At 54.6% G+C, this 48461-nt stretch carries 46 protein-coding genes; 20 read left to right on the top strand and 26 right to left on the bottom strand.

Annotation, left to right across the window (positions count from 1 at the left end):
• Positions 1-74: 74 nt before the first annotated feature.
• From AC01YT_RS08500 to AC01YT_RS08445, 12 genes are read left to right on the top strand one after another with little or no spacing between them, the layout of a single operon-like run.
• Positions 75-563 (top strand): winged helix-turn-helix transcriptional regulator, encoded by a 489-nt coding sequence (locus tag AC01YT_RS08500; RefSeq protein ID WP_476674522.1) that lies wholly within the window; start codon positions 75-77, stop codon positions 561-563.
• Positions 553-1524 (top strand): GDP-L-fucose synthase family protein, encoded by a 972-nt coding sequence (locus AC01YT_RS08495; RefSeq protein ID WP_476674520.1) that lies wholly within the window; start codon positions 553-555, stop codon positions 1522-1524. Before AC01YT_RS08500 ends, AC01YT_RS08495 begins: the two co-directional genes overlap by 11 nt.
• A 13-nt stretch (positions 1525-1537) precedes the next feature.
• Positions 1538-2377, top strand: a complete 840-nt coding sequence (locus AC01YT_RS08490; protein WP_476674518.1) for an ABC transporter permease — start codon at positions 1538-1540, stop codon at positions 2375-2377.
• Between the two features lie 22 nt (positions 2378-2399).
• A complete protein-coding gene (locus tag AC01YT_RS08485) occupies positions 2400-3656 on the top strand; it encodes an ABC transporter ATP-binding protein (RefSeq protein ID WP_476674516.1) in 1257 nt (418 codons plus the stop codon).
• A 1-nt stretch (position 3657) separates the two neighbouring features.
• Entirely contained in the window at positions 3658-5304 is a 1647-nt protein-coding gene (locus AC01YT_RS08480; protein ID WP_476674514.1) for a hypothetical protein, read from the top strand.
• The gene (locus AC01YT_RS08475; protein ID WP_476674512.1) at positions 5301-6158 is read left to right on the top strand and encodes a class I SAM-dependent methyltransferase; all 858 of its coding nucleotides are present in this window, start codon (positions 5301-5303) and stop codon (positions 6156-6158) included. Before AC01YT_RS08480 ends, AC01YT_RS08475 begins: the two co-directional genes overlap by 4 nt.
• A gap of 9 nt (positions 6159-6167) precedes the next feature.
• Positions 6168-7175 (top strand): UDP-N-acetylglucosamine 4,6-dehydratase (inverting), encoded by a 1008-nt coding sequence (gene pseB, locus AC01YT_RS08470; RefSeq protein WP_476674510.1) that lies wholly within the window; start codon positions 6168-6170, stop codon positions 7173-7175.
• Positions 7172-8107 (top strand): SDR family oxidoreductase, encoded by a 936-nt coding sequence (locus AC01YT_RS08465; protein WP_476674508.1) that lies wholly within the window; start codon positions 7172-7174, stop codon positions 8105-8107. The genes pseB and AC01YT_RS08465 overlap by 4 nt, the downstream gene beginning before the upstream one ends.
• A 22-nt stretch (positions 8108-8129) precedes the next feature.
• Complete coding sequence (locus AC01YT_RS08460; protein ID WP_476674506.1) at positions 8130-9197, top strand: N-acetylneuraminate synthase family protein; 1068 nt, start codon at positions 8130-8132, stop codon at positions 9195-9197.
• On the top strand, positions 9198-10316 hold the full coding sequence (locus AC01YT_RS08455) for a glycosyltransferase family 4 protein (RefSeq protein WP_476674504.1): 1119 nt from the start codon (positions 9198-9200) through the stop codon (positions 10314-10316).
• A gap of 6 nt (positions 10317-10322) precedes the next feature.
• Positions 10323-11129, top strand: coding sequence for a cytidylyltransferase domain-containing protein (locus tag AC01YT_RS08450; RefSeq protein ID WP_476674502.1), 807 nt, complete (start codon positions 10323-10325; stop codon positions 11127-11129).
• Positions 11126-12076 (top strand): hypothetical protein, encoded by a 951-nt coding sequence (locus AC01YT_RS08445; RefSeq protein ID WP_476674500.1) that lies wholly within the window; start codon positions 11126-11128, stop codon positions 12074-12076. The genes AC01YT_RS08450 and AC01YT_RS08445 overlap by 4 nt, the downstream gene beginning before the upstream one ends.
• Before the next feature lies 1 nt (position 12077).
• Here AC01YT_RS08445 and AC01YT_RS08440 read toward each other — a convergent pair whose 3' ends face one another.
• Positions 12078-12902 carry a hypothetical protein gene (locus AC01YT_RS08440; protein WP_476674498.1) on the bottom strand — a complete coding sequence of 275 codons (825 nt, stop codon included), beginning with the start codon at positions 12900-12902 and terminating at the stop codon, positions 12078-12080.
• The gene (locus AC01YT_RS08435) at positions 12899-14194 is read right to left on the bottom strand and encodes an adenylosuccinate synthase (RefSeq protein WP_476674496.1); all 1296 of its coding nucleotides are present in this window, start codon (positions 14192-14194) and stop codon (positions 12899-12901) included. Before AC01YT_RS08435 ends, AC01YT_RS08440 begins: the two co-directional genes overlap by 4 nt.
• Positions 14195-14344: 150 nt before the next feature.
• Here AC01YT_RS08435 and AC01YT_RS08430 point away from each other — a divergent pair, with 150 nt between their 5' ends.
• On the top strand, positions 14345-14848 hold the full coding sequence (locus AC01YT_RS08430) for an HNH endonuclease (protein ID WP_476674494.1): 504 nt from the start codon (positions 14345-14347) through the stop codon (positions 14846-14848).
• Between the two features lie 11 nt (positions 14849-14859).
• On the opposite strand, the gene AC01YT_RS08425 is transcribed toward AC01YT_RS08430, so the two are convergent.
• The 11 genes from AC01YT_RS08425 to AC01YT_RS08375 form a co-directional block, all read right to left on the bottom strand.
• Positions 14860-15606 carry an MBL fold metallo-hydrolase gene (locus AC01YT_RS08425; RefSeq protein WP_476674492.1) on the bottom strand — a complete coding sequence of 249 codons (747 nt, stop codon included), beginning with the start codon at positions 15604-15606 and terminating at the stop codon, positions 14860-14862.
• Between the two features lie 53 nt (positions 15607-15659).
• Positions 15660-17087: a stage II sporulation protein M gene (locus AC01YT_RS08420; protein ID WP_476674490.1), complete on the bottom strand. Its 1428-nt coding sequence runs from the start codon at positions 17085-17087 to the stop codon at positions 15660-15662.
• Positions 17074-18012 (bottom strand): ABC transporter ATP-binding protein, encoded by a 939-nt coding sequence (locus AC01YT_RS08415; RefSeq protein ID WP_476674488.1) that lies wholly within the window; start codon positions 18010-18012, stop codon positions 17074-17076. Before AC01YT_RS08415 ends, AC01YT_RS08420 begins: the two co-directional genes overlap by 14 nt.
• 18 nt (positions 18013-18030) lie before the next feature.
• Complete coding sequence (lgt, locus tag AC01YT_RS08410) at positions 18031-18840, bottom strand: prolipoprotein diacylglyceryl transferase (protein ID WP_476674486.1); 810 nt, start codon at positions 18838-18840, stop codon at positions 18031-18033.
• Between the two features lie 6 nt (positions 18841-18846).
• On the bottom strand, positions 18847-19494 hold the full coding sequence (locus tag AC01YT_RS08405; protein ID WP_476674484.1) for a CDP-alcohol phosphatidyltransferase family protein: 648 nt from the start codon (positions 19492-19494) through the stop codon (positions 18847-18849).
• A 95-nt stretch (positions 19495-19589) separates the two neighbouring features.
• Entirely contained in the window at positions 19590-21779 is a 2190-nt protein-coding gene (locus AC01YT_RS08400; RefSeq protein ID WP_476674482.1) for a DNA translocase FtsK, read from the bottom strand.
• Positions 21770-22726 carry a 30S ribosomal protein S1 gene (locus tag AC01YT_RS08395; RefSeq protein ID WP_476674480.1) on the bottom strand — a complete coding sequence of 319 codons (957 nt, stop codon included), beginning with the start codon at positions 22724-22726 and terminating at the stop codon, positions 21770-21772. The genes AC01YT_RS08400 and AC01YT_RS08395 overlap by 10 nt, the downstream gene beginning before the upstream one ends.
• Before the next feature lie 55 nt (positions 22727-22781).
• Positions 22782-24680: a histidine kinase N-terminal 7TM domain-containing protein gene (locus AC01YT_RS08390; RefSeq protein ID WP_476674478.1), complete on the bottom strand. Its 1899-nt coding sequence runs from the start codon at positions 24678-24680 to the stop codon at positions 22782-22784.
• Between the two features lie 33 nt (positions 24681-24713).
• Positions 24714-25253 carry a GNAT family N-acetyltransferase gene (locus AC01YT_RS08385; protein ID WP_476674476.1) on the bottom strand — a complete coding sequence of 180 codons (540 nt, stop codon included), beginning with the start codon at positions 25251-25253 and terminating at the stop codon, positions 24714-24716.
• 6 nt (positions 25254-25259) lie between these two features.
• Entirely contained in the window at positions 25260-25967 is a 708-nt protein-coding gene (locus AC01YT_RS08380) for a hypothetical protein (RefSeq protein ID WP_476674474.1), read from the bottom strand.
• A 41-nt stretch (positions 25968-26008) separates the two neighbouring features.
• Complete coding sequence (locus AC01YT_RS08375; RefSeq protein ID WP_476674472.1) at positions 26009-26848, bottom strand: purine-nucleoside phosphorylase; 840 nt, start codon at positions 26846-26848, stop codon at positions 26009-26011.
• 227 nt (positions 26849-27075) lie between these two features.
• On the opposite strand from AC01YT_RS08375, the gene AC01YT_RS08370 reads away from it, so the two are divergent.
• Entirely contained in the window at positions 27076-28710 is a 1635-nt protein-coding gene (locus AC01YT_RS08370) for a diguanylate cyclase domain-containing protein (RefSeq protein WP_476674470.1), read from the top strand.
• Here AC01YT_RS08370 and ltaE read toward each other — a convergent pair.
• From ltaE to AC01YT_RS08335, 7 genes are all read right to left on the bottom strand, one after another.
• Positions 28707-29747 (bottom strand): low-specificity L-threonine aldolase, encoded by a 1041-nt coding sequence (gene ltaE / locus AC01YT_RS08365; RefSeq protein ID WP_476674468.1) that lies wholly within the window; start codon positions 29745-29747, stop codon positions 28707-28709. The genes AC01YT_RS08370 and ltaE overlap by 4 nt on opposite strands.
• Positions 29748-29776: 29 nt before the next feature.
• A complete protein-coding gene (locus tag AC01YT_RS08360; RefSeq protein WP_424912946.1) occupies positions 29777-30715 on the bottom strand; it encodes an RluA family pseudouridine synthase in 939 nt (312 codons plus the stop codon).
• Positions 30712-31254, bottom strand: a complete 543-nt coding sequence (lspA, locus tag AC01YT_RS08355; protein ID WP_476674467.1) for a signal peptidase II — start codon at positions 31252-31254, stop codon at positions 30712-30714. The genes AC01YT_RS08360 and lspA overlap by 4 nt, the downstream gene beginning before the upstream one ends.
• A 72-nt stretch (positions 31255-31326) precedes the next feature.
• On the bottom strand, positions 31327-31776 hold the full coding sequence (locus tag AC01YT_RS08350; RefSeq protein WP_424912948.1) for a GIY-YIG nuclease family protein: 450 nt from the start codon (positions 31774-31776) through the stop codon (positions 31327-31329).
• Positions 31773-32696: a class I SAM-dependent methyltransferase gene (locus tag AC01YT_RS08345; protein ID WP_476674466.1), complete on the bottom strand. Its 924-nt coding sequence runs from the start codon at positions 32694-32696 to the stop codon at positions 31773-31775. Before AC01YT_RS08345 ends, AC01YT_RS08350 begins: the two co-directional genes overlap by 4 nt.
• Before the next feature lie 13 nt (positions 32697-32709).
• The gene (locus AC01YT_RS08340) at positions 32710-33810 is read right to left on the bottom strand and encodes a glycosyltransferase family 4 protein (RefSeq protein ID WP_476674464.1); all 1101 of its coding nucleotides are present in this window, start codon (positions 33808-33810) and stop codon (positions 32710-32712) included.
• Positions 33811-33812: 2 nt separating this feature from the next.
• Complete coding sequence (locus AC01YT_RS08335; RefSeq protein ID WP_424911859.1) at positions 33813-34190, bottom strand: 6-pyruvoyl trahydropterin synthase family protein; 378 nt, start codon at positions 34188-34190, stop codon at positions 33813-33815.
• Positions 34191-34265: 75 nt separating this feature from the next.
• On the opposite strand from AC01YT_RS08335, the gene AC01YT_RS08330 reads away from it, so the two are divergent.
• Positions 34266-35144 carry a 1-acyl-sn-glycerol-3-phosphate acyltransferase gene (locus AC01YT_RS08330; RefSeq protein WP_476674461.1) on the top strand — a complete coding sequence of 293 codons (879 nt, stop codon included), beginning with the start codon at positions 34266-34268 and terminating at the stop codon, positions 35142-35144.
• On the opposite strand, the gene AC01YT_RS08325 is transcribed toward AC01YT_RS08330, so the two are convergent.
• The 5 genes from AC01YT_RS08325 to ileS form a co-directional block, all read right to left on the bottom strand.
• Complete coding sequence (locus tag AC01YT_RS08325; RefSeq protein ID WP_424911861.1) at positions 35141-36169, bottom strand: zinc-dependent alcohol dehydrogenase; 1029 nt, start codon at positions 36167-36169, stop codon at positions 35141-35143. The two genes, AC01YT_RS08330 and AC01YT_RS08325, sit on opposite strands and share 4 nt — an antisense overlap.
• On the bottom strand, positions 36166-36912 hold the full coding sequence (locus AC01YT_RS08320) for a RibD family protein (protein WP_424911862.1): 747 nt from the start codon (positions 36910-36912) through the stop codon (positions 36166-36168). Before AC01YT_RS08320 ends, AC01YT_RS08325 begins: the two co-directional genes overlap by 4 nt.
• The gene (gene ribA, locus AC01YT_RS08315) at positions 36863-37522 is read right to left on the bottom strand and encodes a GTP cyclohydrolase II (RefSeq protein ID WP_424911863.1); all 660 of its coding nucleotides are present in this window, start codon (positions 37520-37522) and stop codon (positions 36863-36865) included. The genes AC01YT_RS08320 and ribA overlap by 50 nt, the downstream gene beginning before the upstream one ends.
• A gap of 42 nt (positions 37523-37564) precedes the next feature.
• Positions 37565-37888, bottom strand: a complete 324-nt coding sequence (locus tag AC01YT_RS08310; RefSeq protein WP_424911864.1) for a hypothetical protein — start codon at positions 37886-37888, stop codon at positions 37565-37567.
• Positions 37889-38097: 209 nt separating this feature from the next.
• Positions 38098-41250 (bottom strand): isoleucine--tRNA ligase, encoded by a 3153-nt coding sequence (ileS, locus tag AC01YT_RS08305; protein WP_476674458.1) that lies wholly within the window; start codon positions 41248-41250, stop codon positions 38098-38100.
• Between the two features lie 493 nt (positions 41251-41743).
• Between ileS and AC01YT_RS08300 the strand changes: the two genes are divergently transcribed.
• From AC01YT_RS08300 to AC01YT_RS08280, 5 genes are all read left to right on the top strand, one after another.
• Positions 41744-42652, top strand: a complete 909-nt coding sequence (locus tag AC01YT_RS08300; RefSeq protein WP_476674456.1) for a TIGR01777 family oxidoreductase — start codon at positions 41744-41746, stop codon at positions 42650-42652.
• 49 nt (positions 42653-42701) lie between these two features.
• On the top strand, positions 42702-43916 hold the full coding sequence (gene tyrS, locus AC01YT_RS08295) for a tyrosine--tRNA ligase (RefSeq protein ID WP_476674454.1): 1215 nt from the start codon (positions 42702-42704) through the stop codon (positions 43914-43916).
• A gap of 34 nt (positions 43917-43950) precedes the next feature.
• On the top strand, positions 43951-45573 hold the full coding sequence (locus AC01YT_RS08290) for an ABC transporter ATP-binding protein (RefSeq protein ID WP_476674452.1): 1623 nt from the start codon (positions 43951-43953) through the stop codon (positions 45571-45573).
• A gap of 12 nt (positions 45574-45585) precedes the next feature.
• Positions 45586-46518, top strand: a complete 933-nt coding sequence (locus AC01YT_RS08285; protein ID WP_476674450.1) for an ECF transporter S component — start codon at positions 45586-45588, stop codon at positions 46516-46518.
• Positions 46519-46584: 66 nt separating this feature from the next.
• The gene (locus AC01YT_RS08280) at positions 46585-47454 is read left to right on the top strand and encodes an energy-coupling factor transporter transmembrane component T family protein (protein WP_476674448.1); all 870 of its coding nucleotides are present in this window, start codon (positions 46585-46587) and stop codon (positions 47452-47454) included.
• A 53-nt stretch (positions 47455-47507) separates the two neighbouring features.
• On the opposite strand, the gene AC01YT_RS08275 is transcribed toward AC01YT_RS08280, so the two are convergent.
• Positions 47508-48461 (bottom strand): MFS transporter (locus tag AC01YT_RS08275; RefSeq protein ID WP_476674446.1); only part of this gene is annotated, 954 nt, incomplete at its 5' end.

Here is a 48461-nt window from a genome sequence, read left to right as displayed (position 1 = left end):
AGCTCAAGAAACCAAGGCTTGACCGATCAGAAGGGCTGTTTTATAATTCAACCGTTGAATATTAGCAGGTGATTATGCCGCTTTCTTCTGAATCAACGCGCGATTTGATTATCCTGGAGCACATTGAGCAAGATCCGGATGCAACTCAAGCCTCACTGGCTACGCGTTTAGGCGTCGCGGTAGGGACGGTTAACTGGCACCTCAAACGCCTGATTGCTAAGGGGTATATCAAAGTGCGGCGTGTAGAGCGCCGCAAATTACGTTATTTGATCACGCCGGAAGGGGTGGCATTGCGCACCCGCTTGACCCTGGATTATATCCGCGATTCATTTCAACTTTACCGCCAAGTGCGTGAGCGCGCCCTAACGGTGATCGTAAAGGTGCGTGAGAGTGGCTATTGGGCGGTGCGTCTAGAGGGTGAGGGTGAGGTAGCCGAGGTGTGTCGCCTTACCTGCCTCGAACAAGGTCTGACTTTGGTAGATAATGGTCGCGCGCCGGTGATCCGGGTGCACAATTTGACCATTCAACTTGATTTTCCGAATGAGGCCGCTGATGAGTATTGATTCGTTTTGGAGGAAGCGTTTCTGCGTAACAGGGGGTGCCGGCTTTCTGGGCTCATTTGTTGTGGATAAATTGCGCCAGCGTGGGGCAACCGAAATTTTTGTCCCTCGCAAGCGTGAATATGATTTGGTGGATCCGCAAGCCATCCGACGGATGTTGGATGACGCCCGCCCGGATGTGATTATTCACCTGGCTGCCCATGTAGGGGGGATTGGTGCTAACCGCATGCATCCGGCGGAGTTCTTTTACGATAATCTGATGATGGGCGTCCAGTTGATGCACCAGGCATGGCAGCGCGGGGTGGAGAAGTTTGTCGCTATTGGAACCGTGTGTGCCTATCCCAAATATACCCCGGTGCCCTTCAAAGAAGATGACTTGTGGAATGGTTATCCAGAAGAGACCAATGCCCCTTATGGCTTAGCGAAAAAGATGTTGCTCGTGCAGGCACAGGCTTACCGTCAACAATATGGGTTCAATGCGATTTACCTGTTACCGGTCAACCTCTATGGCCCACGGGATAACTTTGACCTTGAGACTTCCCATGTCATCCCGGCCTTGATCCGCAAGTGCATTGAAGCCCAAGAGCAGGGGTTACCCGAGGTGGTGGTTTGGGGGGATGGTTCACCAACGCGTGAGTTCCTCTTTGTGGAAGATGCCGCTGAGGGCATCCTGCTGGCCACCGAAAAGTACAACGGCCCCGAGCCGGTGAATCTGGGTTCTGGAATGGAGATCAGTATTCGCGACCTGGCGGAGATGATTCGTCGCTTGACCGGTTTCGAGGGACGTCTGGTGTGGGATACCAGCCGTCCTAATGGCCAGCCGCGGCGAGCCTTGGATATCAGCCGGGCGGAAAAATACTTTGGTTTCAAAGCTCAAACGCCTTTTGAGGAAGGGTTGCGACGAACCATCGAGTGGTATCGTCAGAATCGTGAACGTGTGCGCGGCGTTGTTGCCAGCGCCTGAGACGGGTTGACGTATGGCCTTAAGAGAACAAACTGCGGTGACAATCATTCGCCCCTCGCGAGGGTGGGCTGCGCTTGACCTGCGTGATCTGTGGTTGTATCGTGAATTGATTTATTTCCTTACATGGCGTGATCTCAAAGTGCGCTATAAACAAACCCTGCTGGGGGCAGCCTGGGCCATTTTACAGCCCTTCTTGACCATGGTGGTTTTCACCATTTTTTTCGGAAACTTTGCTAAGGTTTCATCGGAAGGGTTTCCTTATCCGGTGTTCTCGTATGCTGCGTTGCTGCCCTGGGGGTTGTTCTCGAAGGCCCTCAACGATGCCAGTCGGTCTCTGGTGGGCAATAGTCATATGATCACCAAAATCTACTTTCCGCGCTTAATCCTTCCCCTGTCCTCGGTGTTGAGCGGGGTGGTAGATTTTGGAATTGCCTTTCTGTTCCTGTTAGGAATGATGGCGTTTTATGGCCTCTATCCTACGTGGGGGATCTTGCTGCTCCCCATACTTCTCCTCCTGGCACTGGTCACGGCGTTGGGGGTGGGGTTGTGGCTCTCTGCCCTGAATGTCTTATATCGTGATGTGGGGTATGCTTTACCGTTCCTGACCCAGTTGTGGATGTTCGTCTCCCCAATCATTTACTCCATCAATACCGTTCCAGAACGGTGGCGGTTGGTGTATGCACTTAACCCCATGACCGGCGTGGTGCAGGGATTTCGGTGGGCACTCTTGGGTAGTCAAACCGATCAATTAGGGCTGATTCTGGCGATCTCGAGCGCCACGGCCATTGTGATGTTGATCAGCGGTTTGTTCTATTTTCGGCGGATGGAACGCCTTTTTGCTGACCGCGTTTGATGAATCGGCGGGAAGAGGATGTATGAGTCGTTACGCCATTCAAGTTCGAGACCTGGGTAAGCAATATCGCATTGGCACAATAGTTACCCGTTATCCTACCCTGCGCGAAGCGTTGGCGGATCGGGTACAGGCGCTCTTTCACCGCAATCATCGGGCTGATGAAACCATTTGGGCGTTGCGGCATGTGTCCTTTGAGGTTGAACATGGCAAGGTGTTGGGGGTAATCGGGCGTAACGGCGCAGGAAAGAGTACTCTGCTCAAGATTTTATCCCGGGTTACCGAGCCTACTGAAGGTGAAGCCGAGATCCGTGGGCGCGTGGGATCGTTATTAGAGGTCGGCACAGGCTTTCACCCCGAGTTGACCGGACGGGAGAACATCTATCTCAACGGTGCCATTCTGGGCATGAAGCGGTCTGAAATTGACCGTAAATTTGACGAGATTGTGGCCTTTGCCGAGGTGGAGCCCTTCATTGATACCCCGGTCAAACGCTATTCAAGCGGCATGTACCTACGCTTGGCATTTGCGGTGGCGGCTCACCTGGAGCCCGAAATCCTGGTGGTAGATGAGGTGCTGGCGGTGGGCGATGCGGAATTTCAGCGCAAATGCCTGGGTAAGATGGGAGAGGTAGCGCGCGAGGGGCGCACGGTGCTCTTTGTGAGCCACAACATGTCGGCCATCTTGCGCCTCACTGAGGAAACCTTGGTGCTGGATAAAGGGCGTCTGGTCATGCGAGCTCTGACTCCCGAGGCGGTGGACTATTATCTCTCGCAGGGTTTCTCACAGACCGGGGAGCGGGTATGGCATGCGGAAGAGGTACCGGCATCGGCGGCGCCGTTTCGCCCAATTGCCTTACGCATACGCAATGCGCAGGGTCAAGTGGTGGATACCGTGCGTTCGGTAGAGCCCAGCGTGATCGAGATTGAATATGAACTCAGTGCGCCGATTGCCGCCCTGCGGGTGGGTTTTTACCTGATGAGCACACGCGGTGAGTATGTGTTTACGTCCTTTGATACCGATGACCCGGAGCGGTTCGAACGCTTCTCGGTTCGCCCGGCAGGGCGCTATATTAGTCGGTGTTTATTACCCGCAAATCTCCTCAACGAAGGGCGCTTTGTAGTGGGCGTCAATGCCAGCGCCTATCGGGTGCGACGTTATTTTCAAGATGAACAGGCGTTGACCTTTACGGTGGATGCCACCGGTGCACCAGGCACCCAATGGCCTGAGCCGCGTCTGGGGGCGGTGCGTCCCCGTCTGGAATGGCAGGTTGAGGTTGTTTGAGATGAAAACCAATGGCAAAGAATTACTAAAAGAGGTATTGGGCAGTCTGCCATTTGCGGCAGAATTGTACTGGATGGTGCGGCAGGGCGGCAACAAACCGATTCAAAGTCGCTTTGTGTTGCGCAACTTACAAAGCGCTCTGCCCCAAATCGTTGCCCAGGCGCAAACTCTACGAGCCAAAGCCTCTCCAGGGCGCGAGGTGTTTATTTTCGCCACCCTCCATTATTGGGTTGAACATGCTACCTTATTAGCGGTTTCGTTGGCAGCCCAGGGACATCGGGTGACCCTGGCGTTCTTGCCTTATGGCGACTGGTATACGCCGATCAACCGCTTTGATCTGCGCCGCCAAAATGCCTATGCGCGCAAAGTGCTCTCAGTGGCTGAGGGGCTGATTAACACCGTTTCTTTTGTCACCTTGCGGGCGCCCTACACCCATCTGGCGCACGAACTCGAAGAAGCGGTGCGGCAGGTGTCGGTTTTTGACACACAGTACACCTTGCAAGTCGAAGATATTGATCCTCAGAGCGATCTTTATCGTTTGCGCTACTTGCGTAATAAGGATGTGGCTCAGGCGGCGCTGACCTGGCTCAAACAGCATCGTCCTGATGTGGCCATTATTCCAAATGGCACCATCCAGGAATTAGGAGTCGTTTATCGCGTAGCGCGTTACCTGAAGATTCCGACGGTAACCTATGAATTTGGTGATCAACGTCAACGCATCTGGTTGGCGCAGAATGCCGAGGTCATGCGCCAGGAAACAGATGCTCTGTGGCAAGCACGCAAGGATATCCCCCTAACCGAGGATGAACTGGAGCGGATGCGTGCGCTATTAATGGCACGACGACGTGCCACGCGGTGGGAAAACTTTGCCCGCTTATGGCAAGGGGTGCCGGCGCAAGGGGGTGCGCAGGCGCGTGCTGCATTGGGGTTGGATGAGCGTCCGGTGGTGCTGTTGGCAACCAATGTGTTGGGTGATAGCCTGACCTTAGGGCGCCAGGTGTTTAGTAAAACGATGACCGAGTGGATCAGCCGCACCGTGCAGTATTTTATGGGACGCCCGGATGTACAGTTGGTCATTCGGGTGCACCCCGGTGAGGTATTGACCCGCGGTCAGTCTATGGTGGATATTCTCCACCATGTTTTGCCGCGCTTGCCGGAGCATATTCGTTTGATCCGCCCCAAAGATCCAATCAACACGTATGATTTGGTTGAAGTGGCGGATTTAGGGTTGGTGTACACTACCACGGTTGGGTTGGAGATGGCCATGCATGGCCTGCCGGTCATTGTGGCTGGACAAACCCACTATCGTCAACGCGGCTTCACGTATGATCCCGATTCCTGGGTCAGTTACTTCAAGTTGCTGGGGCAAATTCTCGAGAATCCGGCGGCCTATCGCCTGAGCCGCGAGCAGATTCAGCGTGCCTGGCAATACGCCTATCGCTTCTTCTTCGAGTATCCGCAACCATTCCCCTGGCATTTGGTGCGCATGTGGGAAGATTACCAGGCGCGACCGTTGGCTGAGGTGCTGGAAGGCGATGAACGTGATCTCTATGCCCCAACCTTTCAGTACCTGGTTGGTGAGCCCATTGAGTGGACTGTTTCACCCCAGATGGTGGCTTACAACGCGCGTGAGGGTGCCAATGCATGAGTGGACCTGGCTCGGTTAAGCAGCAGGTACAACAATTCTACGATCAAGTGGGTTGGCAGCAGGTCGCTGAAGGCGTTTATCAGAATATGCGCTACGAAGACCTACGCCCGGTCTCAGAGGAATATCGTCATCGCTGCCACCTCCGAGTCGGGCATTATCTGGCGCCACAAGGTCGCTTCTTGTTAGATGCTGGCTCTGGCCCGGTGCAGTATCCTGAATATTTGACTTATTCTCATGGATATACCTATCGGGTATGTGCTGACCTTTCGCTGGTTGCTCTTAAGGAGGCACGGGCGCGCTTGGGCTCGCATGGGCTTTATGTGGTGGCTGATGTGGCTAACTTGCCCTTCCGAAACGAGGTGTTTGAAGGAGCAGTCTCTTTACACACCTTTCATCACCTTCCACTTGAGGAGCAGGAACAGGCTTACCGTGAGCTCTACCGGGTTTTGAAACCGGGCGCGACGGGCGTTGTGGTCAACGGCTGGACGGATTCCCCTCTGATGCGTCGTTTTGAACCCCTGTTGCGATTAATGGAACGAATAACAGCCCGTTGGGGACGGTCGCCAGCCCCATCTCATGCCCAGAATAACATGAAGGCCACTGTGCCATCCCCGAGCGGAACGTTTGTGGAAAAAATGACCCCGACTTGGCTCAAAGCACGCATCGGTGCTCACATCCCTCTCGAAATCCGGGTATGGCGCAGTGTGAGTGTGAGGTTCCTGCGTGCGATGATCCACGAACGCTTGCTGGGGCGCTTTTGGCTGCGTTTAATGTTTGCCTTGGAAGAACGTTTTCCTCACTACTTTGGTGAGAACGGCCAATACCCTATGATTATCCTACGTAAACCACAATAAGGAGCGTACATGAACTGGTCGGAGAAAGTGGTTCTGGTAACCGGAGGTACCGGGTCTTTTGGCAGAAAGTTCGTCCAGGTGATGCTGGAAGAATACCATCCGGCCAAGATCATCGTATTCAGTCGGGACGAACTCAAACAGCATGAGATGCGCGTAAGCGGTTTTGATCACCCCTCTTTGCGCTATTTTATCGGCGACGTGCGCGACTTGCAACGTTTGCGGCGTGCCTTCGATGGAGTGGATATTGTTGTGCATGCCGCGGCGTTGAAGCAAGTGCCGGCATGTGAGTACAACCCCATGGAAGCGATTAAAACCAACATTCTGGGGAGCAGCAACGTCATCGAAGCGGCACTGGATGCCGGGGTAGAGCGCGTCATTGCGTTGAGCACGGACAAAGCTGTCAACCCGGTTAATCTCTACGGTGCCACCAAATTGGCCGCCGAGAAACTTTTTGTTCAGAGCAATGCCTATGCTGGTGGAAAAGCAACGCGGTTCAGTTGTGTACGTTATGGAAATGTGGTTGGAAGCCGTGGGAGCGTGGTGCCGGTTTTCCTGCGTCAGCGTGAGAGCGGGGTGCTGACGATTACCGATGAACGCATGACTCGCTTCTGGATTTCACTGGATCAGGGGGTGCGCTTTGTGATCCATTGCCTAGAGCAAATGATGGGGGGAGAAGTGTTTGTCCCCAAGATCCCCAGCATGCGCGTGCTGGATTTGGCACGGGCGATTGCGCCCGAGGCGCGATTAGAGGTCATCGGTATCCGTCCCGGGGAAAAATTGCACGAGGTTTTGATTTCCGAGGATGAAGCCCGCTCAACCGTGGAACTCGAAAACATGTATGTTGTGCAACCGGTTGAAGCATTCTGGTTTGGGCGCAAGTGGGAAGGGCGCGGCAAACCTCTTCCCGATGGATTTCGCTATGCCAGCAACACCAATGATGCTTGGCTTACGATTGAGGAACTGCGCCAAATGATCGCACCGCTCGAAGCGGAGTACTTGCAAGGGAAACTGCTATGAAACGCTGGCTGGTTACCGGCGCAAGTGGATTGCTAGGCTTAAATTTCGCGGTGCACTTTGCCTCACACCTGGAGATCATCGGTGTGGTCAACCATCATCCCTTACGTAGCCCGCCCTTTGAAGCCGTTTCGGTGGACCTTACGCGCCTAGAAGCACTGCCTGATTTGATTGAGAAATTCAAGCCTGAGGTGATCTTACATGCAGCTGCCTTGGCCAACCTGGATGTGTGTGAGCAGCAGCCCGATTTGGCTTGGCGTCTGAACACGGAGGTGCCGGCAGAATTAGCCCGTTTGTGTGCTCAAAAGGGCATCCGGTTGGTGCACATTTCAACCGATGCGGTTTTTGATGGTCAACGGGGCAATTATACCGAGGAAGATCCCCCCAATCCTCTGAGCACGTACGCGCGGAGTAAGTTAGCTGCTGAACGCTATGTGCAGGAACTTTATCCGCAGGCTTTAATCGCCAGGGTGAACTTCTACGGGTGGAGCCTGCAAGGGCGACGCAGCCTGGCAGAGTTTTTCTTTTATAATTTGAGTCAGGGACATCGGGTCAACGGGTTTATGGATGTGATCTTCTGTCCTCTGGAAGTGACCCAATTGAGCGAGATTCTTGTGGCTTTGGTGGAGCATGAATGCCAGGGGCTCTATCATGTCGTTAGTCGCGAGTGTTTGAGTAAATACGCCTTTGGATGTGCTTTGGCGGAACGCTTTGGCTTGGATGCAGGGTTGATTACACCAATTTCGGTCCAGCAAGGGCAGTTGCGAGCTCCACGTGCTCCGAACCTGACGTTATCAACGGCAAAACTACAGGCCGTTTTAGGCGAAGTACCAGGGCAAAAGGAAGGTTTAGACCGGTTCTATCATCACTATCGGGGGGGACGTGCCGCCTACCTGCGCGCTTTAGCCCTCGAGGTTGAAAACCCACGAGTCTGAAGTCTAACCGAGGAGGATCGCTATGGATATTCAGATTGGTCAGCGCTGGATTGGGGAGAATCACCCCACCTATTTTGTGGCGGATATCGCCGCTAACCATGATGGCAGCCTGGAACGAGCGAAAGACCTGATCCGTTTGGCCAAAGAAGCAGGCGCCGATGCAGCCAAATTCCAAAATTTTCATGCGCCTAAAATCGTCTCAGATTATGGTTTTCGCGCTTTAGGATCGCAACGTTCTCATCAAGCCAAATGGAAGAAATCGGTTTTTGAGGTGTATCAGGATGCCTCCATCCCCCTGGAATGGACCTATGAGTTAAAAGCGGTGTGCGACGAGGTGGGGATTGATTATTTTTCAGCACCTTACGATTTTGAGTCCATTGATTTTTTAGAGCCTTTCATGCCGGCTTACAAGATCGGTTCCGGGGAAATTGATTGGCTAGAAGCCTTGGAGCGCATCGCAAAGAAAGGAAAGCCGGTGTTGTTGGCTACCGGTGCAGCCAATATTGGTGAGGTGCAACGAGCTGTCCATACGATTCTCAAACATAACTCGCAATTGGTGCTGATGCAGTGTAACACCAATTACACCGGTAGTCGTGAGAATTTCAAATATGTTAACCTGAATGTCCTCAAGACCTATCGGGTGATGTTCCCGGATGTGGTCTTGGGTCTATCAGATCATACCCCTGGGCATGCTGCCGTTTTGGGTGCGGTGGCGTTAGGTGCACGGGTTATCGAGAAGCACTTTACCGATGATAATACCCGTGAAGGCCCTGATCACCCCTTCTCGCTCACCCCGGCGGCATGGCGCGAAATGGTCGAACGAACCCGGGAACTAGAGTGGGCATTGGGTTCGGCCGACAAGGTCGTCACCGAAAACGAGCAAGAAACGGTGATTTTGCAGCGCCGTTGCTTGCGTGCTGCCCGTGATATCAAAGCGGGTGAAGTCCTGACGCGGGAGATGATTGACGTCCTGCGCCCGGCGACACCCGGTGCCATCTTGCCACCCGATATCGAACGGGTCATCGGCACCCGCGCATTAGTGGATATTCCTTACGGCAAAGAACTACGCTGGACGGATTTGGGAAGTTAGGTGGCCCGTGTTCTTTACTTCAGCCGCGACTATACGCCGCACGACCATCGTTTTCTCTCCGCGCTGGCAGCAACACCCCACCAGATCTACTACCTGCGCTTGGAGCGTGGGGCGCGGCAGTTGGAAGACCGTCCCTTGCCCGTAGGGGTAACCTATGTGCCTTGGGCGGGTGGGGTGAAACCCTTTACCTGGGCGGCTGTGCCAGCTCTGCTGCGGGATTTTCAGCGAGTGATAAATGAGATTAAGCCCGATTTGATCCACGCTGGGCCAGTGCAAACCGCTGCGTTCCTGGCGGCATTGAGCGGTTTCCATCCGTTGGTGGTCATGTCCTGGGGTTCAGATTTGCTCCGTGATGCCTATCGCAACCGCTGGTGGCGTTGGATTACCGCGTTGACCCTGCGTCGGGCAACGATATTGGTCGGCGACTGCCGCGCGGTGCAGAATGTGGCGATGTCCTTTGGAATGGCGGCGGAACGAATTGTGCTTTTCCCCTGGGGAGTGGATTTGCGCCACTTCAGCCCCGGCGAGGATAGCGGTATGCGTGCGCGCCGCGGTTGGCAGGATAACTTTGTCCTACTCTCACTCCGTTCGTGGGAGCCCATTTATGGTGTGGATGTGGTGGTGCGGGCATTTGCTGAGGTCGCACGCAATCTACCCGAAATCCGCCTTTTCCTCCTTGGCAGTGGTTCCCAGGCCCCACTGATCCAAAGATTATTGTATGAAAATGATCTATTGGATCGGGTATATCTAGGCGGCCAGGTGGGGTATGAGCGGTTGCCCTCTTTTTATCGCGCTGCAGACCTCTATCTCAGCGCTTCACATAGCGATGGATCTTCAGTGTCGTTGATGGAAGCCCTGGCTTGTGGCTTACCGGCGGTGGTCTCGGACATCCCTGGCAACCGCGAATGGGTAGTGCCGGGGGTACATGGGTGGTTGTTTCCGGATGGCGATGCGCATGCGCTGGCGGAGCGCATTCGGGAAGCATATAATCGGCGCGATGTATTGATGGAAATGCGGCGCCAAGCGCGTTTTCTAGCTGAAGAACGGGCAGACTGGGAGAAGAATTTTGCGCGGTTACTGCAAGCCTATGACCTGGCCTGGCAGATTGCCGCAAGGTGAGAAAGGATGCTGGGTTCCAACCGTAACATTGTCGCTATTCTTCAAGCGCGGATGAGTTCCAGCCGTTTGCCCGGCAAGGTGTTGCTCGATCTGGCTGGGCGTCCTGTTCTGGCTTGGAGTGTTGAGCGTGCTCGCCGTTCGCGCTACGTTGACCGCGTGATTGTGGCGACGACAACCGAAGCCGCAGATGATCCAATTGTGGCATTTTGTCAGGCGCGCGGTTACCCCTGGTGGCGCGGTCATCCTTATGATGTGCTAGATCGCTTCTATCAGGCAGCGCGCCATTTTCAGGCTGATATAATTGTGCGGCTCACGGCGGATTGCCCATTGATTGACCCGGAATTAATTGATGCGACGGTGGAAGCTTTGCTTCACCGGGGTGCTGATTTCGCTGCTAACCGCTTGCCCCCTCCCTGGCGGCGTACGTATCCAATTGGTTTGGACGTTGAGGTATGCACGTTTAATGCCTTAGAACGGGCCTGGCGCGAAGCCACGGCACCGCATCAACGCGAGCACGTCATGCCCTACCTTTATGAAGTGGAAGGGCGGTTCAGCACAGTGATCCTCAATGCCGAAGCGGATTATGGGCAGGTACGATGGACGGTAGATACACCACAAGACTTGGAGGTTGTGCGTAAATTGGTTACCTTGTTGGGAGAACGGGACGACTTTAACTGGCGCGAAGCCTTAGCCCTATGGCAGACTCACCCTGAACTGGCAGCGCTCAATGCCCAGATTCGTCATCACACCTATACCGATGTGGATGAGCGTTTTGGGGGTGGAGATATCCCCGAATTGGGAGTCTCAGCGTGACCTTGCTTACCCTCTTTACCACCCCAAAGCCATTTACCGATCCTCACATTGCGCGAATTCAACGCAATGCCCTGCGCTCGTGGCGGGCGCTCGGAACCGAAGTTGAAATTTTTCTAATTGGGGATGAGGCGGGCGTGGCCGAGGTGGCCCGTGAGTTGGGTATCCGACATATCTCTGAAGTGGCGCGCAACGCTTACGGGACACCGTTGATACCGGCGCTCTTTGAGCAAGCGCGTCGAAACAGCACCAGCCCTCTGTTGGCATACATCAACGCGGATATTATACTAACCCCTAGTTTTGTTGAGGGGGCGCAACTTGTATCTCAGAAAATGCCGCGGTTCCTTATGGTGGGACAGCGCTGGGATTTAGACGTGCAAGAAGACCTGTTGTTTGGTCTGGGTTGGGAAGCAGAATTGCGCCAGCGCGTACAAGAACGCGGGCGGCGGCATCCCCCGCGGGGAAGCGATTATTTCATCTTCCCACGCGATTGTTTTCGCAATTTGCCCCCGTTGGCAGTTGGTCGGGCGGGATGGGACAACTGGATGATTTACTATGCCCGTCGCCAGGGTTGGCCGGTGGTGGATGCTTCATCGTTCATTTTTATCGTACATCAAAACCATGACTATCGTCATTTACCGGGGGGACAACCTCACTATCGCCTTCCTGAGACAGACGAGAATGTTCGTCTAGGGGGTGGGCGACGCACGATCTTCAACCTCATTGATGCCACCCATGTGCTCACGGTTGATGGCTTGCGGCGCGCCCCGCTTTCGTGGCTAAAGTTCTGGCGCGAGGTGGAAATTTTCCCGCTTATCTACTTACGGTCACGCGTATTGGGGTGGCTGGCTTTTGCGCTCTTTCATCCCCGCAAGGCTTATTATGAGGCTTATGCCTGGCTGGCGGCGGTGACACATCCTTGGCGTAAACGTGCGCCGAAGAACGGATGACTTAGCGCTGAGGGGTGAGGGTAACCGGAACAGTCGGTGTGACTGTCGGCAAGAGCATTGGGTTGATGGCATAAATGCGCAAGCGGCGAAAACTGACGGAGAGGGCAGAATCACCTGCAGCACGGGCAAAAACGCCAATCCGCCCGCTGGCAAACACCGGATCACGTAGGTTGATTTCTTCGAATCCGTTAACAAACAGGCGGAGGTGTTCCTGATACAACCAAGCAGCCAAACGTGTCTCAACCAAGGGGTTGACCTGAATCTCGCCCAGTTCGATCCAATCACTTAGGGGTAGGTTGCGCCCACTTTGCAAGCGTTCTAGGCGCATTTGTCCCTGGCAAGTGATCACCCAGCGATACGCGTTGAATTCATCGGCAGCGCGAAGTAAGAGGCCAAACGTATCCTGCCCCTGACATAAGTTGGGCTGTAGACTTAATTCGAGATAGGCATTACCGATTTCGGGAGCGTTTCGCAAACTGGTCAGATACCCTTTAGCAGCATTGACGGCCAGGGTCAGTTGGTGTTGTTCATGGGCGGCACTGCCAGTGGCATTACGATAGGTTTGCCAGGCACCGGGGGATTCAAAATCATCGCTCAGCACCAGATCGCCTAACGCCAGAGCAGGTGTTGGGGTTGGAGAGATGACGCGGGTAGGTATTGGCGTGAAAGTTGCGGTTGGAGGAAACCACACTGGTGAGGGGCTCGGTGTGGTTGTGGGGGGTAAGGATGTCGGCGTTTCGGGGAGGGTGACTGAGGGGGGGCTACACCCGGCGCCAACCACAAGCAACAACGTTACGATGAAGAGGGAGCGCGCCCATGATGTCATGGGGTTACTTCGACCACCTGACTGCGTTCAGGGCCAACCGAAACCCGCCGCACTGGCACGCTGCACAGTTCTTCGATGCGGCGCACATAAGCGCGGGCAGCTGCAGGCAGGTCATCCCATCGGCGCACGGTGGTGACATCTTCCATCCAGCCCGGCAGTTCTTCATAAACTGGCTCAAAGGGTTCAAGATGGGCGGGACCCAACGGTAAGTCCTGAAGGGTTTGACCATTATAGCGATAGGCAATACACAGACGCAGTGTGGGGAGTCCGCTTAGGATATCCATTTTGGTGATCATGAGTTCGGTAACCCCATTGACGCGCACGGCGTAACGCAACAGGACGCCGTCTAACCATCCTACCCGGCGCGGGCGTCCGGTGGTGGTGCCGAATTCATCCCAGGGATTCTTGCCCGTCCCACGCAAGCGCTCGGCGGTCTTGCCGAAGACCTCGGTTGGGAAGGGGCCGGCGCCAACGCGGGTTTGGAAGGCTTTGGTGACGCCGATCACCGCACGCACCGGGACGATGCCCAATCCTAAGCCCAGGAGAGCACCGGCAGCCGTAGGGGTCGAACTGGTTACATACGGGTAAGTACCTAGATCGAGATCCAACAGCGTGCCCTGCGCCCCTTCCGCCAACACCTGTTTGCCCAGGCGTAAGGCTTGGTGGAGTTCCATCCCTACATCCGCAATGTAGGGCTGTAACTGGGTGGCATAATGGGTATATTCACGCACTACGGCTTGAACATCCAAGGGATCAGCCTCGTAAATGCGCATGAGCCAAGTGTTGATCGTGGCCACATGATGCTCGAGTTTCTCGCGAAACGTGTCCAGATCTAACAAGTCCTCCATCCGTAAGCCATGGCGGGCGGCTTTATCGGTGTAAGCAGGGCCAATACCCCGCCCGGTGGTGCCAATTTGTCCGCTTCCCCGCGCTTGTTCTTGGGCTTGATCTAGGGCCCGATGGGCAGGTGTGATCAAGTGGGCGGCAAAAGAGATGCGCAATCGTTCAGGGGTGATGCTGACGCCAGCGGCTTTGAGGTTTTCTATCTCCTGAACCAGAGTGGCCGGGTTGATAACCATACCGTTTCCCAGGATTCCAATCGTATGAGGGTGAATAATTCCAGAAGGGATCAGGTGAAGGCGAAAAGTGTGCCCTCCCACATTGACCGTGTGCCCGGCGTTGTCGCCTCCGTTGTAGCGTGCAACCAGGTCAGCCTGAGCAGCTAGTAGATCCACAATACGGCCTTTACCTTCGTCCCCCCATTGGGTTCCGATGACGATATCCAGTGGCATACCTCAGCCTCCTCGGTACGAAAAGACCCTACCCTCGCAAATGACTTTTAACCAATTATACCTGCAGCCCGGGCTTGACGCATTCCCTGCTTTTCTTAAGATTTGCGTGCTATAATGAAAACATGATATCTGCAGGCTTGTGGTTATGCCATGGCGGAGAGCGTTTTAGTATTAAATGCGAATTTTGAGCCGATTAACGTGTGCAATTTGCAGCGGGCGATTGGTCTCATCCTAACCAACCGGGCCACACTGGTGCTGAATGGTCGCGGTGAAATCCACACGGTCAATCGTGTCTTTCCGCGTCCCTCGATTATTCGCTTGCAGCATATGGTTCATCGCCCGCGTCCTAAGGTCAAACTGACCCGGCGCGAAATCTTTCGGCGTGATAACTATACCTGTCAATACTGTGGTCGGCATACCAATGAGTTAACTGTGGATCATGTGATCCCACGTCATTTAGGCGGGCAGCACACCTGGACTAATGTGGTTACGGCTTGTGCGGCTTGTAATCACCGTAAAGGGGGGCGAACTTTGGCTGAGGCAGGGATGAGACTTTTACGCCAACCGACGGAGCCACCCAATACGGCGCTTTATATCTTTGGCCGCCACCTCAACGAGTATGCTGAGTGGGCGCCGTTCCTGTCGGGGTGGTGATTTTTGTTGCTCTACACCACAATCTGGAGTAAGTCGTGGGCCAGATAAACGGGACCGCCAAACGCCTGTCGCGCCTGGGCGATCCAGGCTTCCGGCTGGCTCAAGGGAGGGGTGTGGATAAGATAGAGCGCACCTGCACCAGCCTGGGTGGCGATGCGTCCGGCTTGTTCGGGTGAGGTGTGTCCTGGCCCTTCGCCAGTGGCCTCGTGTAAAAGCACGTTGACCCCCTGGGCTAGGTGGATGATGTTCTCACACGGTTCGGTATCGCTAGAGTAAGCGATGCTACCGGTAGCCAGTTCGATGCGTAACCCTAGAGTGGGCAAAAAGTGCTTAACAGGCGCCGAATATACCCGCCATAGGGGGGTGTCTATGAAACGGATCTTCTCATTCTCGGGCAAGGCAATAAACTCAACCGGGTAAAACCCCGGCCATTTTTCCCATTCATAAAGGTGCATCATGCCTTGCAAACGCTCGATAGCATGGGTTGGTCCGAAAACCTTGAGTGGCTCTTTACGCCCCAACAGCCAAAGATCCATCAGGAGCAAGGGGGCACCGGAAACATGGTCAGGGTGAAAGTGAGTAATGATGAGAGCATTGATCTGATGCCAAGAGAGACCAGCGCGCGTCAGGCGGGCAATAGGATTGCCTGGTGCATCAATTAGCAGAATCTGATCCTCCTCAACGATGGCCAGATGGGTGTTTTCACGATGCTCATCAGCGATGGCATAAGCCGAACCGAGAATAACAATGCGTGCCATGGGTGCTCTCTCCCTTTTATGAAAGACGATTTTTCAGAACTGGTAAAGTACACTTATCGGAAAAGCAATTGAAGCAGAATGCGCGGGGTAATCCAGGCTTCGATGCATGCGGCAATGATCAGTAAGGGGATGACCGTTCCGATCATGACTTTAAGCCACTGTGCAAGGCTTTCCAATAAAGCGGCGCTAAAGGTCTTGCCCCTTTGAGGGGTGATCATTCCCAGGCCGATTTCCAGGGTGGCGGCGGTAGCCAGCCATAGCGCTGGAATTTCAAAGAGACCATGAGGAAGGATCGCGCCGAAGATAAAGACCCCAACGGGGAATCCATTGGCGCTTAACGCCTGGGTCAGGAAACCTAATGCACCCATCGTGGCTAACATGGGCAGGACGCCTAATACACCGAAGGAGAATACCCCCAGAATTGCGCCCAATAGCAAAGCCCGGAGATTCTGCCATAAGATAGCCATTGGCGGATAGGGGGAGCTTAGCGGCCAAAGCGTGGTCAGTTGGGCCAGGCTCTGGTTGACTTGAGATTGTCCAAGATCCAGTTGGAGAGGAAACTGGGTTGCATAATGCATGCCCAAACCGATGCCTACCGCTCCCAGGATGGCGGCAACGAGCAGAGACCACCGCATGCGGGCCAGTGTGCGAGGTATTTCGATCCGATACCAGGTGCTTAGGTGGCGTGCTTCACCTTGCAGGTGGTGTAAAAACGTGTGCCAGATCCAGGATATATCCAGGGTATCCAGTTCACGCCCTAATAGTTCTTCGCGCTGGAAGTGTGCTAATCCCACTCTGACCAACAGGATGGCGAGCACAAACAAACCCAAAACAGCCCACCACAGGATACCATTTTGATGCCCCCAGAACATAATCGCCGTTTCGCCCTGAATGAGCAGGGCCATTGGGATGACGATAAAACTAGCCAGCAAGTTAGCTGCCCGTACCGATGTGGCCTGGCTGGAGGCGACCACTGCTCCGCTAACCATCACCAAAGCGTGGAAAATGGTCAGGCAAAACACTTGAAGCACCACTTCAAAGGGCGGCAGCGTGACGCGATTTAGTGCTAATCCCAGGATATAAACCCCCATGCCCAGGAAACTGGCCAGCAATGGTAAAACCGTAGAAGAAAGTAGTTTCCCGGTGTAAAGTTGCCAGTCCTCAAGCGGCGTGCTGAGCAGGGGTTCAATGCTTCCTCGTTCCTTTTCGCCCACAAAACTTTCCAGGGCGATGACCAGCGAGATGGAAATAGGGAAGAAGCCAACCACCAGCATCAGGAAGGGCACCAGGCGTTCCCCGACTAATTCTGCTCCGTACCGGCGCACAAAATCAAGCATTTGCTGGGCAAAGAAGTTCATCAGAAAGGGGAAGAACGCGGTTAAGAAAAGGACAGGGGTCAGAATGCGCCAATCGCGGAATTGATCGCGAACCTCGCGGCGTGCAATGACCCAAATGGGGTGTAAGTCTTCATGGTGTAGCATGGGCTTCCTCCAGATCCATGCTTACAGCCCGCAGGTAGGCGTCTTCAAGGGAACGCGGCAGTTCGGAGAAATAAAGCAAGGGGGTGTTGAGTTGGGCAAACGCAGCAAGAAGATAAGGATTGCTCTGGTGCGGGTTCTCGATACGGAGATGAATCCAATCCACGCCCCGAGCGATAAGTGTGACACCGTCAGGAAGGAAAGGAAGATCACTTTCCCAAGCCTGGGCAAAACGAAGTTCAAACACGGGCGCTCCCAGCAGGTGTCGTTTTAGCGCGTCGGGGGTATCGTTGAAAAGAATGCGCCCACGGCGAATGATGGCAATGCGGTCGGCCAGCATTTCGGCTTCGATGAGATTGTGGGTGCATAGGATGATGGTATGGTTGGCGCGGCGCAATTCGCGGATCGTCTCGCGCACTATACGCGCATTTTCAGGATCCATGGCTGAGGTGGGTTCGTCCAGCAGCAATACCGGGGGTGCATGAAGTAAAGCCCGCACCAAAGCCAGTTTTTGGCGCATTCCTTTCGAGTATTCGCCGATGCGTCGGCGGGCTACGCTGGCTAATCCAAATTGTTCTAATAGGGTATGCACGCGATGGTGTGTGGCGTTCCCCTTCAAGCCATAAAGTTTGGCAAAGAAGTAGAGATACTCCTCACCAGTCATGCGAGCATAAAGGCCATGTTGTTCGGTCAGTACCCCCACATTGGCGCGCACTTTTTGGGGCTGGCGCACCACATCGTACCCGGCTACGGTGGCCCATCCGCGGGTAGGGCGTAGGACTGAGGTCAATAGGCGCACCGTGGTAGTTTTGCCAGCACCGTTGGGTCCAAGGAGCGCCAGTACCTCGCCCGCCCCAACGTGGAGGTTAAGGCCATCCACAGCAACGAAATCGCCAAAGACTTTGCTCAGATCTTCGGTCTGGATCATCCCCCTGCTCTCTTTCGTCTAGGATGTTGATTGGGAGGATTGTGGGCGATGACGCAGGAAGAGGGTCAAGCTAGAGGCAAAGGCAACGATGGCCATCAGGGTTTGATTAATGTTTAATCCGGCTACTGGGGATGGATCTAGGCGTAGAAATTCCAATAAGAAGCGCCCGATCGGGTAGACGATTAGATAAACCAGGAATAAATCACCGGGCTTGCGCTGGTTGGAGAATCGTTTCTCAACCCACAGGATAATGCCGATGTTCATCAGATTCCACAGCCCCTCATAAGCGAAAAGAGGGTGATAGTAAGCCTGATCCATAAACTCGGGCAAGCGATGGGCCGGGTCAATGTAAATTGCCCAGGGCAAATTAGTGGGCATACCATAGAGTTCCTGGTTGAAAAAGTTCCCCAGACGGCCTATGATCTGTGCCAGTGCCAATCCAGGCGCGATAATATCGGTCCAGGTAGCGAAGGACATGCCATGTTTACGGGTGTAGAGGTAAAGCGCAATGACCCCACCGATAACGGCGCCGGGTATACCCAAACCACCGTGCCAGATGGCGATAGCATCCAGCGGGTGGGTTAGGTAATACCAGGTAGTAATGCCCTGTTTGACCAGAGAAGCCGGCGGAGTCAGAATGTGCCACAGGCGTGCTCCGATGACCCCGGCGATGAACACCCAGAATAACATATCCCAGGCGGCGTCGGGATTTTCGCCGTAGCGCCGGGCGCGTCGGCTGGCGATCCAGGTGGCCAGCATTGCACCCCCTACGATCAATAAACCGTAAAATCGAATGGTTAATGGGCCGATATTAAAACCAGAAGGCATAGGTGTTTACTCCTTAGGCAAAGTAGGCCGGCCAGACTGTGCCGGCATGGATGACTGGCGAAAGATCAACCACAGGCGCTGGAGCGCGGTGAAATTGGCCAGCAAGGCAATAGCCCAAATGGCGATGAGGGGACGATTGAGAATGAGGCAAGGCACCAAAACTAAAAACCGCTCAACGCGGGTCAGCAGTCCTCCCTCTACCCGAAAGCCCTGAGCCTCACCACGCGCTTTGGTGTAGGAAACCATCAGCGAACCACCCGCCGCCAAATAAATTAGGATAACAGAGGTTGGATCAGTCCGAGAGAGATAATAAACCAACAGTCCGCCCCACACCAGTAGTTCAGCGTAGCGGTCGGTCACCGAGTCTAACACACCACCAAAAGGGGAGGGTGAACCGCGAAGTCGTGCTAATGCCCCATCCAGGGCGTCGAGCGGCCAAATGACGAGCAATAGCCATCCCGCCCAGGTGATTCGCCCTTGTGCCAGCCAGAAGGCGGCCAAAACGTTTCCGGCCAGCCCGGCCAGGGTGATGGCGTTGGGGGTGACGCCTAAACGGGCCAATCCAAGCGCTATGCGTTCAAGGAGAGGTTTAAAGCGCTGGCGTAAAAAGGCGGTCAATGTTTGGGGAGATTGTTTCGGGGCATGAGGCGTCAATACGGTTCTCCTTCCTTGTGGCCATTTTGACGTATGCTATCCTAGCGTGGTAAAAAAGTCAAGTTTGATTGTTAAGCATCGAGTCCGGCGCAAGATCAGGCTGTCTCTTCATCGGGATAGGCGTCTTGGTCGTCCTCTTCGGGGGGAAGCAAGACCTCGCGCTCCCGCCCACCCCCTTGCGCCGGCCCCACAATCCCCATGGCTTCCAGTTCATCTAAAAGCCGCGCCGCGCGAGGGTAACCAATACGCAGGCGGCGCTGCAAGAGCGAAGCGCTGGCGCGCTGGGCGCGTCGTACTAAGGCAATGGCTTGTTCTAGCAAATCATCGGTCTCGTTGTCATCTTCTTGCAAGAGGGCTTCCCAGGGCGCTTCTTGAGGTTCGGTGGCTTGTTGGTGCCAGTAGGCAACGACACGGTTGATTTCCGAATCTTTCATGATCACCCCCTGGGCACGAATAGGGGTACCAACCTCGGGGTTCAGGAACAACATATCGCCCCGCCCTAGTAGGGCTTCGGCACCATTGGTATCGAGGATAACCCGCGAATCCACGGAAGAGGCCACGGCAAAGGCGATGCGCGCCGGAAAATTGGCCTTGATCAACCCGGTTAAGACATCGGTGCTGGGGCGTTGGGTGGCGATGACCAGGTGAATGCCAGTAGCGCGGGCAAGTTGCGCCAGGCGCACCAAGCTATGTTCGGTTTGATCTGGTGCTGACATCATCAAGTCGGCCAGTTCATCAATGATGATGACAATGCGCGGTAGGCCGGGCTGATCCTTGCGCACTTGTTTGGCATTATAAGCGTTTAGGTCACGAGCGCGGGCAGCCTCAAACAGACGATAACGTTGATCCATCTCGGTCAGTGCCCAGCGCAATACCGCTAGCATGCGTTCAATCTCGGTTTCAACTCGCCCCAAGAGGTGTGGCAGACCATCGAACCGCGCCAGTTCCACCATCTTAGGATCCATGATGGCGAGGCGCAGTTGCTCCGGGGTATTGTTCATCACCAGGCAGGTGATCAGGCTGGCCAGGCAGACGGATTTTCCTGACCCCGTTGTCCCTGCAATCAGCAAATGGGGCATACGTTCTAAATCGACAACCACGGGCTGGCCGGAAACATCCCGCCCTAAGGCCAGCGCCAGAGGAGAACGCAGGCGTTGAAAGGTTTCCGACTCGAGTATGGGTCGTAGACGCACCGGTGTGGTTGTACTATTAGGCACCTCAATACCTACGTAGGAATGGCCGGGTACCGGAGCCTCAATGCGCAGGCGTTCAGCCGCCAACGCCAGTGCCAGATCGCGGCTCAGGCTCGAGATCTGCGAAACGCGGACTTTCTGGCGCGTGGGCTGACCATCTGGGCCGAGACGCTCGATGAAGCCCGGTTCAACCGCGAACTGGGTAACGGTAGGACCACGCCGATAGCCCACCACCTGAGCCGGTAGGCCAAACTCGGCTAATGTCTGTTCGATCTTTCGGGCAACAGCGAGAATACGTTCTTCATCCAACCCGTTGGTTTCCTCTTGGATCAGCAGGTTCAATGGCGGCAAGCGCGGATCACGCACGGGGTTGACGATGGTGACCGGAACAGCACCGGGAGCGGGGTGGGGTGAAGGGGAGGGTGGTGCTGAAGGGGATGGTGCTTGCGTGACCGTCTCTGTGGGGGAGGACGTGACCAGGCGCTGACGTTCCTGCTCCACCCAACGTTTTAACGCTGCAAGGGCACGTTCCCACAGACCAAGACCGATCAATGTCAGCCCCAACCAAAGGGTAAACCATAACAATACATTGAGCGGGGGGAGGAGAATGCGGGCGCTGAGAGTACCCAATGCCCAGCCGATGATACCGCCATCAAGCCCGGATTCAGCGCGTTCTAGATCCAACCCTTCCATCATGCTCAACCAGGCCATCCAGGCGAAAAGCGCCCCTTCCAGGCTGAGGAAGCGTTTGAGGAAATGAATCGGAGGACTTCCGGCATGTCCCCATAGAATCTGTGCCCCTAGATAAGCCAAGAGCAAGATCAGACCATATCCCCCTAAGCCAAAGCCGCGCTTGAGCAATAAGCCCCAGGGAGAGATAAGGCTGCCCTGGCTGAGTGAGGTCATTCCCAGTAGGCTAAGTACTGCCAGAATGAGCAGGCTTAACCCTGCTGCATCTCGTCCAAAACGCTCAACCAGTATCCACGCCTTAACGACGTTGCCCAGCCAGGAACTCGAAGGTTCAGATCCGGCAACCCGAGACGGTGGTGCTTCTGAATGGCGGTTTGATCCTAAACGAGGGCTTACACGCATTCAGCACACACAAAGCCTAATCCCAAGCGGCGACGTTCCGCATCAATATGAAGAATGCGCACCTGCACCGCCTGGCCAACCTGGAGAACATGATCCGGGCCTTTTGTTCCGGGTGGTAGGTTCATTGAGGAGACGTGAATCAAGCCTTCCACCCCTTCTTCAAGACGGGCAAACGCGCCGTAAGGGGCTACAGCCGTGATCCAGGCGGGAACAATGTCACCGGGTTTATACCGCGCAGCCAGGGTGAGCCAGGGGTTGGGCATCAAGCGTTTGATGCTCAGCGCAATACGGGCATTTTCTTCAGAGACCTGCAAAACCAGCACGCGCACTTCGTCGCCAACCTGAACAATATCGCGGGGGTGTTGCACGCGCCCCCATGAAAGTTCAGAGACGTGGATGAGCCCTTCTACGCCCCCCAGATCCACAAAGACGCCGAAATCGGTGATGTTTGTCACCCGCCCAATCATCACCGTGCCTTCTTTCAACGTATCAAAGAGTGCACGGCGCCGCCCTTCACCAGCCAGGGCCGCGCGTTCCGATAGGACGATGCGATTTTGAGCCGGTTCGCATTCGATGACTTTGAGGCGCAGGGTGCGGTTTAAGTAGGCTGAAAGTGCGGCGCGACGTTTTTCCCCTTCCAGGTTGCTGCCAATATCCACCAAGTGAGAGATGGGCACAAATCCCTGGATCCGTTCGCCCTGTACCAATAATCCCCCCCGATTGAACCCATACACACGTAAAGTGAGCACCTCATCATTTTCAAAAACCTGCCGCACATATTTCCAATCGGTTTCGCATAAATCCGCCTGAAGCATGGGGCGGATTTCATACGTGCGGCAGTCGGGCATGATGGCGGCCTCATTGGCGAGTACAGACGCCCACCACCCCTCGTCGAGTGGTTCGGGTGATGACGTGTCGGTCATGGCGGTCATTCGTTTGGTGACCATAAATTCCTCCCCAATAAACACATATAAAATGAAATCCGATCCCTGAAGGATCGGGTTACCCCCGAGTTGAAGGTATTTGGGACTGGCGTTGATTTTGTTCTTCCATTTCCAGGAGGGCTCTGGCTACAGCTTCTATGGCAACCTTCTGCTTCCGATAAAGATCGGCTTCCGACATTGCTAGGCGCGCGGCAACCTCGCGTACCTTTTTACCTTGGACGAACTTTAATTCTAGTATATTATACAACACCCATTCGGCCGTGAATCGCCTTTCCCCCTCAGGACGCACCCTTTCAATGGCTTCTTTTAGTACGGCTCGCAGCGCATTAGAGACGTTTCCATCGTAGGCTTCAATCGCGCGTTGGACAATACTTAGTCGTAGGAGGGGGCTTTGCGTCAGTTTTGGGCCACCCCAATAGTGGGATAGTGCCTCGCGCACCCATTGGGCCAGATCAGTGGGTTCGGGCGGTACATTCTGTAAGGCTGCATTCTGATGATAACGGCCACTGGCGCGCAAACGCTGGATAAGTTCGGTCTGTGAGGTCAAGGTGCGCAGGGATTCAAATACTTCGCGCTGCAAACGATAGTCTTGAAGCGCCAGGACCATGCGGGCGGTCAGCGTAGCCAGGGCCTGCTCTTGTTCGCTATCCAATTCCAGGTTATCCACATCACTAATACCTAAAACACCCAGTATTTGAGGCTCACCTTCTGCATCTTCATCCATGAGAGGGATCAGCACATCGTTGCCCCAGCGAAAACGCCCGCTTAGACCGCCATTTTGAGCCAAAATTTGATTGAGGGAGGCATTAGTGTGGTTATTTTCCAGCCCGGTTTTTCCTACCCACACCAGAAGTTCAAGTCCTTGCGCATCCAGAGCCGCAACATATGCCCCCGGTGCTTGTAATCGATCACAGACGGCTGCCAGAAGGGCTTCTAGGAATTGACGCAGGTCGTTGCGGGTTAGTAAGCGTGTTTCCAGCCGGCGCAGAAGTTCGAGGTCATTTTTGTCTTTACCGTCAAACAACCATTGTTCTAGCAAAGGGAAGAATAAAGTGATCAGATATTCGCTCAATAATATGGTGGCGACCATGGTCATCGGCACTAAAGCAGAGTAAGGAGTGCCAAACTGCTCGCCGGTGCGGCGTACGATGGTGACTGCAGCCAAGGTAAGGCTGGCGGTTACAGGGCCGCGCAGGATCCACTTGAGCAAACGGCTCTTCACGGTGCGATCCGGCCAGCCCACCCCAAAGAACGCCACCGCGTAAGCCATGACCACAACCAATCCCCCCACCAGGAAGGTGTTGATTACGGAAAAAAGCCAGAAAAGTGTAACGTGGCGCGCTGCCAGGGCTGAACCAAAGAGTAGGTAGGGAAAAGAGCCTAATGCTGGCGCAATGGATCCGATCAACAAGTAGAACATACGGCGGCGGCCGCTTGAAGTGGTAGAACGTCGGAAGGCACGTACCAGGTTGTAGCCGCTGATGCCTATGGCCAGGGCATAGCAGAGCGTGAAAAGATCCGTGAGGGGGGTTGGGCGCAAGTGCGGGGCAGGTGCGCCGTTCTGGACCAGCGGACCAACCAACCAGGGTGTTGGGAGTAGCATCAAAAAGACCACCGAGATCAGGTAAGCCAGGCGAACGAAAAAGCGCCGCCGGCCACGGCTAGGTTTACCGGTGGTTTCCAATAGCGCATCTGAGAAGTGCAGATAGGCAGCAGGGAGTAAGATGATCCCAATCCATTGGGTACGTAGCCAAAAAGCCTGCTGTACCGGTTGGCTAGCCACGCTGGCCAGGGCTTCAGCTGTATAGACGATGACCACCGTCACCAAGATCAACGCAAATGAACGGGCAACCCGATCGCGCAGATTGAAGGCCAATGCATATAACAACAATGCAAAGGCGGTAATGGCGACCCCAGCGACCAGGATCTGGTTGAGGGTGATCAGTACGGTTAACATACCCAACCCATGACCTAACCTGTCTTTACAATACTAACGCAAGAGGCGACTGAAGAAAAGGGCGATATCTTGGTTGGCATAGTAGCGATCATGGAAACCGCTAAACTCGTAGCCAGCCTTGAGGGCAAGGTGAATGGCCGGCGTGTTTTTGGAACTCATCTCCAGCACGATTTTGCGCAGGCCACGGGGCAATGCCCAGGATTCGGCAGCCAGCAACAACGCGCTGGCAATCCCCTGGCGGCGGAAAGGTGTATCAACCACTAGGTCAAGCACCCAGGCAGTGGCTGGCGCGCGCGAATCGCTCAAGGTCAGATAACCCACTGGTTTCCCGCCTAATAGGGCTACCAGCCCACCGCTGCGCTCAGACCATGCCTGCAAAAGGAGCGTTGGCGACCGCGGGTACTGCAAGCGAGCGGTCCGAGGCAGGCGCACTTCGCGGAAGCCAATCGTAACCTGGCCTTCTTCCAACAAACGTTCCATTTGCCACACGTAATGGATTTCAATGGCGTGGTCCATGGCGACTAGGTATTGTAAATCGGCAGAAAGTACAGGGCGAATTTCAATTTGAGGCATGTGGGATCATCCTCCATCAGGAGCGAGAATGCGCACAGAGATCACGCAAGCCGGAAAGGGCTGGTTGGTGTTATCATAAACGACGAGACGCAATTCATAGTCTCCGGGTGTGACCATTTCAGTATCCCATTCTCCACTGCCCTCCCCTCCAAGGGGTTGGTCTATGATGGGACGGTTACCGGCGGCAATCGTCAACCAATCTTCAGAACCGATGGCGCGATATTCGTATTTGTAAAACCCCAGATTTGGAACGTTGACTGTCCCGCGTAAGACCACCTTGCCTTGCAAGGTACCTCCATTTTTGGGGTTGGTCCATTCAATCTGACCCGGGACACATCCTTCAGCAGCCGGTGTAGCGGGCAAAAGGGTTGCGGTGATCGCGGGAGTGGGAGTGGTCGGCGCGGCAAGAGGAGCGGCAAGTGGCGTTTCGAGTAGGGCAACGGTAGGGGTCGGTAACGGTTGCAGAGCGGTCGCCGCGGGGTAGACAAATGAAACGGTGATAAACTCCAGTAGTGCCAGGCCGATGACGAATACCAGCAACGTTAGTGCCCCGCGCAACCGCATCAGTGCACTCTCCCGTTCGAGCCCAAAGACGGCACCGCGCCAATCCTCCCAGGCGCGAATCAGATTGCGTAATCCAACCAAGGCCGCAATCCCCAGAAACGTGTAGATCCAGGTTTCGTAGGTCTTCAGAAAACGCAGCAGGTCGTCCATGGCTCCTGGTTTTGTGCTGCGGTGGGGACAAGGGGATTGGGCTAAGCCGGAAGCCGTTTGAGCACACCGCGGATTAGCGTGGTTAGTTTTGGCACCAGTACTTTCCCGGCTTGCAGCACTTCTTCGTGAGTGGTGATCGTGTTTCCATCCAAGTTGGCTTTATTGCTGATGCCCGAAAGGCCCAGGACACGCATTTTGCCGTGGCGGGCAACGGTCACCTCTGGAACGGTGGACATGCCCACCGCATCCGCTCCGATCAGGCGCAAGAATCGCAGGTCGGCGGGGGTTTCAAACGAAGGACCGGCCAAGCAGATGTAAACCCCCTCACGTAGGGTGAGGTTGGCTTCAACCGCTGCGGCACGGCAGTAGGTCATCAGCTCGCGATCATAAGCCTGGCTCATGTCCGGGAAACGCTCGCCGAACTCATCCAGGTTGGGGCCACGTAAGGGGTTTAACCCAGCCATACCGATGAGGTTAATGTGGTCGGTGATCAGCATCACATCACCGGGTTCAAAGGTTGGGTTCACTGCACCGGCGGCGTTGGTGACGATCAATGCGGAGATACCCAGGCTTTGCATCACTCGGATGGGGAAGGTGACCTGGGCCATGGTGTAACCTTCGTAGTAATGCGCACGCCCCTGCATGGTCATCACCACTTGACCTTCCAATTCCCCCACAATTAACCGCCCGCTGTGCCCAGGAACAGTTGAGACCGGCCAGTGCGGAATGTCGCAATAATCCACGATTGTGGGGTTGGCAATGTGTTCGGCCAGGCTGCCTAGGCCTGATCCCAAGATCAAAGCGACTCGAGGTTGAAGGGGGAGTTTGGAGCGAAGGTAATCACGGGCCTGGTAAATCGTTTCCAGTGTATGTGTATCCATGTGCTTCCAATTCCTGTCCTTATAAAGAATAATAACTTACCACAGTGGCTTTCCGCTGTGGAATTGAGCGCTCCCTGGCAGGTTTGATTATATCAGAAAGCCCAATGCCTTTATTGGGGGGATAGAAAATACCGTTGCTATGGAGGCTTACGAAAATAAAAAGCGCTTTGGATAGGAAAAGGTATATAATGAAAGGAAGATCACATATACCATGTAGAAATGCCGAGATGGCACCCCGGTTGCCTTCCATTTTGAAATTCTTGGATAGGTTCCCCAACTCACAAGAGGTCTACCCGGTTTGGCCGGCAGTGGCGACAGCGTTGATGCTTAATGCGGTGTTGGTGGGATATGCGCTTTTTACGCCATTACCCTGGTTGTCGCGCCAAATCAGTCTCTTTTTTGGCTTGTTTGGGATAGCAATTACAGCCCGGGCTTTATTTCATTTTCTTCGCTCCCCTCAATCTAAACCAAAGCGCTCGGCAAATTATCTGGGCTTGATCGGTAGCGGAGTGGTAATCCTATTGGCGTTTGGGCTTCACAACCACCTCATGCCGGGGTACACCACGGTGTTGGGGATCATTTTAATCACCCTGACCGCGGTGGTGCACGGGCGCAAAGCGACTTATGGGCTGTTTGCTGCGGTCACCCTGACGGCAACGGGGTTGTATCTCCTGGGATGGCTTGAAGCCCACACTCTCTGGCAAGAAGCAACACTTTTCTTTCTCACCAGTGCCTTGCTGGCTGAAACGACATTGCGGCTACGTCAGTCGTACCTCCAACAAGTGAATCATCTAAATATTCTCAATCGCGCGGCACGGGCACTGGCTTCCACCATTGAGTATCATCAGGTTATCAACTTGGCTTGCAGTTGGGTGCAAGAATCGCTCCCAGCTGATTCCTACTTTCTCGGGCTGCTGCATCGAGACAAACTACATCTTGAGCTGATCCATGATCTCGGGGAGTATTTTCCACCGACCGAGGTGACCCTCGAAGATACACTGGTTGCTCATGTCATACGCCGGGCGCAACCTTTGCTGATCAATGATATGGAATTGGAGCGGTATAAATATAAGCAAAGCGTGCGATATGTGGGGCAACCAAGGATATCTCAATCTTGGTTAGGGGTGCCCATGTCAGTGGGGGGTAAGGTCATTGGGGTCATTGTAGTTGCTTCTTACCGAAAAAATGCCTTCTCGAATAAGGATGTATGGTTGTTGGAAAACCTAGCCCAACTCGTAGCCATGGCTATTGCTAATGCTCGCCATCATCAACACGTGGAAGAGCGTTCCCAGTTGGATAGCTTGACCCAGGTGCTCAATCACAATGCCTTTCTCGAGACCCTGGAGCGTGCTCTGGCGCAGGCACGGAGTACAGGTTTGCCCGTTAGCCTGATTATGTTGGATGTGGATTACTTCAAGGAGTATAACGATTCCTTTGGACACCTGATGGGAGATCAGGTGCTCAAGCTGATCATCGAGGCCATCCGTCAGCACATTAAGCGTACCGATTGGGTGGGGCGTTGGGGTGGCGAAGAATTTGCCATTGCACTACCCAACGCCACTGGCGCTCAAGCCCATCGCGTGGCGCAACGTATCCGTGAGACCTTGCGTCAGGCTACGTTTACCGACCGGATGGGCAACCCGGTCAAACCACCGACGGTCAGTCAGGGAATTGCCGTCTTTCCCGATGAAGCCGATGAGGCGTTTGCGCTCATCGATTTAGCCGATCAACGGCTCTATAAGGCGAAAAGCCGCGGACGCGATCAGGTTGAACCTGATGCCGACTTTTGGGAGCGAAAAACCGATTCGGGTGATGAAGCGCTCTCTATGGAGCAAGCAACCTATCTGCAAACCGATGGTTAACCTAGCGCACTAAGCACGGCTCTAAAAGCCTCTAAGGTCTGGGCAACTTCGGCATCGCCGATCCAATAATGGGTGACCAGGCGGAACTGGCGCACCCCCACCACACCCACACGTACTCCATAGTCGGCCAAACGAGCCGCAAAAGCCGATGCATCTATGGGAAGGCTTTCATCCAGGGAGATAAAGACCATGTTGGTTGCTGGCATACCCATTGTCAGGCTGATCCCCGGTAGGCGCACCAGACCTTCGGCTAGCATCCGGGCGCGGCGGTGATCCTCGGTGAGACGGTCAATCATGGTTTCCAGCGCTACAATGCCGGCAGCGGCCAGGATCCCAGCCTGACGCATGCCTCCCCCCAGTTGTTTGCGGATGCGTCGCGCGCGTTCAATGAATTCCCGCGAGCCACAAAGTACAGAGCCGACTGGTGCACACAACCCTTTACTCAGGCAGAAGGTCACCGTATCGGCCGGCTCGGCGAGTGCTTTGGCGGTTACTCCCAGAGCCACCGCGGCGTTAAAGATGCGGGCACCATCTAGGTGGAGCGCTAAGCCGCGGGCGTGGATCGCGTCTCCGACCTGGTGGGTATAGGCCACACTTAGCGGTATGCCACCGCAGCGGTTATGGGTGTTCTCTAAGACCACCAGGCGGGTGATCGGGTGATGTACATCCGGCGGGCGGATGGCGGCCAAAATATCATCCAGGCGCAAAGTGCCATCCGGTTGGTTAGGCAACGTATGGACGAAAACCCCTCCCAGGGCTGAGACCCCACCACCTTCAAACAAGAAGGTATGACCCAGGTGTCCCATGATAACCTCATCGCCGCGCTGGCAATGGCCTAAGACTCCGATTAGGTTTCCCATAGTGCCGGAGGGGACGAAAAGGGCGGACTCTTTTCCCAACAGTTCGGCAGCCATGGCTTCGAGGCGGTTAACCGTGGGATCTTCACGATAAACGTCATCCCCAACCTCGGCGCGGGCCATGGCTTCGCGCATAGCAGGAGTGGGATGGGTTACGGTATCGGAGCGCAAATCAATCATGGAGGATTAGATCCCTTTCAGGTGAGATATCAGGCTGGTTGATACTGGCTTAACCACGCCAGGATTTTTTCTAGGTCAGCTGGAAGAGGGGCTTCAAAAGTGCGTGGTTCTTTTTCGCCGGGCAAGCGCAAGGTTATCCGCGCGGCGTGCAGGAAGTGACGTTGCAGAGGAAGGCTGGGATGACGGTGACCATAGAGGGTATCACCCACGATCGGGCACCCCAAAAAAGCCATGTGCACACGAATCTGATGCGTGCGCCCAGTGAGCGGATGCACCTCCAACAGGGTGTGTTGGCGGAAGGCTTTGCGGGTATGATACTCGGTGATGGCTTCGCGTCCTTTACCCGGGGGAAGCACGCTCATTTTCTGGCGATGAAGCGGATCGCGGCCAATGGGCGCCTCAATTCGCCCATGCGGTGTGGGGGGGCGACCATCTACCAAAGCCAAATAGGTCTTATGAACCTGGCGATGACGAAACTGATCCTGTAGCCAGCGATGGGCGCGGTCATTTTTCGCCACCAGCAGCAGCCCCGAAGTTTCTTTATCAAGGCGATGAACAATTCCGGGGCGGCGTTCCCCGCCCACCCCTTCGAGGTCAGGGTGATAGGCTAAAATGCCGTGCACTAGGGTGCCTTGAGCATGCCCCGGTGAAGGGTGAACCACCATGCCAGCAGGTTTGTTAATGATCATCAAATCATCATTCTCGAAAAGGATATCCAAAGGGATGTCTTCCGGTTGAAGGCGGCTAGGCTGGGGGGGCGGCAGGATAACCTGAATCTGTTGGCCGGGTTGGACGGGAAATCCGGTCTTCGTGATCACCCGCCCGTTAAGGCTTACCTTCCCTTCCTTGATGAGGTTCTGCAACCGAGCGCGCGAAAAATCGGGCAGGTACTGTACCAATACCTTATCCAGGCGTTCTTCACGAGCGCTCTCGAAAGCAAAGGTGATCACCTGATCAAGTTCGTTCATTGCTGGTCGGTTGTCGAGGCCGAGAGACTTTCTTCGGAAGTATGGGAGGGTGTCGCTTTGCGTGCTGCTTGTTCCCGACGTTCTTGCAGCCACACGCTTAAGATTAACAGCGCGGTGCCAATCGTAATGCTGGCATCGGCGACATTGAAGACGGGAAAAGTGCCCACAGAGATAAAATCGGTAACATGCCCAATGGTCAGACGGTCAATCAGATTGCCAATTGCGCCGCCCAGTTGAAGGCTCAACGCCAAGCGCAGCCAAGTTTCCTGCGCGGGTATGCGCGGGAAGTAATACAGGATAGCGAGAGCAACCAACACAGCCAGGATGGCGAAGAACTGCCCCTGTTCCTGTAACAACCCAAAGGCGACGCCCGTATTGTACCAATGTACAATACGGGCATAAGGTGCCAGCCACGGCCAGGGCACCCAGGTTTCGTAAAGCGCCAAATTTTGGCGGATCAGGGCTTTTGTCACCTGATCGAGGAGGATAACCCCTCCGGCAATCAAAATGAGCCAGCGATAACGCGTCCAGAGTTTCACGTGAGCCTCCCAGAATTGTCCTCCCTATTTTAATCCATGGTATGGGATTGAGCCGGTAAATGCCCTTAGGGCTTAATCCAGGTAAATCCAACCAGAGGCCTTGACGTGTACAGCCAGGTCATTTAGATCTAGTTTAGTGCCAAAGTAGAGCAGGTGGGAAGGACACTTTTGCCGGCAATCCCGACTGCCAAAACCCTGCATCGGAATGATGGCATTTGCAAAGGTGAGTGCCTGTTGCACCCATTGGCATTCCGAGTAGTCTGGGCTGATGGTGAATAACACGGCTTTGATTTGCCCGTATGGACGCAAAAAATCGAAGTGCCAGTGAGGCCGGACGGCGAGACTGAGGTGATGGCGAATACGCGCAGCGATCCCGCCCGGCCCGTGAGCACTCCCCCAATAGGTGTACCAACCGGCAGGGAAATCAAACGTGCCCAATTGTCCAATACGGGCGCGGGTGTTGTGGGGCAGCCATAAGACAAGGCCATAGATGCCGGGAGTGGTGGGCAAGGTCAAGGTCATTCGGGCACGCGGAAGAGAAAGTCTAACTGGTGGGCAATGAAAACTAATTCGCGGTGTGCAATTTGCTCCTTTCGGATAGCCAACCAATCCGACAGCGTGGTCGGTGAGATTAATGCTTGCCGGCTCAAACTGTCTTCAACAAAGTAAAGAATGCTACGCAGAAAATCGGCTTCCTCGGGCTGGTATTTCCCGTGCCGGGGCGAGACCACCCAATCCGATGCCCCGACGGCCATGAGGTCTAATCCTAACGCAGGGCCAAGGACAAACAATGCCCGACCGGTGGTGCTCCCTCCGGTGGGCAGGCCATGGAAACGGCGCTCATCCATGCTTTGATGATAAAGTGCAATAATCTGGGCGTCCAGATCAGGAGTCAGAAGGGGCAAGAACTGTGTCAGGCCATCGAAGTTGAGGGTGAGATAAAGCCATCCACCCGGGCGCACATAAGATATCAGTGTGCTCAGTCCCGCTTCAAGGTTGACCAGGTCCATCACCGCGTGGGCGATGATGCCGTCAAAGGCGCCGCTTCGGAAGGGGGACTGGCCGGGTGCAAAGGCGTCGGCGGCTAGGAATTCCACCCAAAGAGAACGCTGTCCCTTCTGGAGGTGGTAACGCCCGGTTTTCTTTTCAAGATGGGTGCGATTCTGGTGGGCCCATCTTACAAGCGCACCTTGTGCATAAAACAAGTTGGCAGGGTCAAGGTCTAGGGCCGTATAGATGGCATTATCCACCAGACCCCATTCCCAGGCGCGTTGAATCATGGTACCGATACCGGCTCCAACTTCTAAAAGTTTCAGAGGGCATTGAGCAGTACGTCTGGTGTGATTGACGAGGACATTCCAAACCTGGCGGTTGAGAGCGAGGTCATCCACGCTGCGTTTGACTTCTAAATAATGCTGAAAGTTAAACTCAAAAGAGCCCATACGATTACGCCTGTTAAGTCCATGAAGTGACCAGGGTATGCATAAAGTGTCGCGCTTTGGCCATGCTTTGTTCCCAGGTGGGAAACGCCTCATAACGAACACGCGCGGCAAGGCTCATCTGTGCCAACATGTCACGCTGCTCATAGAGAAGCGCAAGTACTTGGGCCAGAGTCTCGGAGTGGCCAGGTGGGATGAGGAACCCATTCTGACCATGGGAGATGATTTCAGCTGCACCACCAGAGGTCGTGGCAATCGGCACGAGCCCATAAGCCATGGCTTCAAGATAGGCGATGCCGAAGCCCTCATAATCCGAAGGCACAGCTAACACCTGGTGGTGGGCCAATAGTTCTCGTAAGGTCTCGTTGCCACAAGCGCCCCACAGGCGGATATTTGGTAAGAGATTATGCCGATGGATAAACGCATGGATGGCGTGAGTAGTCTGGGGTTCTAAATCGGTGCGTCCCACGATGTCTAGAATCCACGTTGTACGGGGAAGTGTCATAAGGGCAGATAGGAGCACATCCAAGCGCTTGCGCCGAATAAGATTGCCCAAGAAGAGAATGCGCAAGGGGCCGTTCTGATAGCTGCGCTCCATGAGGTAGTTAGGATCGGCGATCCCTTCACCTTGGGCGTTTCCTCCGGGGTAAACGATACAATGCGGCTTTTCTTGAGCGGAGCGACAGGTATGATAGACACTTTGTTGCGTGGTGCGGCTATTAAAGATAAAGCCATCCACGCTGTTCAAATAAGCCCGTTCGATCCATCGGTACAGATAACGGATTATACGGGGATGATAAGGCTCACTGCTTCGCAAATGATGCACAATAGCGACAATCGGATAATGTACTGTTGAGCGCAATTGATGATTAAGCCCAAAAAGCGAGGGGTGGTTTAATTCGTCTTGTAGCAGTATCTCCAGGGGGAGAGCCTTAAGGCGCCGTTTTTGTTTGAAGTCGAAATTGTGTGCTAAGGCTAAGCCATATCCCAGCCAGGGTTGTGAGATCACAGTGACCGTATCCCCTTGGTTTTGCAGGTAATGCACCAAATAACGGTCGTAAAGATAACCGCCGGAGAGTGTATTCAGGCTACCGTAAATGATCAGTCCTACTTGCATGATTAGAAAGTCATTTCATAAGCTGCCCAGGCGTTTTCATGCTCCCACAGTCGCACGTACAGGCGCCTTAGGCCCGTGGTGGGCAGTTTTTGAGCCATTCTCTCGCATATCAAACGAGCAAAGTATTCCAGTGAGGGGTTGACGCCGGCAAATTCGGGCAGGTCGTTGAGAAGCCGATCCCGATAGCGCGCGATTTGTTCCTCCAATGCGGCTTCCAGCATTGTAATATCTATCAGATAGTTATGTGCGTCCAAATGTTCACCGCTAACCTCAACCTCAAGACGATAGGGATGAGAATGAGGCAGGTTCTCGCTACCCCAGTCTCCGCCAATTAAGTAGTGTTGGGCAATGAAAGAGCGCGAGACGGCCACATGATACATGGAAAAGCTCCTTTCTGAATCAGATCATTTAGGCGCAAAAAGACATAATTTAGATTAGTCTTTTATAATCATAGCATGAGCCTGAAGCTTAACGACGTTCGTGAACATACTTTGACTGAAATTAACCTGGATGATGCGCTAGAAGCGCTGGGGGTAAAACGCTACACCCTATTAGGAAGGGGCTTAGCTGCCCTTCTGCGCCCCTCGGCTCGTAGATTTGCGCGCCAGATCCTATCCTTTGACCATGAGGTAGCGGACATCGGACTGCACCGGGCGGCTTCTCGATTTGTCTCTCTATATGTTCAGCGCCTCGAAATCCTGGGCGAAGGTTTCATCCCTTGCACTGGGCCGCTGTTGGTGTTGGCGAACCACCCAGGCTTGAGCGATGCGCTGGCGCTTTTCACCGCTATACGTCGTGATGATCTGCGCGTTTTGGCGGCTGAACGCCCTTTCTTAGATGCCCTGCCGGCAATCAAGAAACACCTTATCAGCGTACCTATGGATGAGAACACCCGTATGGGCGTGATCCGTCAGGCCATTCAACACCTGCGATCGGGGGGTGCGCTGCTTAACTTCCCCGCCGGGCGGATTGAGCCGGATCCGGCAGTCATACCAGGTGCTTATGACTCCCTTAATACGTGGTCGGAGAGTATCGGGGTCTTTGTGCGCGCGGTGCCGGAAGCGATCGTATTACCATTGATTGTCAGCGGTGTGTTATCCTCTGCCGCTTTGCATCATCCCTTGAGGCGTTTACGCCGTTCGGCACGCGAACAAGAGCGTTTGGCGGCGACGTTGTGGTTGCTCGTAAAATTGCACCGCCCCAACCAGTGGCCGGTGAGGGTGACCGTACACGTCCTGCCACCGTTGGAAGCCGGTCGTTTCGTCTCATATCACGAGGTGCATGCTATCACCCAGGCCGTGATTGCCCATATCAAAGCCAGTTTTCCCTTTTAGGCGTAGGTTAGGATGACCTGCAACGCCTCTTCGGGGTACTCGCTGAGCAACTGGTAGGCTTCGGCTGCGTGCTCGAGGGGAAAACGGTGAGTGATCCAGAATGAGGGACGCAACCACTTGAGAGCTTCGACGGCCATCTCAAGGCGGCGCGCTTTGGTCCAGCGCCCGCTGAGTTCGGGGGCAATCGTGCTCACCTGGCTTGAGATGATGTGGATGCGGTTGCGATGGAAGCGCCCTCCCAGATCTAGGGCAACCGGTTTACGTCCATACCAAGAACCAACGACAATGCGACCGGTATAGGCGGTAATCTCAACGGCTTGGTTGAGGGCACCAGGTGCTCCTGAGATTTCAAACACCAAATCGGCACCCGAGTGATAGCCAAGTGACTCCAAGATGGATCGCAATCCGCGCAGCACATCTTCGCTGAGGGGGTCAAACGCTGCGGTGATCCCCAGTTCCAGTGCGGCTTTGCGCCGCAGGGGATAACGATCCAATGCGACAATGCGATGGAGTGGAAAGCGGGTCAGTAAGGCCGTGGTGAGCAACCCCACCATACCCAGACCAAAGACAACGACTTGCTCTCCTAAGATCGGACGACCATCTTGGATGAAGTTAATCACTGTCTCCATGTTGGGCAGAAACAAAAGATCCTCTTCGCTCAATCCCTCGGGGAGTGGGATCAGTGACTCCAATGGCGTAATAAAAGCGCTTTCGTGAGGGTTAAAAGCGAACACCTTGCGCCCAAGCCAGGTTTCTTCCACCCCTGCGCCGATGGCGATGATTTCTCCCACACAGGCATAACCATACTTGAAGGGAAACGTGAATGTCCCCTTAAGAGTAGGAAGGGTTTCATCCAGGCTCATCCAACTGGGAATTTGTCCGGTATAGGCCAATACCTCTGTACCAGCGCTAATTGCGCTGGCGATCGTTCTCACCAACACCTCACCATTTTGAGGATCGGGGCAATCCTCCTCTCGAATTTCTACCGCAAGCGGTGCTTTGAAGATGAGTGACTGGCGTTTCATATGTGATACGTTCTAGGCCTCCCCCATAGAATGAGGTCTCGATCCCACATTTCCCATTGCCAGAGTGTCACGCCGGGAGCCTCGCGTTCAGGGCTAACCAGCAACTTGTTTATATAATGATAACCGCCGATCCAGATGGGGGCAAGGGTAATGATAACAGCATCGAGCAATCGGGCTTCCAAAAACGCCGTGAGGACTCTGGCGCCTCCTTCGACCATCAATGAACGGATTCCGTGCTTCCATAGGTAACTCAGCATGAGGCGGAGAGGGATGGGGTCGCCCGGTTCGTTTACCAAAGGCACAATGCGCGCCCCCAAGGCTTCCAGTGCACTTCGGCGATCGGCGGGGGCTTTGGTTGCGGTGAAGATCCATGGGGGTTGAGTGGGATGGTGTAAGATGTGACTTTCCAGCGGGGTGCGCAGGCGGGTATCCAGAACCAGCGGTTGGGGATGTTGCCCCGATACAAGACGCACGGTCAGGCGGGGATTGTCGGCCAGCACCGTGCCCACACCCACCAAGATCGCCCGATGCTCGGCGCGTAGGGCATGGGTTAGGAGGAGAGCGGCTTCACCACTGAGAGCACTGGGATGCCCTTGGGAAAACGTCAAGCACCCATCCAGGCTTTGGGCAAAGGCCAGGGTTATCCAGGGGCGCTGTTCCGTTTCACAACGCTGAGCGCCTTCGGCCTGCCACTCACGGATGCGGCTTCTGGCCATTTCCACCAGGGTGATCCAGGCCGACATGGGGTAGATCTCCCAAATCAAGCCAATGGTTTAAGCGTAAGGCTTTGCTGCTCAAATAGGCCGCATTTTCAGGATACACTGTGGGCAAGAGTGGCACACGTTCGACCACATGAATGCCCAAGGCTTCCAAATCATGAATTTTTTGGGGGTTATTCGTCATAAGACGCACCCGCAAAACCCCTAAGTCTCTGAGGATAAGGGCGGCAATATCGTAACGGCGTGCGTCTGCCGGATGGCCGAGGGCTAAATTGGCTTCTACGGTGTCCAGCCCTTGATCTTGCAGATTGTAAGCGCGCAATTTCTCGCGGAGGCCAATACCCCTCCCTTCCTGGCGCAAGTAGATCAAGATTCCTTGCCCAAGAGCAGCAATGTGGTCCAGGGCTTGATGCAGTTGCTCGCCGCAATCGCAGCGACGCGATCCCAGCACGTCCCCGGTAAAACATTCGGAGTGAACACGGGTGAGGACGGCAGTGAGGGGGTCAAGGTGTCCCCGCACCAGCGCCAGGTGTTCGCGGTGCTCTATCGAGTCCGTATAAAGATGCAAGCGGAATTCACCCCACACAGTAGGGAGCATTGTGCTGACCTCACGTTTTACCTCTAAATTGCGCATTCGATCACCTATCATAACCGTTTTGTATAGGAGGATGTCAGATTAAGTTCGGTCGGTAACCAATAAACCAACCAAAAGAGCCTCAATAACTTTGGTGAGGTAGCCCAAAGGTGTGCGGGCGCCAAACAGCACCCACAACAAGATGGTCACCCCGGTGTAAGCAATGAAGCCGTAGCGCACCCAACGAAAGCGCTTGCCGAGGCGTTCCCGGCCGAGTAAATAGGCGCCGAGAAAGGTCACATAGCCTAAGCCGTTGAGGATGAAGACAAGATCGGGAAAGAGCAGAGAAATGTGGATGACGGCCGTGGCCAGGGCCAGTAAGATGAGTGCAAAAGTTCGCAACGGTTGAGTAGATTTTTGGTTCACATGTGACTCCGATTTCAAAGGCCGCCGTGTTCTTGGGGATGACGAAGGTCGTTCAACTTGACCTGGGACGTGCTCCCAATAGAGCATTAGGATACCGAAGCGATTAATTTTTATGTATTTTATCAACAATTGGAATGGTTGTGGGGCGATGTAAAAACTCGGGCAAGCCTAAAGCCTGCCCGAGTTTCTGCAACCAGGATTGGCAAACGTTACCGGCTGATCCGTTCCAGAGCGATTTTCAGCCTCTCGCCGTCGAACGTATCTTCGGCGGCGGGAAGGTTAGGCGGTAGTGGCTGGTTGAGCATCTCAACGGTCAGGGTTTCGCCCATGATGTACTCCCTAAAAGTGGCAACGGCGGCTTCCAAACCGGGTGTGGCCTGGTAATAGAGGCGGATACGGTCGGCGATATCAAGGTCGGCTTGTTTACGCAGTTCCTGTACCCGCCGCACAAACTCGCGGGCCAATCCCTCCTGGATCAATTCAGGGGTTAAATCAGTAACCAAGGCAGCCAGATAAGGTCCTTCGGAGGCCACAGCAAAACCCTCGCGTGCCTGGACGCGCACTTCAACTTCTTCGGGCAGGATGGTGAATGTCTCACCATTCACATTAACCTCAATCGGTTGATTGTTAAGCAAACGTTTGGCCGCCGGCTCTGGATCCAAATCGAGAATGGCCTTGCGGATGGCTGGGAAGCGGCTGGCATACTTTTGCCCCAATTGCTTGGGCAGTGGGTTGAGGCTGTAGGCCACGGCTTCGCTGGTAGCATCCAGGACTCGTACCCGCTTCACGTTCAACTCATCGGCAAGGAGGTCAGCATAGGCTTGCACCACTGGAATTTCCTCAGCGTTGCCCACGGCAAAGGCGGCTTCGGCCAGGGGTTGGCGCACCTTGCGATTGGCTTTGTTGCGCGCGGCGTGTCCAAGGGATGCCAGGCGCATGACCAGCGCCATCTCACGGTTGAGCCGTTCGTCAATGACCTGCTCATCATATGCTGGCCACTCGGCTAAATGCACCGAGAGGGGCGCTTCTTGATCTACTGAGCGCACCAGGTTTTGGTAAAGCGCCTCGGCCAGGAAGGGCATGGTGGGTGCCAGCAGTTTGCTCAGCGTGACTAGTGCCTCGTAGAGAGTGGCATAGGCGGCGCGTTTGTCGGCATCCGATTCGCTCTTCCAGAAGCGCCGCCGTGAACGCCGCAGATACCAATTGGAAAGTTGATCCACAAAGGTCTCGATGGGGCGGGTTGCGTCTAACACATCGTAATGTTCTAAGGCGTCGGTGACATCTCGTACCAGTACATGCAATGATGAGCGCAGCCAGCGATCCAGGGGGGTATATTCGGGTTCCTCATCTGAGGGTTGCCACTTATCTAGATTGGCGTATGTCACGAAGAAGGCATAAGTGTTCCACAAGGTGAGCACGAAATTGCGCAGCACCTCGGCCACCAAATCACTCGAGAAACGACGTTCCTGGCCGGGCGGGCTAGCAGTGTAGAGGTACCAGCGCATGGCATCAGCACCGGTGCGATTGATCACGTCCCAGGGGTCTACTACGTTTCCGCGTGATTTGGACATCTTTTGCCCTTGAGCGTCCAAGATCAACCCGAGGCAGATCACATTCTTATAAGCAACTTCATTGAATAGCAGCGTGCTGATGGCGTGGAGGGAGTAGAACCAACCGCGCGTTTGGTCAACGGCCTCGCAGATGTAGTCCGCCGGGAATTGGCGTTTGAACATCTCTTGGTTCTCAAATGGATAATGCCATTGGGCAACCGGCATCGCTCCCGAATCGAACCAGACATCAATCAACTCCGGGACGCGGGTCATGGTGCCGCCGCATTCCGGGCATTTCCAGCGGATTTCATCCACATGGGGGCGATGCAGGTCTAGCCCTGAGAGGTCTCGCCCGGCCTTTTGCGAGAGTTCGGCGACTGATCCGATGCACTCCTGATGGTGACACTGCTGGCATTCCCAGATGGGCAGAGGCGTGCCCCAATAGCGCTCGCGCCCTAAGGCCCAATCAATGTTATTAGCCAGCCAGTTACCAAAGCGCCCATGTTTGATGTGTTCAGGATACCAGTTGATTTTCTCGTTCAGAGCAACCATTTGCTCTTTGAACTGGCTGGTGCGGATGTACCAGGTGGGGCGAGCATAATACAGCAAGGGGGTAGAACAACGCCAGCAGAAGGGATAGGTATGCGTGTAGGTTTCGGCGCGTAACAATAGCCCACGGCGGCGTAAGTCCTCGGTAATTTCGGGGTCGGCATCTTTGACGAATTTACCGGCCCATGGGCGCACCTCGGGGATGAAAGCACCTTCTTCATTGACGGTCATCAGGATAGGCAAGTCGTATTCCAGCGCTGCGCTCATATCCTCTGCGCCGAAGGCAGGTGCCATATGCACGAGGCCGGTGCCCTCTTCGGTGGTTACGAAATCGCCCAAAACGACGTAATGGGCGGGTTTATCCACCGGGAGGAAAGTGAACAACGGGTGATAGCGTTTACCCTTCAACTGGTGCCCTTTCATTTTGGCAATCACGGTAATCGGCTCATCTCCGAATACGCGTGAAACCAGCGGTTCGGCCAGGATCAGGCGTTCTTTACCATTTTCTGGAGTTTTGCGTTCAATGACCGCATAGTCTACGTCCGGGTGGGCGGCTACAGCTACGTTGGCGGGCAGGGTCCAGGGCGTGGTTGTCCAGATCAATAAGGACGTCCCGGGTTCGTCCACCAGAGGTAGGCGCACATAAACCGAGGGATCGGTGGCTTCATCGTAACCGAGAGCAACCTCATGATCCGAAAGCGGCGTGCCACAGCGCGGGCAGTAGGGGACGACCTTGAAACCCTGATAGAGTAGATGGCGTTCCCAGAAGTTTTTCAGAATCCACCATACCGATTCAATGTAATCGTTGGTGTAGGTGATATACGCAGCGTCCAGGTCAACCCAATAGGCGATGCGTTCGGTGAGTTTCTCCCACTCGCGAATGTAGGTGAAGGCTGATTTGCGGCAGAGTTCATTGAAGCGGGCAATCCCATAGGCTTCAATTTCCCGCTTGGTGTTAAACCCCAGTTGTTTTTCCACTTCAATCTCGACCGGGAGACCGTGAGTGTCCCATCCTCCGCGGCGAATGACGTGAAAGCCGCGCATAGTTTTATAGCGGGGAAAGACGTCCTTGAACGCGCGCGCCAGGACATGATGTACGCCAGGCTTGCCATTAGCGGTGGGAGGCCCTTCGTAGAAGACATATTCCGGCTGGCCTTCTCGTTGGCGCAGGGTTTCGTGGAAAATATCATGCGTTTTCCAAAAACGTAGGATGGACTCCTCAAGCGCGACGATATCGAGTTTCGGTGAGATGGGTCGGAACATACGCTACTCCTCTAATAACTTTGGGTTTGATCTCTCCGAAAATGAGATGATATCTAAACAAAACCCCTCTCTCCACTTCAGGGACGAGAGGGGTTCTCGCGGTACCACCCTGATTCCTGCCCGCAGGCAGGCACTCTACCAGGTACGCCCGGTTTTCCCGTTGATACCTGCGCCCTGGGTAACGGCTGGCGAGGCCGGCGCCCTTACTGACGAACCCTCTGGTCCGCGTTCAGTTTGCAGCTCCGGAAGGATTTTCGGCTCACCGATCTGCCCCGGCTCACACTCTCCCGGGTTCGCTGACAGCCTCGCATGAGCCTACTCGTTTCCATCGTCGCTTTTCGGATGTGCAAATTATGCCACGAAGTGGGCAAAAAATCAACCGCCGACAGGGTTTCGGGGTGAGGGGATCAAAGTATAATCAAAAGTAACCATGCTCCACGTCCCCTTAATTTTCGCATAGATATAAGTTTTTGTAAGGAAGTGAGGCTGATCCATGAGGATTTTGATTATTGGCGGCAGTGGTTTTATCGGGCGGGCGTTGATCGGGCGCTTGCTGGAAATGGGGCACGAGGTCAGTGTTCTGAGCCGCCGTCCTCAGGCGGTGCGCTTGCCGTCGGCAGTGACCGTGTATCCCTGGGATGGACGCCACGGCGCTCCATGGGCGGATGTGCTGGCTGAGATGAACGCGGTAGTCAATTTGGCCGGGGCAAATTTAGGGGCTGGCCGCTGGACACCACAACGCAAGCAAGAGTTTCTCACCAGTCGCGTTTGGAGTGGTGAAGCGGTCGTGGAAGCCTTCTCTCTAGCCTCCCACAAACCTTTGGTCTTGCTGCAAGCCTCGGCAGTGGGGTATTATGGACCCTGCGGCAATGAGATCATCACCGAAGATGCGCCTCCGGGCAAGGATTTTCTAGGTCAGCTCTGCGTGCAATGGGAGGCCAGCACCCAGCCTGTTGAGGCTTGGGGGGTTCGGCGAGTGCTCTTGCGCACCGGGATTGTCCTGGCGAAGGACAGCCTGGCGCTGAAGCGTCTGGTACTGCCCATTCGCTGGGGCGTAGGGGGACCGCTGGGGAGTGGCAAGCAGTGGATGCCCTGGATTCATATTGCCGATCAAATCGAGGCGATGCTCTTCCTGCTTCAGCATGAACAAGCCCGGGGACCGTATAACCTTACAGCGCCAAATCCTGTGCGCAACGTAGATTTTGGGCGAACACTGGCTCGAGTCATACGCCGCCCTTTCTGGCTCCCGGTTCCGGCGTTGATCTTGAGATTGCTTTTAGGAGAAATGAGTACCATGGTGCTAGATGGGCAACGAGCTGTCCCGCACCGACTTTTAGAGTTGGGTTACCGTTTTAGGTTTGAAAATTTGGAATCAGCGCTGCGTGACCTGTTGGCTTCGTGATGTCCTCCGAGATTTAGGTATAATTAACCAACCCCTGGAGGACGTGGCTATGAACATTGATGAGCAAGTTGCACTTTTGATGCAAGGTACTGAATACGGCGACGAGGCGCTCAAACAGGCTATGGCGGCGGAGTTGCGCGAACGGCTGATCGAGGCGCAGCAGGAAGGCCGACCGTTGCGGGTCTATTGTGGTTATGATCCACGCAAGGCGGATTTACATCTTGGTCATACAGTCACCATGCGCAAGTTACGCCAGTTTCAGGATCTGGGGCATGAGGTTACTTTTTTGATCGGAAATTTTACCTCGCTCATCGGCGATCCTTCCGACAAAGACAAATTGCGCCCTCGCCTCACCCCGGAAGAGATTGAAGAAAATGCGCGCACCTACGCAGAGCAAGCCTTCCGCATCTTGGATCCGACCAAGACTAAGATTCGCTATAACGCGGAGTGGCTCTCGAAACTCTGCCTGGCGGATATGATCCCACTAGCCGCTAATTTTACCCTCCAGCAGTTCTTGACCCGTGAAAACTTCCGCCTGCGCTGGGAGCGCGGCGATCCTATTTACCTGCATGAGACCTTTTATGCCATTATGCAAGGCTATGATGCCTATATGCTCAAGGCCGATGTGCAGGTTGGCGGCACCGATCAATTATTCAATATCGTCACGGCAGCGCGCAAAATAATGACCTTCCTTGGTGCCAAACCTAATATCGCCATCATTATGGGGATTTTACCTGGAACCGATGGCGTAGTTAAGATGAGTAAGTCTTTGGGGAATCATATTCCTATTAACACCACGGCTGAGGACATGTATGGTAAAGTGATGAGCATCCCCGATTTTGTGATGCCCACCTATGCCAAACTGGTCACGCGCTGGTTGCCGGATGAAGTAGCAGCGTTCGAGAAGGCATTGGCCGATGGCACTTTGCATCCGCGCGATGCCAAGATGAAACTGGCCTTTGAAATTACGGCCAACTTCTATGGCGAAGAAGCGGCGCAGCGTGCTCAAGAGGCGTTTGTGCGCCTGTTCCAGAAACGCGATTTGCCCGAAGAGATTCCCGAATTCCATGCCGAAGCGGGGCAAAGCGTGTTAGATATTTTAGTGAATGCCCAGTTGGTCAAAAGCAAGAGTGAGGGCCGTCGCCTGATTGAGCAAAAAGGGGTGCGCCTGGATGGCCAGGTTTTGACTGATCCTAACGCGCCGATCCCGTATCCTGGTGTCTTGCAGGTGGGCAAACGTCAATTCTTGAAAGTGGTTTTCTGAACGTATTGTAAATGCAATTCTGGGACGGAGTCCAATGTCTGATTTACCGCTGGTCATTGAAAACCTCACCTTCCGTTATCGCAGCCGTAGCGAACCGGCGATCCGCAATATTAACCTGAGCGTGCAACCTGGCCAAGTCGTGCTGATCGCTGGCGCCAGTGGGTGTGGCAAGACAACCTTGATCCGCTGTATTAATGGCTTGATCCCGCGCAGTTATAAAGGGGAACTGACAGGGAGCATTCGCATTTTTGGGCAGGATACGCGCGGACTATCACTCGCGCGCATCTCTCAAATGGTGGGTACTGTGTTGCAGGACCCTGAACGCCAGATTCTGGGTTCACGGGTGATCAATGAAGTGGCGTTTGGTCTGGAAAACCTGGGCTTACCCCGCGAGGAAATCCTCCAACGCGCCCATGAGGCCTTGGAGCGGTTGAAAATTACCCATTTACGCGACCGTGAAACGTTTAATCTTTCGGGCGGGGAGAAACAGAAGGTGGCTTTGGCCGGGGTGTTGGCGATGCGCCCGGGGATTTTGCTCTTGGATGAACCCCTGGCCAGCCTGGATCCGGCTAGTGCTCAAGATGCGCTGAGTATGATTCGCCAATTGGCGGATGAAGGAATGACCATTATCCTGATCGAGCATCGCGTTGAAGATGTATTGACCATTCATCCTGAGCGCGTGCTTTATATGAGTGATGGCGAAATTAAATTTGATGGCACGGCCGAGCAGCTGGTGGATTATGTGGACTTCCGTGAGATCAAACTCCCTGCGCGCATGGTCTTAGATTTGGCGGCACGCACCTCCCCTCCGTCTACGCCGGAGTGGTTGCCCAGCGTGCGCGAAGGGCCGCGGGAGCCGTTGGTAGAATTTCAGGATGTGCATTTTGGATATGAAACCGAGACCGAGGTCTTACATGGGATTAATTTGGCGATTTACCGGGGTGATGTGATTGCGGTATTAGGCCCTAATGGTGCCGGCAAGACGACGCTGGTTAAGCATGCGATCGGTTTGCTCAAGCCCAAGTGGGGACGAGTGCTGATCCGCGGGCGGGATACCCGTCAGATGAGCGTCGCTGAAATTGCCAGTACCCTGGGGTATGTTTTCCAAAGCCCAAGCCACATGCTTTTTGCACCTACCGTCTATGAAGAACTGGCATTTGGGCCGAAAAACCTTGATCATGATCCCGAAACCATTCGAAAGGAGGTGATGGAGGCGATCCAGATTGTGAACTTGACAGGCTATGAGCAGACTCCACCGCTCTCGATGTCCTTTGGACAGCAGAAACGTGTCAGTATCGCCGCCATCCTTTCGATGCGCTCGCGTATCCTGGTCATGGATGAACCCACCGCCGGGCAGGATTACAAAAATTACATTAATTTTATGGATTCCATTCTTCAAATGCCTGGCTTTGAGGCGATCCTTTTCATTACCCATGACATTGATGTGGCCATCCGTTATGCCAATCGCGTGCTTTTGGTCAGCAATGGACAGGTGGTGGCGGATGGCGCGCCCGAAGACGTGTTAAGTGACCTGGAGCGGTTGGAAGCCTGCCGCCTGGTTCCAACGTCGTTGTTGCGCCTGAATCTGGAATATCTACCTGCGACCCATCGTTTTCTCAGCGCAGAAGCGCTGGCCCATTTTTCACTGGCTCGATAAGGAGGAGCAAAGATGGATAAGCGTTTGCGATCAATTCTTTTCTCGCTGATCGGTGTGTTGGTCTTCTTCCTGTTGATTGTCTGGATTGGTGGGTTGATTAACCCCAACCTGCAACTGGATGAGACCGGCGTGTTACGCTTTGTTTTTGTTGGGATTGGCCTCTTGATTGTTTTCATCATTTACGCCCTGACCCGTCAAAGCCCGGTCTGGGACGTGGGCACCCGCGAAGTCGTTTACATGGCTATTGGGGCGGCACTCTATGCGGTGCTCTCCTTCCTCTTCAATGGTACGGTGTTCGCGGTGCCCTCGGTCAGCCAGGTGGCGCTACGCCCGGCGATTGCCATCCCGATGTTCTTCGGCTATGCCTTTGGTCCGGTGGTGGGGTTCTTTAGCGGTGCGGTAGGGAACATGTTCGGTGATGCCCTGACCGGCTTTGGCCTTTCACCGCAGTGGAGCATCGGTAATGGTCTGGTTGGTTTCGTCGCTGGCCTGGTACACCTTTTCAAAGACAAGAAGCGCAGCGTGGATGCGGTTTTGATTGCCAGCGCTTTGCTGGCTGCCCTGGCGACGGTGATCTTCTTTGTCAATCGCAACGTGCCCAACATGATGTTCTTTGATCCCGAAGCCGGCATTTTTGGCGATGCGACGATCAGCCTCTTTGCGGGTCTCTCGGCGGTGGTCGGTTTTGTGTTGGTGTTGTTGGTGCGTTTCCTATTTGGCCAGAATCTGGATGTGGTGGCGGCAGTGACCTGGAGCCTTCTGGGCAATTTCCTGGGCATTGGCTTTGCGGCCATTTCGGATATCTGGATTAATGGCTATCCGCCGGCTGTAGCCATCGTTGGTGAATTCCTGCCCGCAGCGGGGCCGAATGCGATCTTTGCCGCCATTTTGGTGCCTTTGCTGGTTGTAGCGTTTGCTTCGGTGCAACGCCAAACCGGACGGTGAATTTTAGGTCGGGGGGCAGACCACGATTCACCAGTCTGCCCCCCAATAAGGAGAAAGTGAGCCTTTATGCTGGTTACCTGGCGCTACCGACCGCGTAAATCCCTAATTCAGAGTTTTGATCCCCGAGCCTGGATCATCTTCTTTCTTTGTTACATTGCCTGCACGGTACTCTTCTGGGATTTGCGTTACCTCTTGGTGCTCTTTGCGATGGCCTTGGTGGCCGTCTTCACCTCAGGAATTAAGTGGCATGAGATGCGGCGGGCCTGGCTGTTCATTGGCGGATTTATCTTGTTCTTTTCTTTTCTTACCCTACTTACCGGGCGGGGCGGGATTGAACTCTACAAGGAGGAGCATATCATCCGTCGCCTGAGCGCAGGTTTCACGCTTTTAGGTTGGCGCCCCACACTGGTCTTAAGCGCCGAGCGCATTGCCTATGCAGTGGCGATGATGGTGCGTGTGTTCAGCCTGGCCAGTATGACCATTCTCATCCCCTATTCGCTCAATCCTGCTCTGTACGGCGTCACGTTCCGCGGCCTGGGCTTACCGGACAAGGTGGCGTATGGCATGGATTTAACCATGCGTTTTATCCCCTCATTTGGGCGCGATTTTCAGTTGACCATGGATGCCCAGCGTGCGCGAGGCTATGAATTGGAAAAGATTTCCGGGGGCCTATTCGCTCAAGTGCGCAAACTGGCGCCTTTGATTGTGCCGGTCACCATTCACGCTATCGTGGCAAGCGAGGATATTATTGATGCCATGGATTTGCGTGCCTTTGGGGTTGGCCCACGCACTTGGGTGGATGAACTGCATTACCGTCCGCGTGATCGTGCCCTGATTGCGTTTGGTGTGGTGATGCTGTTGGTTTGTATTGCACTTTCACTGTGGGGGTTTGGCAAATTCTGGGTACCAGATTTCTTGCTCCGATTGGCGCAGTAACTTCCCGATCTTAAACTAACATGCCACCTGCATTCCCAGGTGGCGTATTTGCTTTACTGCCGTGAGCGCGAGTGATGATTCTCCGGCAAGCCCAGGATAATGGGCAGGCCGAGCATCATAATTCCGGCGCTAAGCCAATAGGTTGTGTGCAATCCAAAATGGTCACCCAGCCACCCAACACCTAACATGGCCAACGAGCCAACGACAAAATTTACAGCCATGAAGGCCCCATTGGCGAGGGCGCGTTGCTCGGGATAATGATCTTGAATTAATGCCATCAGGATGGGAGTCATAGAAAGCATTGTGGCTCCCAGTCCCAGCAGGGTAACTAGGCGAAGAATGAGGTTGGTCGTAACGAGAAATGCCACAGTGAAGACCTCCGCACCAATCCCGGCGATGAGGAGAACGGATTTACGCCCGAAGCGGTCACTCAGTGATCCACCCAGGAAGGCGCCACCAATGCCGGCAAATTCCATGATCGTGAGCGAGCCTCCTGCCAGCCACAACGTTGCTCCTTCTTCAGTCAGAAATGTGGGCAGGAAGGTAGAAAAAGCCACCTGGGCTAACGCGCGAGCCATAAGAAGCAAGCTGACTGGCAGCAACACGGGGCGTAGCAAGTGCCAGGCTTCGTGCCAGGGCAGTGGATCGGGCGCTTGTTGGGGTTGAGTAGGTACATCGCGCAGGTTCCAATAAACGGCAAGCGAGACCACGATCCCGATGACCATCAACCAGGGTAGGCGTTGCTGTCCCAAGCCCTGGACTGCCGCGACCGCAATGAGGGGGCCGAGGGTGCGCCCGAGTTCACCAGCTGCCATCCACAGGCTCATGCCCAGACCGAGCCGCGTGGCGGAGAGCCGCCCGGCAATAGCCGGGCCGATGGCGTGAAACCCGGCTGAAGAAAAGCCAACGATAAGCAGGAACACCATCGCCAGGGGATAGGTCGGTGCAGCCCCGACCAGGGACATCATAATCGCGGTAACCGCCGGACCGAGGAAGAGCAACAAGCG

The organism is Thermanaerothrix sp. (assembly GCF_056331585.1).
Note: the sequence above shows the minus strand (reverse complement) of the source record. Positions and strands in the feature narration are given on the sequence as shown.

Excerpts from the sequence above, each read along its gene's own strand:
- AC01YT_RS08500 (WP_476674522.1), top strand. The coding sequence starts at position 75 with ATGCCGCTTTCTTCTGAATCAACGCGCGATTTGATTATCCTGGAGCAC.
- AC01YT_RS08495 (WP_476674520.1), top strand. The coding sequence starts at position 553 with ATGAGTATTGATTCGTTTTGGAGGAAGCGTTTCTGCGTAACAGGGGGT.
- AC01YT_RS08490 (WP_476674518.1), top strand. The coding sequence starts at position 1,538 with ATGGCCTTAAGAGAACAAACTGCGGTGACAATCATTCGCCCCTCGCGA.
- AC01YT_RS08485 (WP_476674516.1), top strand. The coding sequence starts at position 2,400 with ATGAGTCGTTACGCCATTCAAGTTCGAGACCTGGGTAAGCAATATCGC.
- AC01YT_RS08480 (WP_476674514.1), top strand. The coding sequence starts at position 3,658 with ATGAAAACCAATGGCAAAGAATTACTAAAAGAGGTATTGGGCAGTCTG.
- AC01YT_RS08475 (WP_476674512.1), top strand. The coding sequence starts at position 5,301 with ATGAGTGGACCTGGCTCGGTTAAGCAGCAGGTACAACAATTCTACGAT.
- pseB (WP_476674510.1), top strand. The coding sequence starts at position 6,168 with ATGAACTGGTCGGAGAAAGTGGTTCTGGTAACCGGAGGTACCGGGTCT.
- AC01YT_RS08465 (WP_476674508.1), top strand. The coding sequence starts at position 7,172 with ATGAAACGCTGGCTGGTTACCGGCGCAAGTGGATTGCTAGGCTTAAAT.
- AC01YT_RS08460 (WP_476674506.1), top strand. The coding sequence starts at position 8,130 with ATGGATATTCAGATTGGTCAGCGCTGGATTGGGGAGAATCACCCCACC.
- AC01YT_RS08450 (WP_476674502.1), top strand. The coding sequence starts at position 10,323 with ATGCTGGGTTCCAACCGTAACATTGTCGCTATTCTTCAAGCGCGGATG.
- AC01YT_RS08440 (WP_476674498.1), bottom strand. The coding sequence starts at position 12,902 with ATGACATCATGGGCGCGCTCCCTCTTCATCGTAACGTTGTTGCTTGTG.
- AC01YT_RS08435 (WP_476674496.1), bottom strand. The coding sequence starts at position 14,194 with ATGCCACTGGATATCGTCATCGGAACCCAATGGGGGGACGAAGGTAAA.
- AC01YT_RS08430 (WP_476674494.1), top strand. The coding sequence starts at position 14,345 with ATGGCGGAGAGCGTTTTAGTATTAAATGCGAATTTTGAGCCGATTAAC.
- AC01YT_RS08425 (WP_476674492.1), bottom strand. The coding sequence starts at position 15,606 with ATGGCACGCATTGTTATTCTCGGTTCGGCTTATGCCATCGCTGATGAG.
- AC01YT_RS08420 (WP_476674490.1), bottom strand. The coding sequence starts at position 17,087 with ATGCTACACCATGAAGACTTACACCCCATTTGGGTCATTGCACGCCGC.
- AC01YT_RS08415 (WP_476674488.1), bottom strand. The coding sequence starts at position 18,012 with ATGATCCAGACCGAAGATCTGAGCAAAGTCTTTGGCGATTTCGTTGCT.
- lgt (WP_476674486.1), bottom strand. The coding sequence starts at position 18,840 with ATGCCTTCTGGTTTTAATATCGGCCCATTAACCATTCGATTTTACGGT.
- AC01YT_RS08400 (WP_476674482.1), bottom strand. The coding sequence starts at position 21,779 with ATGCGTGTAAGCCCTCGTTTAGGATCAAACCGCCATTCAGAAGCACCA.
- AC01YT_RS08395 (WP_476674480.1), bottom strand. The coding sequence starts at position 22,726 with ATGGTCACCAAACGAATGACCGCCATGACCGACACGTCATCACCCGAA.
- AC01YT_RS08390 (WP_476674478.1), bottom strand. The coding sequence starts at position 24,680 with ATGTTAACCGTACTGATCACCCTCAACCAGATCCTGGTCGCTGGGGTC.
- AC01YT_RS08385 (WP_476674476.1), bottom strand. The coding sequence starts at position 25,253 with ATGCCTCAAATTGAAATTCGCCCTGTACTTTCTGCCGATTTACAATAC.
- AC01YT_RS08380 (WP_476674474.1), bottom strand. The coding sequence starts at position 25,967 with ATGGACGACCTGCTGCGTTTTCTGAAGACCTACGAAACCTGGATCTAC.
- AC01YT_RS08375 (WP_476674472.1), bottom strand. The coding sequence starts at position 26,848 with ATGGATACACATACACTGGAAACGATTTACCAGGCCCGTGATTACCTT.
- AC01YT_RS08370 (WP_476674470.1), top strand. The coding sequence starts at position 27,076 with ATGGCACCCCGGTTGCCTTCCATTTTGAAATTCTTGGATAGGTTCCCC.
- ltaE (WP_476674468.1), bottom strand. The coding sequence starts at position 29,747 with ATGATTGATTTGCGCTCCGATACCGTAACCCATCCCACTCCTGCTATG.
- AC01YT_RS08360 (WP_424912946.1), bottom strand. The coding sequence starts at position 30,715 with ATGAACGAACTTGATCAGGTGATCACCTTTGCTTTCGAGAGCGCTCGT.
- AC01YT_RS08350 (WP_424912948.1), bottom strand. The coding sequence starts at position 31,776 with ATGACCTTGACCTTGCCCACCACTCCCGGCATCTATGGCCTTGTCTTA.
- AC01YT_RS08345 (WP_476674466.1), bottom strand. The coding sequence starts at position 32,696 with ATGGGCTCTTTTGAGTTTAACTTTCAGCATTATTTAGAAGTCAAACGC.
- AC01YT_RS08340 (WP_476674464.1), bottom strand. The coding sequence starts at position 33,810 with ATGCAAGTAGGACTGATCATTTACGGTAGCCTGAATACACTCTCCGGC.
- AC01YT_RS08335 (WP_424911859.1), bottom strand. The coding sequence starts at position 34,190 with ATGTATCATGTGGCCGTCTCGCGCTCTTTCATTGCCCAACACTACTTA.
- AC01YT_RS08330 (WP_476674461.1), top strand. The coding sequence starts at position 34,266 with ATGAGCCTGAAGCTTAACGACGTTCGTGAACATACTTTGACTGAAATT.
- AC01YT_RS08325 (WP_424911861.1), bottom strand. The coding sequence starts at position 36,169 with ATGAAACGCCAGTCACTCATCTTCAAAGCACCGCTTGCGGTAGAAATT.
- AC01YT_RS08320 (WP_424911862.1), bottom strand. The coding sequence starts at position 36,912 with ATGTCGGCCTGGATCACCCTGGTGGAAATGGCCAGAAGCCGCATCCGT.
- ribA (WP_424911863.1), bottom strand. The coding sequence starts at position 37,522 with ATGCGCAATTTAGAGGTAAAACGTGAGGTCAGCACAATGCTCCCTACT.
- ileS (WP_476674458.1), bottom strand. The coding sequence starts at position 41,250 with ATGTTCCGACCCATCTCACCGAAACTCGATATCGTCGCGCTTGAGGAG.
- AC01YT_RS08300 (WP_476674456.1), top strand. The coding sequence starts at position 41,744 with ATGAGGATTTTGATTATTGGCGGCAGTGGTTTTATCGGGCGGGCGTTG.
- tyrS (WP_476674454.1), top strand. The coding sequence starts at position 42,702 with ATGAACATTGATGAGCAAGTTGCACTTTTGATGCAAGGTACTGAATAC.
- AC01YT_RS08290 (WP_476674452.1), top strand. The coding sequence starts at position 43,951 with ATGTCTGATTTACCGCTGGTCATTGAAAACCTCACCTTCCGTTATCGC.
- AC01YT_RS08285 (WP_476674450.1), top strand. The coding sequence starts at position 45,586 with ATGGATAAGCGTTTGCGATCAATTCTTTTCTCGCTGATCGGTGTGTTG.
- AC01YT_RS08280 (WP_476674448.1), top strand. The coding sequence starts at position 46,585 with ATGCTGGTTACCTGGCGCTACCGACCGCGTAAATCCCTAATTCAGAGT.